We start from the raw sequence: 56637 nt of genomic DNA on the forward strand, positions 1-56637 counted from the left end.
AGTTAAGCTCTCTAGCGCCGATGGTAGTTGGGACCTTGTCCCTGTGAGAGTAGGACGTCGCCAAGCAACTAAGCACGAGTCAAATGACTCGTGTTTTTTCGTGTTTTCTTTTATAATCCATAGTAATAAAAAATGTATTTAAATCATTATTATTTTGATTAAATACAGGGGAATGTGGCTAGGATAGTAAATAAGCAAAAGAGTTGCAAATTTTATTAATACGTATATAATTAAAGTCAAAGATAGTCAAAGTCAATAAAGGTGGCGGATAAATGAGAAATATATCTGATATCATTGAGCAATATCTAAAGCAAGTTATTGACTTAAGTAATAATAATGTGATTGAAATCAAGAGAAATGAGATTGCGGATCGATTCGAGTGCGTACCATCTCAAATCAATTATGTGATCAATACCCGTTTTACGTTAGAAAGAGGATTTGTAGTAGAAAGTAAACGTGGTGGAGGAGGTTACATTCGCATTATAAAAGTCAAACTGCATGACGATATAGACATTATTGATCAAATGCTTCATATGATTGATCATAGCGTTGCGCAAGGAAATGCAGAGAGTATGATTATACGTTTAATAGAAGAGGGAATCATAACGAATCGTGAAGCTAAACTTATGTTAAGCGTACTAGATCGTTCTGTATTATCAATGGATGTTCCTTCTCGAGATGAACTTAGGGCTCGAATATTATGCGCAATGTTAAGAACACTGAAATATAAATAAATACAGCTTTTGTAAAAGAATAATAACTAAAAGATAAGGCAGTTAAATATTGTAGAAGTTTTGAAAAAAGAACACGCACTTTTATGTAAACGAATAAAGGAAAGTGAACAGTCTAGTAATGTATGAAAAGTACTATGAGATAGATCGTTCCTGTTGTAAAGGTGGGGATAGTGATGACTTGTCAAAACTGTAATATAAGACCAGCAACTTTACATTATACAAAAGTAATTAACGAAAAGAAGGCGGAAGTTCATCTTTGTGAGCAATGTGCAGAACAAAGTGGCTATACGTCTTTCTTTCAATCATCGCAGTCTAACTTTTCATTCCATGATTTATTTGCTGGGTTATTACACGGTGAATCAACAATGTTTGAAGAAGAAAAAAGCGGATTTTCGAACACAAATATATTAAGATGTCCAAATTGTAAAATGACATATGAGCAACTTACAAAGGTAGGACGCTTTGGATGTGCTTCTTGTTACGATACATTTAAGGAACATTTAAAGCCGTTATTAAAACGTCTTCACGGCGGGCATACAGATCATTGTGGAAAAATTCCGAAGCGTATAGAAGGAAATATTCACTTAAAGAAAGAATTAGATGAACTAAAACTCATTCTGAAACAATACGTACAGAAAGAGGAATTTGAGAAAGCTGCTGGAGTAAGGGATAAAATTAGAAATCTTGAAACTCAGCTTAGTGAGCATAGAGAGGGGGAATAGTTCTATGTCACTGGACAAAATTATGAATGAAGCGATTAGTCCATGGATGAAGGGAGATGGCCCTGATTCTGATATTGTTTTAAGTAGTCGAATTCGTTTGGCTCGTAATTTTAAAAAATATCAATTCTCTACTATGCAAAACGAAGAAGAAGCTAAACAGATTCAAGAATTATTTAAAAAGGAATTTATAAATAAAACAGTAGAACCTTTTGGAGAGTTTGAACTATTAAAAATGAATGAATTAACGCCTCTTCAAAGGAGAGTATTAGTTGAAAAGCATTTAATTAGTCCCAACCTTGCAGGAACAGAATATGGAGCGTGTCTATTGTCAGAAAACGAACATATTAGTGTTATGCTGAATGAAGAAGACCATATTCGGATTCAGTGCTTATTTTCAGGATTGCAGTTATCAGAGGCACTTCAAAGTGCTAATCAAATAGATAATTGGATTGAGAAAGAGGTTGAATATGCTTTTGATGAATCACTTGGATATATTACGAGCTGCCCTACTAACGTTGGTACAGGACTTAGGGCTTCCGTAATGATCCATTTACCAGGGCTCGTTTTAACGAAAAGAATTAGCCGTATTATACAAGTAATTCAAAAATTAGGGTTAGTAGTAAGAGGAATATACGGTGAAGGTAGCGAAGCGTTAGGTAATATATTTCAAGTGTCAAACCAAATGACGCTAGGAAAATCTGAAGAAGATATTATTGCAGATTTAAAGAGTGTCATTCAACAAATCATACAGCAAGAAAAGATGGCTAGAGAATTAATTGTACAAAATTCAAGTATTGAGCTTGAAGATAAAGTTTATCGCTCTTATGGCATACTAGCCAACAGTCGTTTAATTCAATCTGCGGAAGCAGCCAATTGCTTATCAGATTTACGACTTGGTATTGATTTAGGATATATAAAAGGTATATCGAGAAATATTTTGACTGAGCTAATGGTTCTTACACAACCAGGCATTTTACAACAATATGCGGGAGGACCTTTAGGGCCAGAAGAAAGAGATTATCGAAGAGCAACCTTAATCCGTGAGCGATTACGTATTGAAAAAAACTAAGCGCAAGTAGGAGGCGATTTCTATGATGTTTGGAAGATTTACAGAAAGAGCACAGAAAGTATTAGCTTTATCTCAAGAGGAAGCGATTCGTATTGGGCATAACAATATTGGAACAGAACATATTTTACTTGGGCTTGTACGCGAAGGTGAAGGAATTGCAGCAAAAGCGTTGATTGCTCTTGGATTAAGCCCGGAGAAAGTTCAAAAAGAAGTAGAAGCGTTAATTGGACGCGGAACAGAAGCTTCTCAAACCGTACATTATACACCGCGTGCTAAAAAGGTTATTGAGCTGTCTATGGATGAAGCTCGTAAATTAGGTCATTCTTACGTTGGAACAGAACATATTTTACTTGGTTTAATCCGCGAGGGTGAAGGGGTAGCAGCACGTGTTTTAAATAACTTAGGTGTTAGCTTAAATAAGGCAAGACAACAAGTATTGCAACTTCTTGGAAGTAATGAAGCAAGTTCAGGTCATCAAGGTGGTTCTTCAACAAATGCAAATACACCAACACTTGATAGCTTAGCACGTGATTTAACAGTTGTTGCACGTGAAAATCGTTTAGACCCTGTTATTGGACGTGGTAAAGAAATTCAACGTGTAATTGAAGTTTTAAGCCGTAGAACGAAAAACAATCCTGTATTAATTGGGGAGCCTGGTGTAGGTAAAACGGCAATTGCAGAAGGATTAGCACAACAAATCGTAAATAATGAAGTTCCTGAAACTTTAAGAGATAAGCGTGTTATGACACTAGATATGGGTACAGTGGTAGCCGGAACGAAATACCGTGGTGAATTTGAAGACCGTTTGAAGAAAGTAATGGATGAAATCCGCCAAGCAGGAAATATCATTCTATTTATTGATGAACTTCATACATTAATTGGTGCAGGTGGAGCAGAAGGTGCTATTGACGCATCGAACATTTTAAAACCATCTTTAGCTCGTGGGGAATTACAATGTATTGGAGCGACAACGTTAGATGAATATCGCAAATATATTGAAAAAGATGCAGCTTTAGAGAGACGTTTCCAACCAATTCACGTTGATGAGCCAAGTTTAGATGAATCAACTCAAATTTTGAAAGGTTTACGTGATCGTTATGAGGCACATCACCGCGTATCTATTACAGATGATGCAATTGATGCAGCTGTAAAGCTTTCAGATCGTTATATTACAGATCGTTTCTTACCAGATAAAGCAATTGATTTAATTGATGAAGCTGCTTCAAAGGTTCGCTTACGCTCTTATACAACACCACCAAATCTAAAAGAGCTTGAAGTGAAGCTTGAGGAAATTAGAAAAGAAAAAGATGCAGCTGTACAAAGTCAAGAGTTTGAAAAAGCTGCTTCCTTACGTGATATGGAACAACGTTTACGTGAGAAGTTAGAAGATACGAAGCGTCAATGGAAAGAGCAACAAGGAAAAGAAAACTCAGAAGTGACAGTAGAAGATATTGCAAATGTTGTTTCTACGTGGACTCGTATCCCGGTTTCTAAGCTTGCACAAACAGAGACTGATAAATTATTAAACTTAGAATCGATTCTTCACGATCGTGTTATTGGTCAAGATGAAGCGGTAGTAGCTGTGGCGAAAGCTGTTCGTCGTGCTAGAGCAGGTTTGAAAGATCCGAAACGTCCGATTGGTTCATTTATTTTCTTAGGACCAACAGGTGTAGGTAAAACGGAGCTAGCAAGAGCGTTGGCAGAATCTATGTTCGGTGATGAGGATGCAATGATTCGCATCGATATGTCTGAGTACATGGAGAAGCATTCTACTTCTCGTTTAGTTGGATCTCCTCCAGGATATGTTGGATATGAAGAAGGTGGACAATTAACAGAAAAGGTTCGCCGTAAGCCATATTCAGTTGTCTTATTAGATGAAGTAGAGAAAGCTCATCCTGATGTGTTTAACATTTTACTACAAGTATTAGAAGATGGTCGCTTAACAGATTCTAAAGGGCGTACAGTTGATTTCCGTAATACAATTGTTATTATGACATCTAACGTTGGTGCAGAAGCGTTAAAACGTAATAAACATCTTGGATTTAACGTACAAGATGAGAGCCGCGATTATTCAGATATGAAAGGTAAAGTAATGGATGAACTGAAAAAGGCATTCCGTCCAGAATTCTTAAACCGTATTGATGAAATTATCGTGTTCCATATGCTTGAGAAAAAACATATTCAAGAGATTGTAACACTTATGGTAAATCAGTTAGTAAATCGCTTAAAAGAGCAAGAAATTGAATTGCATTTAACAGAAGGAGCGATTTCGGCTATTGCTGATAAAGGGTTTGACCGAGAGTACGGTGCTCGTCCGCTTCGTAGAGCAATTCAGAAACATGTAGAAGATAGACTATCGGAAGAACTTTTAAAAGGTGCTATTGAGAAAGGACAAAAAGTTATCTTTGATGTTGAAGGAGAATCATTTGTCATTCATAGTGCTGAAAAGGTAAAATAAGTATAGACAAACTAAGAGGGCTACGAGATAGCCCTCTTTCTTGTACGATAAGGATAAATTGTTTATAGATGAAAGTGAAGTGAGATATAAAACGATATGGCTAAAAAGAAAACAAAATTCACATGTCAAGAGTGTGGGTATCAGTCACCAAAATATATGGGGAAATGCCCTGGATGTGGTCAATGGAATACGCTTGTTGAAGAGATGGAACCGGTTGTATCATCAAGGCGCCTTAATTATGCGAATGCAATTCAAACAGAAGTAACAAAACCAAGACGTCTAACAGAAGTGGAAACAAAGTCTGAGGCGCGTATTGAAACAAAATTTCAAGAATTTAACCGTGTACTTGGTGGCGGGATTGTAGATGGATCCTTAGTACTGATTGGTGGAGACCCCGGGATTGGAAAATCAACGTTACTATTACAAATATCATCACAATTAGCGGATTCTTCATATGATGTCCTATATATATCGGGTGAAGAATCAGCAAAACAGATTAAACTGCGTGCGGATCGTTTACATGTAAATGGTAGTAATCTATTTGTTGTATCAGAGACGGACTTACAGCGAATTGCAACACATATTGAAGAGGTGAACCCAGCCTTTGTTGTTATTGATTCTATTCAAACAATACATCTACCTGAAGTAACATCAGCACCGGGAAGTGTGGCACAAGTTCGTGAATGTACAGCGGAATTAATGAAACTTGCAAAAACGAAAGGAATCCCTATTTTTATCGTTGGACATGTGACAAAAGAGGGAGCGATTGCAGGACCTCGTATGTTAGAACATATGGTCGATGCAGTTCTTTACTTTGAAGGAGACCGTCATCATACATACCGCATTTTGCGAGCAGTAAAGAATCGTTTTGGTTCTACGAATGAAATGGGTATTTTTGAAATGAAAGAGCTTGGCCTTGCAGAAGTATTAAACCCTTCTGAAATTTTTCTTGAGGAAAGACCAGTTGGGGTTGCAGGATCAACAGTGGTTGCCTCAATGGAAGGAACAAGACCAGTTTTAGTAGAAATACAAGCATTAATTTCCCCTACTAGTTTTGGAAACCCTCGAAGAATGGCAACGGGAATTGATCATAACCGTGTATCGCTTATTATGGCAGTGCTAGAAAAAAGAACAGGCTTATTATTGCAAAATCAGGATGCATATTTAAAAGTAGCAGGTGGTTTGAAGTTAGATGAACCAGCAATTGATTTAGCTGTCGCTTTAAGTATAGCTTCAAGTTTTAGAGATAAATCTACGGCACCAACCGATGCAGTAATAGGAGAAGTAGGATTAACTGGAGAAATAAGAAGAGTATCAAGAATTGAACAACGTGTACAAGAAGCAGCTAAATTAGGATTTCAACGCGCTATTATTCCTAGAAAAAATTTGGGAGGATGGACAATTCCAGATGGGATTGAGGTAGTTGGTGTATCTAATTTAGGAGAAGCACTTCGTTTGACATTAGGAGGCTAGGCTATGGAAGAAAACAAGCAACGTGTCAAAAGTATGATTAATATTTTACAACTTGTGGCCCCGGGAACACCACTGCGCGAAGGGATAGATAATGTACTTCGCGCACAAACAGGGGGATTAATTGTTCTTGGATATAATGAGCAGATTAAAAGTATTGTTGATGGAGGTTTTCATATTAATTGTGCATTCTCTCCAGCTAGTTTATATGAATTAGCAAAAATGGATGGGGCACTTATTTTAAATGAAACGGGAAGTAAAATTTTGATTTCGAACGCACAGTTAGTTCCAGAGTCATCTATTGACTCTATTGAGACAGGTATGCGCCACCGAACGGCGGAGCGTGTAGCAAAGCAGACAGGCAGCCTTGTTGTGGCTATTTCACAAAGACGTAACGTAATTACGCTATATCAAGGGAATTTACGTTATACACTAAAAGATATAGGCGTTATTTTAACAAAGGCGAATCAAGCTATCCAAACGTTAGAAAAATATAAGGCTGTATGGAATGATGGGATTACGAATTTGGGCATTCTAGAATTTGAAGAGGTTGTTACAATGTCCGAGGTAGTCCATGTTTTACATAGTGTTGAAATGGTACTACGTATTAAAAATGAAATATTGAGCTATATTCATGAATTGGGAACAGAAGGTAGGTTAATTCGTTTACAACTTACGGAACTATTAGCCGACTTAGAAGCAGAGGCAGCGCTATTAATTAAAGATTACTATCAAGAAAAAACACAAGACCATCATCAAATTTTGAAAAAGTTACAAGAACTTGCGAATACACAACTTCTAGAGGACAGTGATTTAGTTAAATTGCTTGGATACCCAGGACAAACGAGTTTAGAAGAAAGTGTGACGCCGAGAGGATACCGAATCACAAGCAAAATTTCGCGTGTTCCACCACTTATCATTGAAAATTTAATTAATCGATTTAAAACTTTGCAAGGTGTTTGTCGTGCAACTATTAATGAATTAGATGATGTGGAAGGAATTGGAGAAGTCAGGGCGAAGAAAATACGAGAAGGCCTAAAAAGAATTCAAGAGCATCTCTATATGAGTAGACACAATTAAGAATATTACATTGATTCCATAATATAACGACACTAGAACATTTTTGGTATATGATATGATATATTGGTAAATAAAACTATTTATAAAAAAACACGTCCGCTTTTGCATTCGGCGTTTTGATTAGCGAAACAATGGTTAATAATGAGTAGGAGGTGGTTGGATGTTAAAACGGATTGTACAGCTCTTCTTTTTAGTAATCGGGGGAGCGTTAGGGATTTACTTAATCCCAAAAGTTATTAATGTATTAGACATCGGTGCCGTTCCTTTATTGGAAGGATCGTATGTTCGTGCAATTATTGGTGCAATTATTTTATTTTTAACAACATTTTGGCTTGTAGATTATATTGTTCAACTTATTAAGCATATTGAAGAGGCTCTTGTAAAAGCGCCTGTAGCAGATGTTTTGTTTGGTACATTAGGTTTAATCTCTGGGCTTATTGTTGCGTATTTAATTTTAATACCAATTCGTGAATTTACAATTCCAGTTATTAGTACAGTGTTGCAAGTGTTCTTTACTCTTTTACTAGGATATTTAGGATTCCAAGTAGGGTTTAAAAAGAGGAATGAATTGCTAGGATTATTTACATTACCACAACGTGGGAAGAAGAAAAATAATAATAGTGAGAATGAAGAACCAGAAAATGAGGTAGAAGAATCTTTAGCGCATTGGAAAATTCTCGATACAAGTGTAATTATCGATGGACGTATTGCTGATATTTGCCAAACAAAGTTTTTAGAAGGAACAATTGTCATTCCGCAATTCGTGTTAGAAGAACTTCAGCACATTGCCGATTCTTCTGATGCTTTAAAACGTAATCGTGGTCGCAGAGGATTAGATATTTTAAATCGTATTCAAAAAGAGATGCCGATCCCGGTAGAAATTTATGAAGGCGATTTCGATGATATTCAGGAAGTGGATAGCAAACTTGTAAAGTTGGCGAAAATCACTGGTGGAACGGTAGTAACGAATGACTTCAACTTAAACAAAGTCTCTGAATTACAAGGGGTAACGGTGTTAAACATTAATGATTTAGCTAATGCAATTAAACCTGTTGTACTCCCAGGTGAAGAATTAAGTGTGTATGTTGTAAAAGATGGAAAAGAACAAAATCAAGGTGTAGCATATTTAGATGACGGCACGATGATTGTAGTAGAAGATGGTAGAGAATATGTAGGCTCACAACTCGATGTACTCGTTACGAGTGTGTTACAAACGTCGGCTGGGCGCATGATTTTTGCCAAACGTAAATTATTAGAAAAAGCATTATAAGTAGAGGATTATTAATATGTATACATTAATTATTCCAGCAGCTGGTCAAGGAAAGCGGATGGGTGCTGGCAAAAATAAGTTGTTCTTACTTATTAATGAAGTACCGATTATTGTGCATACGTTACGTGCTTTCGAACAGGATAAAGCATGTAAAAATATTATTATGGCAATTAACGAAGAAGAGCGTCCGTATTTTGAAGAGTTAATGCAAAAGTATCCGGTTGCAAAGCCAGTACAATTTATTCAAGGTGGAGCTGAAAGACAAGATAGTGTATATAATGCGATTCAGCATACGAGTGATGTTGAGTATGTTCTTGTACATGACGGTGCGCGCCCGTTCGTAACGAACAAAGTGATCCAAGATGTATTAACTGCAGCAGAAAAATATGGAGCTTCCATTTGTGCGGTGCCAGTGAAAGATACTGTTAAGAAAGTAGAGCAGGGTGTTGTTGTCGAAACGGTAGAAAGATCTCAACTTAAAGCTGTTCAAACACCGCAAGGGTTCTCTGTTTCTCTTTTGTTAGAAGCTCATAGAAGTGCGAAGCAGAGTTGTTTCCTTGGTACAGATGATGCAAGTCTCGTAGAACGTATCGGGAAGCAAGTAGGTGTAGTAGAGGGGAGTTACTATAATATTAAAGTGACGACCCCAGAGGATTTACTAATTGCTGAAAGTTTTCTTCACGTTCAAAAGAAATGATAGCAATGATTATAGCGAAGAGAAGCTCGGCAAAGGCCGGGCTTTTCTTTATAAGGATAGCGATATAATATAGAATCATAAAGCTCAGTAGTTTAGCTCGAGGAGGATGTAAAAAATGTTTCGAATTGGACAAGGTTTTGATGTGCATGAATTCGCGGAAGGTAGACCGTTAATTATTGGCGGAATTACAATTCCACATGAGAAAGGATTAATCGGTCACTCTGATGCAGATGTATTGTTACATACAATCGCGGATGCGTGTTTAGGTGCAATTGCAGCAGGAGATATTGGGAAACATTTTCCTGATACAGACCCTGCCTTTAAAGATGCTGATTCAGCTGTATTATTGCAAAAGGTTTGGGAGTTTGTGCGTGAACAAGGTTATGAATTAGGGAATTTAGATTGTACAATTATTGCTCAAAAGCCAAAAATGGCACCACATATTGAAAGTATGCGCAAACGCATTAGTGAGCTATTAGAAACGTCTATCGATAATATCAATGTAAAGGCAACAACAACAGAAAAATTAGGATTTACAGGTAGAGAAGAAGGAATTGCTTCTCAAGCAGTTGTTTTATTACAGAAAAAATAATGGTTTTTAATTCGTAAGATGGATAATCACATTTTTTTGGTGTACAATTATAGAATGTGTTGACATTAAGAATGGAAGGTGTACCAATTATGGAAAAGCAAGTGAGAGTGCGCTATGCGCCAAGTCCAACAGGACACTTACATATCGGAAATGCGCGTACGGCATTATTTAATTATTTATTTGCTCGTCATCAAGATGGTAAGTTTATTATTCGTATTGAAGATACTGATGTAAAACGTAATGTTGCTGGTGGAGAAGAAAGCCAATTAAAATACTTGAAATGGCTCGGTATGGACTGGGATGAAGGTGTTGATGTTGGTGGTGAATTTGGACCATATCGTCAAACAGAGCGTTTAGATATTTATAAAAAGTTATATGAAGATTTATTAGAGCGTGGTTTAGCTTACAAATGTTATATGACAGAAGAAGAGCTAGAAGCAGAACGCGAAGGGCAAATTGCTCGTGGTGAAACACCTCGTTACGCAGGTAACCACCGTGATTTAACTGAAGCGCAAGTGAAAGAATTTGAAGCTGAGGGACGTATTCCAAGTATTCGTTTCCGCGTACCAGCTGACCGTGATTACACATTTAAAGATATTGTAAAAGATGAAGTTGCATTCCATTCAAATGATTTCGGTGATTTCGTTATCGTGAAAAAAGATGGAATTCCAACTTATAACTTTGCAGTAGCAGTAGATGATCACTTAATGGAAATTACACACGTACTTCGTGGTGATGACCATATTTCAAACACGCCAAAACAAATGATGATTTATGAAGCTTTCGGTTGGGATATTCCGCAATTCGGTCATATGACTTTAATTGTAAATGAAAGCCGTAAAAAATTAAGTAAGCGTGATGAATCTATTATTCAATTTATTGAGCAATATAAAGAGCTTGGATATCTTCCAGAAGCAATCTTTAACTTTATTGCACTACTAGGTTGGTCGCCAGTAGGAGAAGAAGAAATCTTCTCTCAAGAAGAGTTTATCAAAATGTTTGATGCAGCTCGTTTATCAAAATCACCTGCATTATTTGATTCTCAAAAACTAAAATGGATGAACAACCAATATATGAAAAAGCAAGATTTAGATACGGTGGTAGAATTAAGCTTACCGCATTTAGTGAAGGCTGGACGTATAGGTGAAACTTTAAGTGAACAAGAACAAGCTTGGATTCGTGATGTAATTGCGTTATATCATGAACAAATGAGCTTTGGAGCTGAAATTGTAGAGCTTTCTGAAATGTTCTTCAAAGATCATGTTGATTATGAAGAAGAAGGACAAGAAGTATTAAAAGGTGAACAAGTACCAGAAGTACTTCGTGCATTTGCTGGTCAAGTAGAAGCACTAGAAGCTATGGAACCGGCAGCAATTAAGGCGGCTATTAAAGCAGTTCAAAAGGAAACAGGTCATAAAGGTAAAAACTTATTTATGCCAATCCGTGTTGCAACTACTGGTCAAACACACGGTCCAGAGCTTCCTAATGCTATTGCACTTCTTGGAAAAGAAAAAGTTTTAAATCGTCTTCAAAAAGTAATTGGTTAACATTTTCTAGGTTTAGAAATATAATAAATATACTTAAAACCTAATAAGGAAAAGCGACGAGAAGGAGAAGTAGAAAATCAGGCTTTTTACAGAGAGAACCACCTTAGGCTGGAAGTGGTTTATAAGCGGATTTTTGAAATGCCCCTTCGAGTCTTCTGCTGAACAGCAAATTGTTTTGCGAAACGTCTTAGGACGTAAAGTAAGCAGAAGCGGTGTACACCGTTATCAGAGATGAGTTTGAGGCTTTTTTTAGCCTAAACAGAGTGGAACCGCGCTTATAAGGCGTCTCTGTCAATATGACAGAGACGCCTTTTTTTATACCGTAAAATTGGGTATGAGTATAAGTTTTATCCACGTGTATAAAGATTTAGGGGGATAAGTAGGGAGTTAGTTCACTCGAAAAAGCAGCCCATAAAGGGGAGGGAACGTCGATGTTTAAGAGGCTTCGGGAAGATATTGAAGTCGTTTTTGAACAGGATCCAGCGGCAAGAAGTTATTTCGAAGTCATTTTGACTTACTCTGGATTACATGCAGTTTGGGCCCATCGAATTGCACATGCTTTTTATAAAAAGAATTTCTTCTTTATTGCACGTTGGATCTCACAAGTTAGTCGTTTCTTTACTGGCATTGAGATTCATCCAGGAGCAACAATTGGTCGTCGTTTTTTCATTGACCATGGAATGGGAGTTGTAATTGGAGAAACGTGCGAAATTGGTGATAATGTAACGATCTATCAAGGAGTTACATTAGGTGGTACGGGTAAAGAAAAGGGAAAGAGGCACCCTACAATTCAGGATAATGTATTAATTGCCACAGGTGCTAAAGTACTGGGTTCTATTACAGTTGGAGAGAATTCTAAAATTGGAGCAGGTTCTGTCGTATTAAAAGAAGTCCCTGCACATTCTACAGTTGTAGGTATACCAGGCCGAGTCGTTATTCAAAATGGCGTAAAGATTGGTCAAGAATTGAATCATTCCGATCTTCCAGATCCAATTTTTGATAAATTAAAGGTCATGGAAGTAGAACTTGATAAATTGAAAAAACAACTTGAAGTAAAGGTAGAAAGGAAGGATAAAAATGACTATTCACATTTATAATACGTTAACACGTCAAAAGGAAGAGTTTATTCCATTAGAAGAAAATAAGGTAAAGATGTATGTATGCGGACCTACAGTTTATAACTATATTCACATCGGGAACGCAAGACCACCTATGGTATTTGATACAGTGCGCCGTTATTTAGAATATAAAGGATACGATGTGCAGTATGTATCTAACTTTACTGACGTAGATGATAAATTAATTAAAGCGGCAAATGAGTTAGGCGAAGATGTGCCGACAATTGCGGACCGTTTCGTGGAAGCGTACTTTGAAGATGTAACGGCACTAGGTTGCAAACATGCAACAGTTCATCCGCGTGTAACAGAAAATATGGATATCATTATTGAATTTATTCAAGAACTTGTGAATAAAGGATATGCATATGAATCAGAAGGGGATGTGTACTTTAGAACGAAGGAATTCGAAGGGTACGGTAAGTTATCACATCAACCGATTGCGGACTTACGTCACGGTGCGCGTATTGAAGTAGGAGAAAAGAAACAAGACCCTCTTGATTTTGCACTATGGAAAGCTGCGAAAGAAGGAGAAATCTTCTGGGAAAGCCCTTGGGGTCAAGGTCGCCCAGGCTGGCATATCGAGTGCTCGGCAATGGCGCGTAAATACTTAGGGGATACAATTGATATTCACGCTGGTGGTCAAGACTTGGCATTTCCTCATCACGAGAATGAAATCGCGCAGTCTGAGGCGTTAACAGGAAAAACATTTGCACGTTATTGGATGCACAATGGATATATTAATATTAATAATGAGAAAATGTCTAAGTCACTTGGGAACTTCATTTTAGTTCACGATATCATTAAGCAATATGATCCGCAGTTAATTAGATTCTTTATGCTATCAGTACACTACCGTCACCCAATTAATTTCAGTGAAGAGTTATTACGAAGCACAAATAACGGACTGGAAAGAATTAAAACAGCTTACGGTAATTTAAAACACCGTATGGAAAGTAGTACGGATTTAACAGATCATGATGAGAAGTGGTTAGCTGACCTGAAAAAATTCCAAACTGCATTTGAAGAAGCGATGAATGATGACTTCAATACTGCCAATGCAATCACTGAGTTATATAATGTAGCAAATCATGCAAATCAATATTTACTGGAAGAACATACGTCTACAGTGGTAATTGAAGCATACGTAAAACAACTTGAAACATTATTTGATATTCTAGGGTTAGAATTAGCGCAAGAAGAGTTACTAGATGAAGAAATTGAAGCGCTTATTCAAAAACGTATTGAAGCTCGTAAAAATCGTGATTTTGCATTATCAGATCAAATTCGCGATGATTTAAAAGATCGTAATATTATTTTAGAAGATACCGCTCAAGGTACAAGATGGAAAAGAGGATAAGAATGATTGATGCAAAGCAATTAAACAGCTTAGCGTTAGCATATATGGGTGATGCGGTATATGAACAATATATCCGCTATCACCTACTTCAAAAAGGGAAGGTTCGTCCTAATCAGTTGCATCGATTAGGGACAAGCTTTGTTTCGGCAAAAGCACAGGCGAAAGTTGTTTATCATTTATTAGAGACAGCGTTTTTAACTGAGGAAGAAGAGGCAGTACTAAGAAGAGGACGTAATGCAAATTCAGGTACTGTTCCGAAAAATACAGATGTACAAACATATCGACATAGTACAGCCTTTGAAGCGTTAATTGGCTATCATCACTTATTAAATAATCGTGAAAGATTAGACGAAATTGTATATAAGGCAATTGCTGTTCTAGAAGAAAAGGAAGGGGGCACATCATCATGAGTAGTGAATATATTATCGGACGTAACCCTGTAATTGAAGCGTTACGATCAGGGAGAGATATTAATAAAATTTGGATTGCAGAAGGTGCTGCCAAAGGACAAGTACAAATTGTACTAGCACTAGCGAAAGAAAATAAAATTATTTTGCAACATGCACCAAAAAAGAAGTTAGATCAATTAGTTGAGGGGAACCATCAAGGTGTAATTGCTCAAGTGGCCGCATATCAATATGCTGAGCTAGAAGATCTATTCAAAGTAGCAGAGAAGCGTAATGAAGATCCATTCTTCTTAATTTTAGATGAAATTGAAGACCCGCATAACCTCGGTTCTATTATGCGTACTGCGGACGCGACAGGAGCTCATGGAATTATAATTCCGAAAAGAAGAGCTGTGGGACTTACTGCATCAGTTGCGAAAGCATCTACTGGGGCAATTGAATATATTCCTGTTGCACGTGTAACGAATTTATCTCGTACAATCGATGAATTAAAAGAACGTGGACTTTGGATTGCTGGTACAGATGCAAAAGGAAAAACGGATTACCGTAATTTAGATGGTAAAATGCCAATTGGATTAGTAATTGGAAGTGAAGGAAAAGGTATGAGTCGTATTATTGGTGAAAAATGTGATTTCTTAATTACTTTACCGATGGTTGGTAAAGTTACATCCTTAAATGCTTCAGTGGCCGCAAGTTTGTTAATGTATGAGGTATATCGTAAACGTAACGAAATTGGTAAATAAAAAATGAACGATATTTTAATCGTTGACGGTTACAACATTATTGGAGCTTGGGGAGACTTGAAAAAACTACGGGATGTAGATTTGCAATCATCAAGAGATGCACTGATTGATAAGATGGCGGATTACCAAGGTTACACAGGTACAAAGGTAATGATCGTTTTTGATGCTTATACAGTCCACGGTATTGAAAAAAAGATGAAACAATCACGTGTGGAAGTTATATTCACGAGGAAGAATCAAACTGCAGATGAAAAGATAGAGCAACTTGCAATTGAGCTTAGAAATATAAATACGCAAATATATGTTGCGACTTCTGATTATACGGAACAATGGGTTATATTTGCTCAAGGTGCGCTCCGGAAATCTGCGCGGGAATTAGAGTTGGAAGTACAAGCGATGGAGCAACAAGTAAGAAGGCGTACACAAGACACAAAAGAAAAGCAACCTGCTATGCGAAAGATATTTAGTAAAGATATTACAGAAAAGTTAGAAAAATTAAGAAGAGGAGAGCGTTGAAGCATTGACGCTCTTTGTCTTTTTACTGTATAATATTTCTAAATAAATAGCGGTCGGAGGGATCAAGGTGGAAGCAGGCTTCGTAAGTGTAGGCGACGTTACATTTCGTGATTTAGAAGATGAGGCAATCGTTGAGTTAGTTCGAAAAGGTAATACTGACGCTCTAGAATATTTGATTCACAAATATAAGAACTTTGTTCGCGCGAAATCGAGATCTTATTTCTTAGTGGGTGCCGATCGAGAAGATATTGTTCAAGAAGGTATGATTGGATTGTTTAAAGCGATTCGTGATTATAAAGAGGACAAGCTGTCTTCATTCAAAGCATTTGCTGAACTGTGTATCACTCGACAAATTATTACCGCTATTAAAACAGCAACCAGGCAAAAACATATTCCGTTAAATTCATATGTGTCTTTAGATAAACCGATTTATGACGAGGAATCTGATCGGACATTATTAGATGTTATTTCGGAAGCGAAGGTAACTGATCCTGAAGAAATGATTATAAGTCAGGAAGAATATACCGACATAGAATCTAAAATATCTGAATTATTAAGCGATTTAGAAAGAAAAGTGCTTTCTTTGTATCTAGACGGTCGTTCTTATCAAGAGATTTCGGAACAGTTAAATAGACATGTGAAATCTATTGATAACGCTTTACAGAGAGTGAAGCGGAAATTGGAACGATATATGGAAATGAGAGAGAGTATCACTTCAAATTAATAACAAGAGCTACAGGTGTAAAAAATCACCTGTTTTCTTTTTGTAGCGAGTACAAAAGGCATGTCATTGACATTGTCTTTTATTGTATGATACATTTTTAGGGACATAATGTTACAAGGTTGGTGTAACTAATGAGGAAAAAAGTTGTACTCTCATGTGAAGAGTGTAAAAATCGAAACTACTCTACGATGAAAGATACGAGCTCAGTAGAGCGACTTGAAATAAAGAAATTTTGTAAAACATGCAATCAGCATACAGTTCACAAGGAAACAAAATAAATAATTGAAATAATACACTGGAGGTCCCGTAGATGCGTTTAACGAACTTTTTCGGCGATGTAGGTCGCGAAATGAAAAAAGTAAGTTGGCCTAAAAAAGATGAATTACTCCGTTCAACAGCGACTGTTATCGCTACAGTTGTCTTCTTTGCGATTTTCTTCGCAGTAGTTGATATGGGCATTTCTTCTTTAATTCGGTTAATTCTTGGTTAATTCTTGAATAAGAAGCACTTATCCATGATATAATGTTATTTATAAGAACTGTGTAAAAGCCCGGTGAACGGGTTTTTTCATTTGCGCAAAAAAATGTACGTCAGGGAGGGAAGGACGCTCGTCCTAAATGAATGGAAAAAAGTTGGTATGTTGTCCATACTTATTCTGGATATGAAAATAAAGTAAAAGCAAACCTAGAGAAACGTGTAGAATCAATGGGTATGCAAGATAAAATTTTCCGTGTTGTTGTCCCGGAAGAAGTAGAAGTAGAAATGAAAAACGGTAAAGAAAAATTAATGAAAAGAAAAGTGTTCCCAGGTTATGTATTAGTAGAATTAATCATGACTGATGACTCTTGGTATGTTGTACGTAACACGCCAGGTGTAACTGGGTTCGTTGGTTCTTCTGGTTCTGGATCTAAACCATCACCTCTATTAGAAGAGGAAGTTGTTACCATTATGAAACATATGGGAATGGACAACGAAGTGGTTGATTTCGACTTTGAACTTCATGAGACAGTACGTGTAAATGAGGGACCATTCGCAGATTATACAGGTGCTATCGAAGAAATTGATGTGGAGAAGAAGAAGGTTAGCGTGCTTGTGGACATGTTTGGTCGCGAGACTCCAGTTGAACTTGACTTCCATCAAATTGAAAAATTATAAAATGAAACTTGAAATGAATTGTAAAAAGTGATAATATCTTTTAAGTCAGTACGTCTTCGTTATCGGAGACGTTTTTTGAAAGATTTTATCCTTAGAGATAAAATATGACGTGGGAGGGCAAATCACTGTCCAATTGACCACATCACGGACTTAAGGAGGTGTGTCTCGTGGCTAAAAAGGTAATTAAAATGGTAAAGCTTCAAATTCCTGCAGGTAAAGCTAACCCAGCTCCACCAGTTGGTCCAGCATTAGGACAAGCAGGTGTTAACATCATGGGCTTCTGTAAAGAGTTTAACGCTCGTACAGCAGATCAAGCTGGTCTTATCATCCCTGTTGAAATTACGGTATTTGAGGACCGTTCATTCACTTTCATTACTAAAACTCCTCCTGCTGCTGTTCTTCTTAAGAAAGTAGCTGGTATTGAGTCTGGTTCTGGTGAACCAAACCGTAATAAAGTGGCAACTGTTAAGCGTGATAAAGTACGCGAAATCGCTGAAACTAAAATGCCTGACCTAAACGCTGCTAGCGTAGAAGCTGCAATGCGTATGGTTGAAGGTACTGCACGCAGTATGGGCATCGTTATCGAAGACTAATTCGATTTGTTTTTTAAAAAAGGTTGCGGGTCTGGAATTCCAATTCGCAACCTTTATTATCGTAAATGATTATCGTTTTTAAATAAATGGGTGGCGCGCATCCTCAGGTTATACCTGAAAATAAGCGTAAACGTGGGAGGTTATTCCGCTAAAACCACATTCGAGGAGGAAATAAAAATGGCTAAAAGAGGTAAAAAGTACGTAGAAGCTGCAAAGCTTGTTGATCGTGCAGCTGCTTACTCTGCAACAGAAGCAGTAGAATTAGTAAAGAAAACAAACACAGCTAAATTTGATGCAACTGTAGAAGCTGCATTCCGTTTAGGTGTTGACCCTAAGAAAGCTGACCAACAAATCCGTGGTGCAGTTGTTCTTCCACACGGTACTGGTAAAGTACAACGTGTATTAGTGTTCGCTAAAGGTGAAAAAGCTAAAGAAGCTGAAGCTGCTGGAGCTGACTTCGTAGGCGATGCTGATTACATCGGTAAAATCCAACAAGGTTGGTTCGATTTCGATGTAGTAGTAGCAACTCCTGACATGATGGGTGAAGTTGGTAAACTTGGTCGCGTATTAGGACCTAAAGGTTTAATGCCAAACCCTAAAACTGGAACAGTTACTTTCGATGTAACTAAAGCTGTTAACGAAATCAAAGCTGGTAAAGTTGAATACCGCGTTGATAAAGCTGGTAACATCCACGTTCCAATCGGTAAAGTATCTTTCGAAGATGCTAAATTAGTAGAAAACTTCAGAACAATCGCTGACACTTTACAAAAAGTTAAGCCAGCTGCTGCAAAAGGTACTTACATGAAGAACGTAACAGTTGCTTCTACAATGGGACCTGGCGTACGTGTAGACGTTTCTACATTAGCGTAAATTTTGGAAGTTGACTTCATAAAGAAGTTTTAATATAATCATTTATGTTGTGAATTTAATTAGTGTACCGTAGACAGTAGGTGTCAATAGACTTAATTTCCTACCTAGGTGTTAATATACGAAGCGGAATTTTTTTCTGTGACTATATGCCTCCATGTCTACAAGTTGGGCATGGAGGTTTTTAGTGCACTTTCGGTACATCTTCTATATAATCTACAGGAGGTGTAATAACATGAGCAAAGTAATCGAAACTAAACAACAAGTTGTAACTGAAATCGCGGACAAACTTCGCGCTAGTAAATCTACAATCGTTGTTGACTACCGTGGTTTAACAGTTTCTGAAGCAACAGAATTACGTAAGCAATTACGTGAAGCTGGCGTTGAGTTCAAAGTTTACAAAAACTCTCTAACTCGTCGTGCTGCAGAATCTGCTGAAATGGCTGAGTTAAATGAATTCTTAACAGGACCAAACGCAATCGCGTTCAGTAACGAGGATGTAGTTGCTCCTGCGAAAGTATTAAACGACTTCGCTAAAGATCATGAAGCTTTAGAAATTAAAGCAGGCGTAATCGAAGGTAAACTTGTAACACTTGATGAGGTTAAAGCTATCGCTACTCTTCCATCACGTGAAGGCTTACTTTCTATGCTTCTTAGCGTTCTTCAAGCTCCAATCCGTAACCTTGCACTTGCTACTAAAGCAGTTGCAGACCAAAAGGAAGAGCAAGGCGCTTAATTTTTTAAAAGATAATTACGTATTATCGATAAAACAATACAAACCTATTTAAGGGAGGATATTTACAATGACTAAAGAACAAATCATTGAAGCAGTTAAATCTATGACTGTATTAGAACTTAACGACTTAGTAAAAGCTATCGAGGAAGAATTCGGCGTAACTGCTGCTGCTCCTGTAGCTGTTGCTGGTGGCGCTGGAGAAGCTGCTGCTGAGAAAACTGAATTTGATGTGGAACTAACTAGCGCTGGTGCACAAAAAATCAAAGTTATCAAAGTTGTTCGTGAAATCACTGGTCTTGGCTTAAAAGAAGCTAAAGAATTAGTTGACAACACTCCAAAAGTAATCAAAGAAGCTGCTGCTAAAGAAGAAGCTGAAGAAATCAAAGCTAAACTTGAAGAAGTTGGCGCTGCTGTAGAAGTTAAGTAATTAACTTTTGATGCTTTAAAAAAAGCTCGCTCTCATGCGAGCTTTTTTTTTAACTGTAAAGAAAAGAGGTGGCCATATGGCAGACCATTATTTTTCTAATGACCCTTCTAGTAAAAGTGATCGTAAGCGATGGGAATTTATGCTTCGTGGATCTCAATTTACTTTCTTATCTGACCGTGGGGTGTTCTCGAAAAACGAAGTGGACTTTGGTTCTCGTCTTTTAATTGAAGCGTTTCAAGTGCCAGATATTAAAGGTGACATATTAGACGTAGGTTGTGGATATGGACCAATTGGTTTATCGTTGGCGAAAGAGTTTCAAGACCGTAAAGTTCACATGGTGGATGTGAATGAAAGGGCACTTGAGCTTGCGAAAGAAAATGCCGCTAACAATAGAATTGGAAATGTGCACATTTTTCAAAGTAGCGTCTATGAAAATGTAGATGGTATGTATGCTGCTATTCTATCTAATCCTCCAATTCGTGCAGGTAAAGATATCGTGCATGAGATTTTAGAAAAAGCTATAGAACATTTAGTTCCAGGTGGGGAGTTGTGGATTGTTATTCAAAAGAAACAAGGTGCACCATCTGCGCTGAAGAAACTAGAAGAAGTATTTTCTGAAGTCGAAGTTGTAGAAAAGAAAAAAGGATATTATATCATAAAATCAAAAAAACGTTGACGGTTATTTTTGGCTATGTTAACATTATACAATGCCAATATATGATTTTCTGCGTTGAGAAAGATGTATATTTTTGTTTCTCTTGGAAAAGATAGTAAAATCAGCAGATTATGAAACAGAATGATGGTTTTCTTATAGAAGCCATTTTTCTTTTTTGAACAGGTAGAAAGACTCAACGTATTTATCTTTAAGAGAAAAAGACTACGCTAAATAGCAGTAGTTGTATTTATTTGTGATTTTGCACAAATTTTTTTGTGCATTTATAATACTCATGATTTGAGGGGTGAAGCAGTTGACAGGTCAACTAGTTCAATACGGACGCCACCGCCAACGAAGAAGTTATGCCCGTATTAGTGAAGTATTAGAGTTACCAAATCTTATCGAAATTCAAACCTCTTCTTATCAGTGGTTTCTTGATGAGGGTTTGCGAGAAATGTTCCAAGACATTTCTCCGATTGAAGACTTTACGGGAAATCTATCGCTTGAATTTATCGACTACAGCTTAGGTGAACCTAAATACTCTGTAGACGAATGCAAAGAGCGTGATGTGACGTATGCAGCACCACTTCGTGTAAAAGTGCGTCTAATCAACAAGGAAACTGGTGAAGTAAAAGAACAAGATGTGTTCATGGGAGATTTCCCACTCATGACAGAGACTGGAACATTCGTAATTAACGGTGCAGAACGTGTTATCGTTTCCCAGTTAGTTCGCTCTCCAAGCGTATACTATAGTGGCAAAGTGGATAAAAACGGAAAACGTGGTTTTACTGCTACTGTAATTCCAAACCGCGGAGCTTGGTTAGAGTATGAGACAGATGCTAAGGATGTTGTATATGTGCGTATTGACCGTACGCGTAAACTTCCTGTAACTGTTTTGTTACGCGCATTAGGGTTTGGCTCTGATCAAGAAATCACCGAGCTTTTAGGTGATAACGAATACTTAAGCAACACATTAGAAAAAGACAACACAGATAGCACAGAAAAAGCATTGCTTGAAATTTATGAGCGTCTACGTCCTGGTGAGCCACCAACAGTAGAAAATGCTAAGAGCTTACTTGTGTCTCGTTTCTTTGATCCAAAGCGCTACGATTTAGCAAATGTAGGTCGCTACAAGATCAACAAAAAGTTACACATTAAAAACAGATTGTTTAATCAACGTTTAGCTGAAACATTAGTGGATCCAGAAACTGGTGAAATTTTAGCGGCAGAAGGAACAATCTTAGATCGTCGTACACTTGATCGCATTTTACCTTACTTAGAGAAAAACATTGGATTCAAAACAGCGAAACCAATGGGTGGAGTGGTAGAAGGCGATGTTGAGCTGCAATCTATTAAGATTTATGCTCCTGAGTCAGAAGGCGAGCGCGTAATTAACGTAATTGGTAATGCAAATATTACTCGCGATGTAAAACACATCACACCAGGTGATATCCTTGCTTCTATCAGTTACTTCTTCAACCTACTATACAAAGTAGGGGATACAGATGATATCGACCACTTAGGAAACCGTCGTCTGCGTTCTGTTGGAGAACTATTACAAAATCAATTCCGTATCGGTCTTTCTCGTATGGAACGTGTTGTTCGTGAGAGAATGTCGATCCAAGATACAAATGCAATTACACCACAGGCATTAATTAATATTCGTCCTGTTATTGCATCTATTAAAGAGTTCTTCGGAAGTTCTCAGTTATCTCAGTTCATGGACCAAACAAACCCATTAGCAGAGTTAACTCACAAACGAAGACTATCTGCATTAGGACCTGGTGGTTTAACGCGTGAGCGCGCAGGCTTTGAAGTACGTGACGTTCACTACTCTCACTATGGTCGTATGTGTCCGATTGAAACACCAGAGGGACCAAACATCGGTTTGATTAACTCATTATCTTCATTCGCGAAAGTAAATGAGTTTGGTTTCATTGAAACACCATACCGTCGTGTTGACCCAGAAACTGGTCTTGTAACAGGGCATGTTGATTATTTAACAGCAGATGAAGAAGATAATTATGTTGTAGCCCAAGCGAATATGAAATTATCTGAAGAAGGAGAATTCCTTGATGAAGATATCGTAGCTCGTTTCCGTGGTGAAAACATTGTCACAAATAAAGAACGCATCGACTACATGGATGTATCACCAAAACAAGTAGTGTCGGCAGCGACAGCTTGTATTCCGTTCTTAGAAAACGATGACTCTAACCGCGCACTTATGGGAGCGAACATGCAACGTCAGGCGGTTCCGTTAATGAATCCGGAATCACCGATTGTAGGTACAGGTATGGAGTACGTATCAGCAAAAGACTCAGGTGCTGCAGTAATCTGTAAACACCCTGGTATTGTTGAGCGCGTAGAAGCACGTGAAGTTTGGGTACGTCGCTATGTAGAAGTTGACGGTCAAACAGTAAAAGGCGACTTAGATCGCTACAAAATGCAAAAATTCATTCGTTCTAACCAAGGAACTTGCTACAACCAACGTCCAATCGTAAGTGTTGGAAATGAAGTTGTAAAAGGTGAAATCCTTGCGGATGGTCCTTCTATGGAATTAGGTGAACTAGCACTTGGACGTAACGTGCTTGTTGGCTTCATGACTTGGGACGGTTATAACTACGAGGATGCGATCATTATGAGTGAGCGCCTTGTAAAAGATGATGTGTATACTTCTATTCATATTGAAGAATATGAGTCAGAAGCTCGTGATACGAAGCTTGGACCAGAAGAAATCACACGTGATATTCCAAACGTTGGGGAAGATGCATTACGTAACCTTGACGAGCGCGGTATCATTCGCGTTGGTGCGGAAGTAAAAGATGGAGATTTACTTGTTGGTAAAGTAACACCTAAAGGTGTAACAGAATTAACAGCTGAAGAACGTCTATTACATGCTATCTTTGGAGAAAAAGCGCGTGAAGTACGTGATACATCACTACGTGTACCACACGGTGGTGGCGGTATTATCTTAGACGTAAAAGTATTCAACCGTGAAGATGGCGACGAATTGCCACCAGGCGTGAATCAACTTGTGCGTGCATATATCGTTCAAAAACGTAAAATCTCTGAAGGTGACAAGATGGCCGGACGTCACGGTAACAAAGGTGTTATCTCTCGTATTTTACCAGAAGAAGATATGCCTTACTTACCAGACGGTACGCCAATCGATATCATGTTAAACCCATTAGGGGTACCATCTCGTATGAATATCGGTCAGGTATTAGAGCTTCATCTTGGTATGGCAGCAAGATACCTTGGCATTCACATTGCAACACCAGTATTCGATGGTGCTCGTGAGGAAGATGTTTGGGGCACAATTGAAGAAGCTGGTATGGCAAATGACGCGAAAACAATCCTGTATGACGGACGTACTGGTGAACCATTCGATAACCGTGTATCTGTTGGTGTCATGTATATGATCAAACTTGCGCACATGGTTGACGATAAACTTCATGCTCGTTCTACTGGACCATACTCACTTGTAACGCAGCAGCCTCTTGGAGGTAAAGCTCAGTTCGGTGGACAGCGTTTCGGTGAGATGGAGGTTTGGGCACTTGAAGCTTACGGTGCTGCTTATACTCTTCAAGAAATCTTAACAGTGAAGTCTGATGATGTTGTTGGACGTGTTAAGACGTATGAAGCAATTGTTAAAGGCGAAAATGTTCCAGAACCAGGCGTTCCTGAATCATTCAAAGTATTGATTAAAGAGCTGCAAAGTTTAGGTATGGACGTTAAAATGATGTCTAGCGACGATACAGAAATTGAAATGCGTGATACGGAAGATGACGATGATCATCAATCAGCAGACAAATTGAATGTCGAAGTTGAGACAACTAAGGAATAATTGGGATAACCTGTAGACTAAAAGGGAGGTAGGCCCCTTGATAGATGTAAATAACTTTGAATATATGAAGATTGGACTTGCTTCACCTGACAAGATTCGTTCTTGGTCATACGGTGAAGTTAAGAAACCAGAAACAATTAACTATCGTACGTTAAAGCCTGAAAAAGATGGCTTGTTCTGTGAGCGTATTTTCGGACCACAAAAGGACTGGGAATGTCATTGCGGAAAATACAAACGTGTACGTTATAAAGGTGTAGTTTGTGATCGATGTGGCGTTGAAGTAACGCGTGCGAAAGTACGTCGTGAACGTATGGGTCATATCGAATTAGCTGCTCCTGTATCTCATATTTGGTATTTCAAAGGTATCCCGAGCCGCATGGGACTTGTCTTAGACATGTCCCCTCGCGCGCTTGAAGAAGTAATTTATTTCGCTTCTTATGTTGTAACAGAAAGTGGAGATACACCACTTGATAAGAAGCAATTACTTTCTGAAAAAGAATACCGTGCATATCGTGATCGATATGGTAGCACATTCCAAGCTGCTATGGGTGCAGAAGCGATTAAAAAGCTATTACAAGACATCGATTTAGATAAAGAAGTAGACTTCTTAAAAGAAGAATTAAAAACAGCACAAGGACAACGCCGTACTCGTGCTATTAAACGTCTAGAAGTATTAGAAGCATTCCGTAACTCTGGAAATGAGCCATCTTGGATGATCTTAGATGTTCTACCAGTAATCCCACCAGAACTACGCCCAATGGTACAGTTAGATGGTGGACGTTTTGCTACTTCTGACTTAAACGACTTATACCGTCGTGTAATTAACCGTAATAACCGTTTAAAACGTCTATTGGACTTAGGTGCACCAAGCATTATCGTTCAAAACGAAAAACGTATGTTACAAGAAGCTGTAGACGCATTAATCGATAATGGTCGTCGTGGCCGTCCAGTTACTGGACCAGGTAACCGTCCATTAAAATCTCTATCTCACATGCTTAAAGGTAAACAAGGACGTTTCCGTCAAAACTTATTAGGTAAACGTGTTGACTACTCTGGTCGTTCTGTAATCGTTGTAGGACCGAACTTAAAGATGTATCAATGTGGATTACCGAAAGAGATGGCGCTTGAACTGTTCAAACCTTTCGTAATGAAAGAGTTAGTTGAAAAAGGATTAGCACACAACATTAAGAGTGCGAAACGTAAAATCGAGCGTGTACAACCTGAAGTTTGGGACGTTTTAGAATCTGTGATTAAAGAACATCCAGTACTTCTAAACCGCGCACCAACACTTCACCGTCTTGGTATTCAGGCGTTTGAACCTACATTAGTAGAAGGTCGCGCAATCCGTCTTCACCCACTTGTATGTACTGCATACAACGCGGACTTTGACGGTGACCAAATGGCCGTTCACGTACCTTTATCATCAGAAGCACAAGCAGAAGCTCGTCTTCTTATGTTAGCGGCACAAAACATCTTGAACCCGAAAGACGGTAAACCAGTTGTTACTCCATCTCAGGATATGGTATTAGGTAACTACTACTTAACACTTGAGCGTGAAGGTGCAATCGGTGAAGGTATGGTCTTCAAAGATGCGAACGAAGCATTACTTGCATATCAAAATGGATATGTACATCTTCATACGCGTGTTGCAGTAGCTGCAAGTGCAGTAAACAACGCAACATTTACTGAAGAGCAAAAGAGTATGCTTCTATTAACAACAGTTGGTAAATTAATATTTAACGAAATCTTACCAGAGTCGTTCCCTTATATTAATGAACCAACAAATTCAAACCTTGAAAAAGAAACACCAGCGAAATATTTCGTTGAAAAAGGTGCGAACATTAAAGAGATTATTGCTAGTCGCGAAGAAGTGGCGCCATTCAGCAAGAAAATCCTTGGTAACATCATTGCGGAAGTGTTTAAACGTTTCAAAATTACAGAAACGTCTCGCATGCTTGACCGTATGAAAAACTTAGGATTCAAGTACTCTACAAAAGCTGGTATTACAGTTGGGGTATCTGACATTCTTGTATTAGGTGAAAAAGATGAAATTCTCCACGAAGCACAAGCAAAAGTAGATAATGTAATTAAACAATTCCGTCGCGGTTTAATCACGGAAGAAGAACGTTACGATCGCGTTATCTCTATTTGGAGTAATGCAAAAGATGTTATCCAAGGAAAACTGATGAAGTCCTTGAATAAACGCAACCCAATCTTCATGATGAGTGATTCCGGTGCCCGTGGTAACGCATCGAACTTTACTCAGCTTGCTGGTATGCGTGGTCTGATGGCCAATCCATCTGGTCGTATCATCGAACTTCCAATCAAATCAAGTTTCCGTGAAGGTTTAACAGTACTTGAGTACTTCATCTCTACGCATGGTGCGCGTAAAGGTCTTGCCGATACAGCACTGAAAACTGCCGATTCTGGTTACTTAACACGTCGTCTTGTTGACGTTGCACAAGATGTAATCGTTCGTGAAGATGATTGTGGAACAGATCGCGGTTTATTAATTGGTGCGATTAAAGAGGGTAATGAAGTTATTGAGTCATTATATGATCGTCTTGTTGGACGTTTTGCAAGAAAAACTGTAAAACATCCTGAAACAGGTGAAGTATTAGTTGCTGAAAATCAATTAATTACTGAAGATATCGCTCATATCGTTGAAAATTCGGGTGTTGAAACTGTAAACATTCGTTCAGCGTTTACGTGTAACACTCGCCATGGTGTATGTAAGAAGTGTTACGGTCGTAACTTAGCAACTGGAACAGACGTAGAAGTAGGGGAAGCGGTAGGTATTATCGCAGCTCAATCTATCGGTGAGCCAGGTACACAGTTAACGATGCGTACGTTCCATACAGGTGGGGTTGCCGGAGATGATATCACTCAAGGTTTACCTCGTATCCAAGAGATCTTCGAAGCTCGTAATCCGAAAGGTCAGGCTGTTATCAGTGAAATCGACGGTGTTATCGCAGCGATCAACGATGTTAAAGATCGCCAAGAAGTAGTTGTACAGGGTGAAGTTGAAGCTCGTACGTATGCTATTCCTTACGGTGCTCGTCTGAAAGTAATTCCAGGACAGAAAATTAGCCACGGTAAAGAGTTAACAGAAGGTTCTATCGATCCGAAAGAATTACTAAAAGTAACGGACATTACGGCAGTTCAAGAATACTTATTACGTGAAGTTCAAAAAGTATACCGTATGCAAGGGGTAGAAATTGGTGACAAACACGTAGAAGTAATGGTACGCCAAATGTTACGTAAAGTACGTGTGAGTGATGCAGGTGAAACAGATGTATTACCAGGAACATTACTAGATATCCATCAGTTTACTGATGCGAATGCGAAGGTGTTACTGCAAGGTAAACAACCAGCAACAGCTAGACCAGTTCTACTTGGTATTACAAAAGCTTCACTTGAAACAGATTCATTCTTATCTGCAGCATCGTTCCAAGAAACAACTCGTGTCTTAACTGATGCAGCGATTAAGGGTAAACGCGATGAGCTTCTAGGATTGAAAGAAAATGTTATTATCGGTAAACTTGTTCCTGCTGGAACAGGTATGAATCGTTATCGCAAAGTGGATCTTGTTAAAACAACACAAGATGACATGAATGTAGAAAACGATGAAGTTTATGTGGAACAGTAAAATTTTCCGTCGTAAATTTTGTATAAAAACAGTTAATCCTAGTTGACATTGTATGAGTCAAAATGTTACTATAAGCAAGGTTGCTCCTGAACGATGCTTTGGAGGATATTTATATGTCTTATCAAAAAGTGTCAAATGCTGAAAATGTAGTCGTTGGTCATAAACGTACATTGGAAGCAATCAAAAATGGTATAGTTAAAGAAGTTGTCATTGCAGAAGATGCTGATATGCGGTTAACCCATGTTATCATTCGCACTGCATTGCAACATAACATACCCATAACCAAAGTTGAATCAGTTCGTAAACTTGGAAAAGTTGCGGGGATTCAAGTGGGAGCTTCAGCAATAGGAATAATAAGTTAAAACTGTTTTTGTGAGGAGAGAGCATTTGCTCTCCCTTGCAAAAACTTTGTTTTCAACTAATAATGAACCACCTGGATATGTGGTCATACAAACATGCGAAGGGAGGATAATCAAATGCCTACTATTAACCAATTAGTGAGAAATGGTCGTACTGATAAAGTATGGAAATCTAAATCACCTGCGTTAAACAAAGGTTTTAACTCTTTAAAGAAAAAATCAACTGATATCTCTGCACCTCAAAAACGTGGTGTATGTACTCGTGTTGGTACAATGACTCCAAAGAAACCTAACTCAGCGTTACGTAAATATGCTCGTGTTCGTTTAACAAATGGTATTGAGGTAACAGCATACATCCCAGGTATCGGTCACAACTTACAAGAGCACAGCGTAGTATTAATTCGCGGTGGTCGTGTAAAAGACTTACCAGGGGTACGTTACCACATCGTTCGTGGTGCGCTTGATACAGCTGGTGTTGACAAGCGTATGCAAGGCCGTTCTAAATACGGTACTAAAAAGCCTAAAGCGGCTAAGAAATAATAACTTTTTAATGAAAGGAGGAACTCAATATGCCTCGTAAAGGACCTGTTGCAAAACGTGACGTGTTACCAGATCCAATGTACAATTCGAAGCTAGTAACACGCCTTATCAACAAAATGATGGTTGACGGTAAAAAAGGTAAATCTCAAACAATTCTTTATAATGCGTTCGATATCGTAAGCGAACGTACTGGTAAAGAGCCAATGGAAGTATTCGAGCAAGCTCTTAAGAACATTATGCCTGTTCTTGAAGTACGCGCTCGTCGTGTTGGTGGTGCTAACTACCAAGTTCCAGTTGAGGTTCGTCCAGAACGCCGTACAACTTTAGGTCTTCGTTGGTTAGTAAACTACGCTCGTCTTCGTGGTGAAAAAACTATGGAAGAGCGTCTTGCTAACGAAATCTTAGATGCAGCTAACAACGCTGGTGCATCTGTTAAGAAACGTGAAGACACTCATAAAATGGCAGAAGCTAACAAAGCATTTGCTCATTACCGTTGGTAGGATTCAACGTAAAATAAATGTAAGCATAAACCGCTTTATTTGTCGCTTATGGAAGTGTGGAGAGGGAGAATGCCTCTCCCTTTCGTTGGGCGCTCGTTTTACATAATGAGGGTACTGGACATACTGACATGTGTAACAATATAAAGTGGCTTTTTTGCTACTTAAAATAAAAAATCCAATCCATATATGGAAGGAGCAAGACACCAAATGGCAAGAGAGTTCTCTTTAGAAAACACTCGTAATATTGGTATCATGGCTCACATCGATGCTGGTAAAACAACAGCTACTGAGCGTATTCTGTACTACACAGGACGTATTCACAAAATCGGTGAAACTCACGAAGGTGCATCTCAGATGGACTGGATGGAGCAAGAGCAAGAGCGTGGTATCACAATTACTTCTGCTGCAACTACAGCACAATGGAAAGGTCACCGTGTAAACATCATTGACACTCCAGGTCACGTAGATTTCACAGTAGAAGTAGAACGTTCTTTACGCGTACTTGATGGCGCAGTAGCAGTACTTGATGCACAATCTGGTGTAGAACCACAAACAGAAACTGTTTGGCGTCAGGCTACTACTTACGGCGTACCTCGTATCGTATTCGTTAACAAAATGGATAAAATCGGTGCAGATTTCTTATACTCTGTAGGAACAATCCACGATCGTTTACAAGCAAACGCACACCCAATTCAGTTACCAATCGGTGCTGAAGATGAGTTCAATGGTATCATTGACCTTGTTGAAGAATGTGCTTACATGTACGGTAACGATTTAGGAACAGACATTCAACGTGTTGAAATTCCTGAAGAGCATAAAGAACTAGCTGAAGAATACCGTGGAAAACTTATTGAAGCGGTAGCTGAGCTTGATGAAGAAATGATGATGAAGTACCTAGAAGGTGAAGAAATCACTGTAGAAGAGCTTAAAGCTGGTATCCGTAAGGCTACAACTTCTGTAGAATTCTTCCCAGTAATCTGTGGTTCTGCATTCAAAAACAAAGGTGTTCAAATTCTGTTAGACGCAGTTATCGACTACCTACCATCTCCATTAGATGTACCTGCAATCAAAGGTACTCTTCCGGATACAGATGAAGAAGTAGAACGTAAGTCTAGCGATGAAGAGCCTTTCTCAGCTCTAGCATTCAAAATCATGACTGACCCTTATGTTGGTAAGTTAACATTCTTCCGTGTGTACTCTGGTGTGTTAAACTCTGGATCATACGTGAAAAACTCAACTAAAGGTAAGCGTGAGCGTGTAGGTCGTATCCTACAAATGCACGCTAACAGCCGTGAAGAGATCTCAACAGTTTACGCTGGTGATATCGCTGCTGCTGTAGGTTTAAAAGATACTACTACTGGTGATACTCTTTGTGACGAGAAGAGCCTTGTTATCCTTGAGTCTATGGAATTCCCAGAGCCAGTTATCTCTGTAGCTATCGAACCAAAATCAAAAGCTGACCAAGATAAAATGGGTACAGCATTATCTAAGCTTTCTGAAGAAGATCCAACATTCCGTGCTCACACTGACCAAGAAACTGGCCAAACAATCATCGCTGGTATGGGTGAACTTCACCTTGATATCATCGTTGACCGTATGCGCCGTGAGTTCAAAGTTGAAGCAAACGTTGGTGCTCCTCAGGTAGCATACCGTGAGACTTTCCGCTCTGCTGCGAAAGTTGAAGGTAAGTTCGCTCGTCAATCTGGTGGACGTGGACAATTCGGTCACGTTTGGATTGAGTTTGAACCTAATGAAGAAGGTAAAGGATTCGAATTCGAAAACAAGATCGTCGGTGGTGTTGTTCCACGTGAATACATCCCAGCTGTAGGCGCAGGTCTTGAAGATGCACTTAAAAATGGTGTACTTGCTGGATATCCAGTAGTAGACATTAAAGCTGCATTAGTTGACGGATCTTACCATGATGTCGATTCATCTGAGATGGCGTTCAAAATCGCTGCATCTATGGCACTTAAAGCTGCGGTTTCTAAATGTAACCCAGTAATTCTTGAGCCAATGATGAAAGTTGAAGTTGTAATTCCTGAAGAGTACATGGGTGACATTATGGGTGACGTAACATCTCGTCGTGGACGTGTAGAAGGTATGGAAGCTCGCGGTAACGCTCAAGTTGTTCGCGCTATGGTTCCACTTTCTGAAATGTTCGGTTATGCAACGTCATTACGTTCTAACACTCAAGGACGCGGAACATTCTCTATGGTGTTTGATCACTATGAAGAAGTACCAAAGTCTGTTTCTGAAGAAATTATCAAAAAAAATAAAGGTGAATAATTGATTTTTATCGATTCTTCACGTATAACTACTTATGTAAGCTTAGAAAGTGGGACGCAAGTTTCGCTTTCTAGCCTAAATATAAAATAACCTATATAAACTAAGGAGGAATTTAGAATGGCTAAAGCTAAATTCGAACGTTCTAAACCCCATGTTAACATCGGTACAATCGGCCACGTTGACCATGGTAAAACTACATTAACTGCTGCGATCACTACAGTACTTGCAAAAGCTGGTGGTGCTGAAGCACGCGGATACGATCAAATCGATGCTGCTCCAGAAGAAAGAGAGCGCGGTATCACAATCTCAACTGCACACGTTGAGTACGAAACTGAAACTCGTCACTATGCACACGTTGACTGCCCAGGTCACGCTGACTATGTTAAAAACATGATCACTGGTGCTGCTCAAATGGACGGCGGTATCTTAGTAGTATCTGCTGCTGATGGCCCAATGCCTCAAACTCGTGAGCACATCCTTCTTTCTCGTCAAGTAGGTGTACCTTACATCGTTGTATTCTTAAACAAATGCGACATGGTAGACGACGAAGAATTATTAGAATTAGTAGAAATGGAAGTTCGCGACCTATTATCTGAATACGGATTCCCAGGCGATGACATTCCTGTAATCAAAGGTTCTGCTCTTAAAGCTCTTCAAGGAGAAGCTGATTGGGAAGCAAAAATCATTGAATTAATGGCTGAAGTTGATGCTTACATCCCAACTCCAGAACGTGAAACTGACAAACCATTCTTAATGCCTGTAGAGGATGTATTCTCTATCACAGGTCGTGGTACAGTTGCTACTGGTCGTGTTGAGCGCGGTATCGTTAAAGTTGGTGACGTTGTAGAAATCATCGGTCTTGCTGAAGAAAATGCTTCTACAACTGTAACTGGTGTAGAAATGTTCCGTAAACTTCTTGACCAAGCTCAAGCTGGTGACAACATCGGTGCTTTACTTCGTGGGGTTGCTCGTGAAGACATCCAACGTGGACAAGTACTTGCAAAAAGCGGTTCTGTAAAAGCTCACGCTAAATTCAAAGCTGAAGTTTTCGTATTATCTAAAGAAGAAGGTGGACGTCACACTCCATTCTTCGCTAACTACCGTCCACAGTTCTACTTCCGTACAACTGACGTAACTGGTATCATCCAATTACCAGAAGGTACTGAAATGGTAATGCCTGGTGACAACGTAGAAATGACTATCGAACTTATCGCTCCAATCGCTATCGAAGAGGGAACTAAATTCTCTATTCGTGAAGGTGGACGTACAGTAGGTTACGGCGTAGTTGCTACTATCGTTGAGTAATCTTAACTGATATAAAAAACCCCGAGGGATTTTCCCTTGGGGTTTTTGTTTGCATTTATATAATGAACAAAATGATTGTTTCATGTTTTGACGAGTTTCTTCTATAATAATGTGAAATCATTAAAACTGAAATCCAGAAACTGTAAAATGAATTCTGCTAGATGAAAACTTGAAATTCTTTAAAGTGCCATGTATAATAGCAAAAGTAGAGAAAAGCAGATGCAAACAAAAAGATGCTTGCATCTAGACGAATAACATTGTATAATAGACAATGTTGGTCTTTGACTGCGATGAAGTGGAAGGTTGCTGACACACCCGGCCGCTTTGCCATGGCATGGTGTGAGGAAATTTCCATGGAGAAGGTCTATTTTAGAAATAGGCGAACGAAGGAGGGAAAATAATGGCAAAAGAAAAAATTCGTATCCGTTTAAAAGCTTACGATCACCGTATTCTTGATCAGTCAGCTGAGAAAATTGTAGAAACAGCTAAGCGTTCTGGGGCAACAGTTTCTGGTCCGATCCCATTACCAACTGAAAAAACTGTTTACACAATTCTTCGTGCTGTTCATAAGTACAAAGATTCTCGTGAGCAATTCGAAATGCGCACGCACAAACGTCTAATCGACATCGTGAGTCCTACTCCACAAACAGTAGATTCATTAATGCGTTTAGACTTACCATCTGGTGTAGATATCGAAATCAAACTATAATTTATATAACTTAAAAATGTAGGAGGTGTAACTCATGACCAAAGGAATCTTAGGAAGAAAGATCGGTATGACTCAAGTATTTGCTGAGAACGGTGAGTTAATCCCAGTAACAGTTATCGCTGCTAATCCAAACGTTGTTCTTCAAAAGAAAACAACTGAAACTGATGGCTACAACGCAATTCAGTTAGGATTTGAAGATAAGCGTGAAAAGTTAACTAACAAACCTGAACAAGGCCACACTGCTAAAGCATCTACAACTCCTAAGCGCTTCATTCGCGAAATCCGCGATGCAGACGTGGACGGATTAGAGGTTGGTCAAGAGGTAAAAGTTGACGTATTCGCTACAGGTGAAATCGTTGATGTAACAGGAATTTCTAAAGGTAAAGGTTTCCAAGGTGTTATCAAACGCCACGGACAATCTCGCGGACCTATGTCTCATGGTTCTCGCTATCACCGTCGTCCAGGTTCAATGGGCCCAGTTGCTCCGAACCGTGTATTCAAAGGCAAAAAACTTGCTGGACGTATGGGTGGAGACCAAGTTACTATCCAAAACTTAGAAATCGTTCAAGTTGACACTGAGCGCAACTTATTACTAGTAAAAGGTAACGTTCCAGGTGCTAAGAAATCTCTTGTAGTTGTTCAAGGCGCTGTGAAGGTTAGCAAATAATTCACAATAGGAAGGAGGAATTCCAATGCCAAAAGTTACTGTATATAACCAAACTGGTTCACAGGTTGGTGAAATCGAATTAGCTGAAGCTATTTTCGGTATCGAACCAAATGAAGCTGTACTTTTCGAAGCTGTAATGATGCAACGTGCATCTTTACGTCAAGGTACACATAAAGTAAAAACTCGCTCTGAAGTTCGCGGTGGTGGTCGTAAACCATGGCGTCAAAAAGGAACTGGACGTGCTCGTCAAGGGTCTATCCGCTCTCCTCAATGGCGTGGTGGTGGTACGGTATTCGGACCTACACCAAGAAGCTATGCGTACAAACTTCCTAAGAAAGTTCGTCGTTTAGCAATCAAATCTGCATTAGCTACTAAAGTAGTTGAGAACAACATTGTAGTTCTTGAAGACCTAGTGTTAAATGCACCAAAAACAAAAGATATGCTAGCAGTACTTAAAGGATTAACTGTTGAGAAGAAAGCTCTTATCGTAACTGCTGATGCAAACGAATCTGTAGAGTTATCTGCTCGCAATATCCCTGGAGTAACAGTAATCACTGCTGATGGCGTAAACGTTTTAGACGTGCTTCATCATGATAAGCTAATCATGACAAAAGCGGCAGTGGAAAAAGTAGAGGAGGTGCTTGCATAATGAGAGATCCTCGTGATATCATTAAGCGCCCAGTTATCACTGAACGTTCTATGGAAATGATGGCTGAAAAAAAATACACGTTCGATGTGGACGTTAAATCTAATAAAACAGAAGTTAAAGATGCTCTAGAAGCGATCTTTGGTGTTAAAGTAGAAAAAGTGAACATCATGAACTACAAGCCGAAAGCAAAACGCGTTGGTCGTCACGCTGGTTTTACTAGCCGTCGTCGTAAAGCAATCGTTAAGCTAACTGCTGACAGCAAAGAAATCGAAATCTTCCAAGGCGTTTAATTCTTACTAAAGAAGGAGGGAAATTGAGATGGGAATTAAAAAGTATAATCCAACTACTAACGGTCGTCGTAACATGACTACGAATGATTTCGCTGAAATCACGACTGACAGACCCGAAAAGTCTTTACTTGCTCCTTTAAGCAAAAAGGCTGGTCGTAATAACCAAGGTAAAATCACTGTACGTCATCAAGGTGGCGGACATAAGCGTCAATACCGTATCATCGACTTCAAACGTAACAAAGATGGAATTCCAGGACGCGTTGCTACGATCGAATACGATCCAAACCGCTCTGCGAATATCGCATTAATTAACTACGTTGACGGTGAAAAACGTTACATTCTTGCTCCTAAGAACTTAGAAGTAGGTATGGAAATTATGTCTGGCGCTGAAGCTGACATTAAAATCGGTAACGCATTACCATTAATCAACATTCCAGTAGGTACTGTTGTTCATAACATCGAGCTTAAACCAGGTCGTGGTGGACAATTAGTTCGTTCTGCTGGTACATCTGCACAAGTACTTGGTAAAGAAGGTAAATACGTTCTTGTACGTTTAACTTCTGGTGAAGTGCGTCTTGTATTATCTGCTTGCCGTGCAACTGTAGGTCAAGTTGGTAACGAGTCACACGAACTTATCAAGATCGGTAAAGCTGGTCGCTCTCGCTGGTTAGGTAAGCGCCCAACTGTTCGTGGTTCTGTAATGAACCCAGTTGATCACCCACACGGTGGTGGTGAAGGACGTTCACCAATCGGACGTAAGTCTCCAATGTCTCCATGGGGTAAACCAACTCTTGGATTCAAAACTCGTAAGAAAAACAAAGCGTCTGACAAATTCATCGTTCGTCGTCGTAAAAAATAATGGGATTGTAGTACGGTTCACTTTGAGAACCGTACGGCAATCACGAAGGGAGGCACCAAAATGGCTCGTAGCTTGAAAAAAGGACCATTTGTCGATGATCATTTAATGAGTAAAATTGCAAAGCTAAATGAAACTGAGCAAAAGCAAGTTGTTAAAACTTGGTCTCGTCGTTCAACGATCTTCCCTCAGTTCATCGGTCACACAATCGCTGTATATGACGGTCGTAAACATGTACCTGTATATGTTACTGAAGACATGGTAGGCCACAAGTTAGGTGAATTCGCACCAACTCGTACGTATAAAGGTCATGATGCTGACGATAAGAAAACTAGAAGATAATGAGAGGAGGCACTTCAATGCAAGCTAAAGCAGTAGCGAGAACAGTTCGTATTGCTCCTCGTAAAGTTCGTTTAGTTGTAGACTTAATCCGAGGTAAGCAAGTGGGTGAAGCGATTGCTATCCTTAACCACACACCAAAAACTGCTTCTCCAGTTGTAGAAAAAGTTTTAAAATCTGCAATCGCAAATGCAGAGCACAATTATGAAATGGACATTAACAACCTAGTTGTTGAGAAAGTTTTCGTTGACGAAGGTCCAACGTTAAAACGTTTCCGTCCACGTGCAATGGGTCGTGCAAGCCAAATTAACAAACGCACAAGCCACATCACAGTTGTGGTATCAGAAAAGAAGGAGGGATAATCGATGGGTCAAAAGGTTAATCCAATTGGTCTTCGTGTCGGCGTTATCCGTGACTGGGAATCTCGTTGGTTCGCTGAGAAAGATTACGCTACATTATTACATGAAGACATCAAAATCCGTGAGTACATTAATGTACGCTTAAAAGATTCTGCTGTTGCTAAAGTAGAAATCGAACGTGCAGCAAATCGTGTAAATGTTACAATTCACACTGCAAAACCTGGTATGGTAATTGGTAAAGGTGGTACTGAAGTTGAAGCACTTCGTAAAGCTCTTAACCAATTAACAGGCAAGCGTGTACACATCAACATTTTAGAAGTTAAGAGAGCTGATCTTAACGCTAAATTAGTAGGCGAAAACATCGCTCGTCAATTAGAAAACCGTGTATCATTCCGTCGTGCACAAAAGCAAGTTATTCAACGTGCTATGCGTGCAGGTGCTAAAGGTATTAAAACACAGGTTTCTGGTCGTCTTGGCGGAGCTGATATCGCTCGTGCAGAATCTTACAGTGAAGGAACTGTTCCACTTCATACACTTCGCGCTGATATTGACTATGCAGCAGTTGAAGCTGATACAACATACGGTAAATTAGGCGTAAAAGTATGGATCTACCGTGGAGAAGTCCTTCCTACAAAAAAGAAAGCTTCTGAGGAAGGAGGAAAATAATATGTTAATGCCAAAACGCGTAAAATATCGTAGAGAGCATCGTGGTAAAATGCGTGGTCGTGCTAAAGGTGGAACTGAAGTAGCTTTCGGTGAATTCGGTTTACAAGCACAAGCTGCTTCATGGATTACAAACCGTCAAATCGAAGCTGCTCGTCGTGCAATGACTCGTTACATGAAACGTGGCGGTAAAGTATGGATTAAAATTTTCCCTTCTAAACCTTACACTGCAAAACCTCTAGAAGTACGTATGGGTTCCGGTAAAGGGGCACCAGAAGGCTGGGTAGCAGTAGTAAAACCTGGGAAAATTATGTTCGAAATCGCGGGTGTATCTGAAGAGGTAGCACGCGAAGCATTACGTCTTGCAGCTCACAAGTTACCTGTGAAATGTAAATTCGTAAAACGTGAAGAAAATGGTGGTGAATCTAATGAAAACTAATGATATTCGTGAATTAACCACTGCCGAAATCGAAACAAAAGTTAAAGCTTTAAAGGAAGAGTTGTTTAATCTTCGCTTCCAACTTGCTACAGGACAATTAGAGAATCCAACTCGCATTCGTGAAGTGCGTAAGGCAATTGCTCGTATGAAAACTGTAGTTCGTGAAAGAGAGATCGGAATTAATCGATAAATTGAGGGGAGGTTTGCATAGTGAGCGAACGTAACCAACGCAAAGTTTATACTGGTCGTGTAGTGTCTGACAAAATGGACAAAACGATTACAGTTTTAGTTGAAACTTACAAAACTCATTCCTTGTACGGAAAACGTGTTAAGTATTCTAAGAAGTACAAAGCCCATGATGAGCAAAACCAAGCGAAACTTGGCGATATCGTAAAAATCATGGAAACTCGCCCGCTTTCTGCTACTAAGCGTTTCCGTTTAGTTGAAATCGTTGAAGAAGCGGTTATTATCTAAATAGACGAATCGGAATTTTTAGTCCGAAGGGAGGTTTCATAACATGATCCAACAAGAATCTCGTTTGAAAGTTGCTGACAACTCTGGTGCACGTGAACTTTTAACAATTAAAGTATTAGGCGGCTCTGGTCGTAAATATGCTAACATTGGTGACATTATCGTTGCTACGGTAAAACAAGCAACACCAGGTGGCGTTGTTAAAAAAGGTGACGTTGTTAAAGCAGTAGTAGTACGTACGAAGAGCGGTGCTCGTCGTCCGGATGGTTCTTACATCAAATTTGATGAAAACGCAGCGGTTATCATTAAAGACGATAAGAGCCCACGTGGTACTCGTATCTTCGGACCAGTAGCTCGTGAATTACGTGATAGCAACTTCATGAAGATCGTTTCTTTAGCTCCAGAAGTTCTATAATTTAAGGTATTGCCTTGCTAAGGAGGTGCAGAATTAAGATGCATGTAAAAAAAGGTGATAAAGTACAGGTAATCACTGGTAAAGACAAAGGAAAACAAGGCGTTATCCTTGTGGCTTTCCCAAAGCAAAACCGTGTTATCGTTGAGGGTGTTAACATCGTTAAGAAGCACTCTAAGCCATCTCAATTAAATCCACAAGGTGGAATTATTACTAAAGAGGCACCTATTCACGTTTCTAACGTTATGATTTTAGATCCGAAAACAGGTGAACCTACTCGCGTAGGCTTCAAGGTAGAAGATGGTAAAAAAGTTCGTATTGCAAAAAAATCTGGTGAATTATTAGATAAATAATTTTCTTAAGAAAGGAGGTCACTTCATTGAATCGCCTTAAAGAGAAGTTCCAAAAGGAAATTACTCCTGCTCTAATGAGCAAGTTTAACTATAAATCTGTAATGCAGGTACCAAAAATCGAAAAGATCGTAATCAACACTGGTGTTGGTGACGCGGTATCTAACTCAAAAGCTTTAGACAACGCAGTAGAAGAATTAACACAAATCGCAGGTCAAAAACCTGTTGTAACTCGTGCTAAAAAATCAATCGCTGGTTTCCGTCTTCGTGAAGGTATGCCAATCGGTGCGAAAGTAACTTTACGCGGCGAGCAAATGTATGAGTTCTTCGATAAATTAGTATCAGTTTCTTTACCACGTGTACGTGATTTCCGTGGTGTTTCTAAGAAATCATTCGATGGTCGTGGAAACTATACATTAGGTGTTAAAGAGCAACTTATTTTCCCTGAGATTGATTATGATAAAGTAAGCAAAGTCCGCGGTATGGACATCGTAATCGTTACTACAGCGAACACTGATGAAGAAGCTCGTGAACTTTTAACACAATTCGGTATGCCATTCCAAAAATAATGGAAGCCAACGCTAAGTAGAGGAGGCGAAAACGTGGCTAAAAAATCTATGATTGCGAAACAAAAGCGTACTCCTAAGTTTAAAGTACAAGAGTATACACGTTGCGAACGCTGCGGTCGTCCGCATTCTGTATACCGCAAATTTAAACTTTGCCGTATTTGTTTCCGTGAACTTGCATATAAAGGTCAAATTCCTGGTGTTAAAAAAGCTAGTTGGTAAAACCCACAAATGGGAAGGAGGTAAAACACATGGTGATGACAGATCCAATTGCAGACATGCTTACTCGCATCCGTAATGCGAACATGGTACGTCATGAGAAATTAGAGGTTCCTGCTTCTAAAATCAAAAAAGAGATCGCTGAACTTTTAAAACGTGAAGGTTTCATTCGTGATGTAGAATACATCGAGGATAACAAACAAGGTATCCTTCGTATTTTCCTGAAATATGGTGCAAACAACGAACGTGTAATCACTGGATTAAAACGTATCAGTAAACCTGGCTTACGCGTTTACGCTAAAGCTGACGAAGTACCACGTGTACTTAACGGATTAGGTATCGCTCTTGTTTCTACATCTAAGGGAGTAATGACAGACAAAGACGCTCGTCAATTACAAACTGGTGGAGAAGTAGTAGCATACGTTTGGTAATATATATTTAAAACGAACGGAGGTGTGACCACATGTCTCGTATTGGTAAAAAGATTCTTGAAATCCCTGCAGGTGTTACTATTACAGTTGCAGAAGACAATACTGTAACAGTAAAAGGCCCTAAAGGTGAATTAACTCGTACTTTCAATGCTGATATGCTTATCAAAATTGAAGAGAATACATTAACAGTTGAGCGTCCATCTGAACAGAAGGAACACCGTGCATTACACGGTACAACTCGTGCTTTAATCGGAAACATGGTTGAAGGTGTAACTGAAGGTTTCGCACGCGGACTTGAATTAGTCGGTGTTGGTTACCGTGCTCAAAAACAAGGTGATAAACTTGTATTAAGCGTAGGTTATTCTCATCCAGTAGAAATGACTCCGGAAGCAGGTCTTGAAGTTGAAGTACCTGCACCAACTAAGATCGTAATCAAAGGTATCGACAAGCAACGTGTTGGCGAATTCGCTGCTAACATCCGCGCTGTACGTGCTCCTGAGCCTTACAAAGGTAAAGGTATTCGTTACGAAGGCGAAGTTGTTCGTCGTAAAGAAGGTAAAACTGCTAAGTAAACCCGTTAGGTGAGAGAAAGGAGTGACAAGAATGATCACTAAAGCTGATAAAAATGCGACTCGTAAGAAAAGACATGCGCGTGTACGTGCTAAACTTACTGGTACTGCAGAACGTCCACGTTTAAACGTGTTCCGTTCTAACCAACATATTTACGCTCAAGTTATTGATGATGTAAATGGTGTAACGTTAGTAAGTGCATCTACTCTTGATAAAGACCTTGCTCTTAACGGTACTAGCAATATTGAAGCTGCTACGAAAGTTGGAGAATCAGTTGCTAAGCGTGCTGTAGAGAAAGGCGTTAAAGAAGTAGTATTTGATCGCGGTGGTTACTTATACCATGGCCGTGTTAAAGCTCTAGCTGAAGCTGCTCGTGAGGCTGGATTACAATTTTAATGGTCAAAGGAGGGAAAATTGATGCATCGCATTGACCCAAGTAAATTAGAACTTGAAGAACGTGTAGTTACGATAAATCGTGTCGCGAAAGTTGTTAAGGGTGGTCGTCGTTTCCGCTTTGCTGCACTAGTTGTAGTTGGCGATAAAAACGGTCATGTTGGATTCGGTACTGGTAAAGCACAAGAGGTACCAGACGCAATCCGCAAAGCTATCGAAGACGCTAAGAAAAACTTAATCGCTGTACCATTAGTTGGTACAACAATTCCACACACAATCAACGGTCATTTTGGAGCTGGTGAAGTATTCTTAAAGCCTGCTGCTGAGGGTACTGGTGTTATTGCTGGTGGACCTGTTCGTGCGGTCCTTGAATTAGCAGGTGTACAAGATATTCTTTCGAAATCTCTTGGTTCTAACACACCAATCAACATGATTCGCGCTACTGTGAACGGATTAAGCGAACTTAAGCGCGCTGAAGATGTTGCAAAATTACGCGGTAAATCTGTAGAAGAGCTACTAGGTTAAGGAGGGAAAACAAATGGCGAAAAAGTTAGAAATTACCCTCACTCGTAGTGTAATTGGTCGTCCACAAGATCAACGTGCGACGGTAGAAGCTTTAGGTCTTAAAAAGTTGAATTCAACTGTAGTTAAGGAAGAAACTCCTGCTATTCTTGGTATGATCAACAAAGTTTCTCACCTTGTAACTGTAAAAGAAGCTTAAGGATAACTCATTAATATAAGGAGGTGCCTGGGAATGAAACTTCATGAATTAAAACCTGCAGAAGGTTCTCGTAAAGTACGTAACCGTGTCGGTCGTGGTATCGGTTCTGGTAACGGTAAAACTGCTGGTAAAGGTCATAAAGGACAAAACGCACGTTCTGGCGGCGGTGTTCGTCTTGGCTTCGAAGGTGGTCAAACTCCATTATTCCGTCGTTTACCAAAACGCGGCTTCACAAACATTAACCGTAAAGAGTTTGCTATTGTAAACTTATCAACGTTAAATCGTTTTGAAGATGGTACAGAAGTAACACCTGAATTATTGCTGGAAACTGGCGTTATCAGCAAATTAAACGACGGTGTTAAAATTCTTGCAAGCGGCGCAGTAGAGAAAAAACTAACTGTTAAAGCGCACAAGTTCTCTTCAAGTGCTAAAGAAGCAATTGAAGCAGCTGGCGGATCAGTTGAGGTGATCTAATGTTTCGTACAATCTCCAACTTTATGCGCGTTGCTGAGATAAGACGTAAAATATTATTCACTTTAGCGATGTTAATCGTATTCAGGATTGGCACGTTTATCCCCGTGCCATTTACAAATGGAGACGTACTGAAGGCACAAGATCAATTAAATGCTTTAGGTATTCTAAATACATTTGGCGGTGGAGCCTTGAAAAACTTCTCCATCTTTGCGATGGGAATCATGCCGTATATTACAGCATCCATCATCGTGCAATTATTGCAGATGGATGTTGTTCCTAAATTTTCGGAATGGGCGAAGCAAGGTGAAATGGGCCGTCGTAAATTAACGCAATTCACGCGTTATTTTACAATTGTTCTTGCGTTTATTCAGGGGTTTGGTATGTCAATCGGTTTTAACGGTATGGTAGGTGGACAATTAATTTTGAATCCTGGTTGGAGCACTTATTTATACATTGCTACGGTACTGACTGCTGGTACTGCATTTTTAATGTGGTTAGGTGAACAGATTACAGCTAAAGGTGTAGGTAATGGTATTTCCATCCTAATCTTTGGTGGTATTGCCGCAGCGATCCCAAGTGTTATATCTCAAGTGTATCAGCAACAGTTTCAAAATATCGGAGATCAATTGTTCATGAGTATCGTTAAAGTTGCATTGATTTTACTAGCTGTGTTAGCAGTTATTGTGGGTGTTATTTTCATTCAACAGGCTGTTAGAAAGATCCCAATTCAATATGCGAAGCGTGTAACAGGAGGAAATGGTGGTTATGCTGGAGCACAAAACACACATTTACCGCTTAAGGTAAATAGTGCTGGTGTTATTCCAGTAATTTTTGCTGTTTCATTCTTAATTACTCCTCCGACTATTGCGCAGTTCTTCCCGAAACATGATGTATCGCAGTGGATTATTGCAAACTTTAACTATTCTCACCCAGTGGGAATGATCATATATGTTGCGCTCATTGTAGCCTTCACATATTTCTATGCGTTTGTTCAGGTTAATCCAGAGCAAATGTCAGAGAATCTAAACAAACAAGGTGGATATGTTCCAGGTATTCGTCCGGGTAAGAATACAGAACAATATCTAACAAAAATCTTGTATCGTTTGACCTTTGTAGGATCAATTTTCCTAGCAGCGATTGCAATCTTACCAGTTATCTTTACGAAGCTGGGAAATCTTCCTCCATCTGCACAGATCGGTGGAACGAGTATGTTAATCGTTGTCGGCGTTGCTTTAGAAACAATGAAGCAACTAGAAAGCCAACTGGTAAAACGCCATTACAAAGGGTTTATCAAGCAGTGAGTAAGTGGGAAGTATTGTCTTCCCTACATGCTCATGTACTCTGAGGGGGAACAAGGATGAACTTAATTTTAATGGGGCTTCCTGGTGCTGGTAAAGGTACACAAGCCGAACAGATTGTTGCCAAGTATAACATCCCTCACATCTCAACAGGAGATATGTTCCGTGCAGCTATGAAGGCTGAAACTGAAATGGGTTTACAAGCAAAATCCTTTATTGATAAAGGTGCACTTGTTCCAGATGAAGTTACAATCGGAATCGTTCGTGAACGTTTAAGTCAAGAAGACTGCGTAAGAGGCTTCTTATTAGACGGTTTCCCACGAACTGTTGCACAAGCATCAGCTCTTGAAGAGATTATGAAAGATCTTGGCAAAAAAATCGACTATGTTTTAAACATTAATGTGGATTCAGGATTGTTATTAAAACGCCTTACAGGCCGTCGCATTTGTAAAGAGTGCGGTGCGACTTACCACTTAGAATTCAATCCGCCAGCAAAAGCTGACGTGTGCGATAAATGTGGTGGCGAGTTATATCAACGCTCTGATGACAATGAAGAAACTGTAGCAAATCGCTTAGATGTAAATATTAAGCAAACTAAACCTTTGCTTGATTTCTACGAGGAGCTTGGTTACTTACAAAGCATTAATGGTGAGCAAGATATCAATAAAGTATTTGCTGATATCGATGTTCTCATCGGAGGCTTAGCGTAATGATAATCTGCAAAACTCCTCGCGAGATAGAAATCATGCGAGAAGCGGGCAGGATCGTTGCTTTGACTCATCAAGAGTTAAAACAGCACATTACTCCAGGAATTACAACGAAAGAGCTCGATCAAATAGCGGAAAAGACGATTCAAAAATATGGTGCTACGCCATCTTTTAAAGGATACAACGGATTTCCGGGGAGCATATGTGCTTCTGTAAATGAAGAGCTTGTACACGGAATTCCAGGGAAGCGCAAGCTCAAAGAGGGCGATATCATCAGTATCGATATTGGTGCGAAATACAATGGGTACCATGGAGATTCTGCATGGACGTATCCAGTTGGAAACATTTCTGAATCTGTTCAAAAGCTACTTGATGTCACAGAAAAATCGTTGTATCTTGGTCTAGAACAAGTAAAACCAGGCGAGAGATTATCAAATATCTCACATGCGGTTCAAACCCATGCTGAAGAGAATGGATTCTCGATCGTTAGGGAGTATGTTGGTCACGGAATCGGGCAAGACTTACATGAGGACCCTCAAATCCCGCACTATGGTCCACCAAATAGAGGCCCTAGATTAAAGCCGGGAATGGTCATCTGTGTTGAGCCGATGGTGAATCAAGGAAGACGATATGTAAAAACACTATCTGATGACTGGACAGTGGTAACGGTAGATGGTAAATGGTGTGCCCATTTTGAGCACACGATTGCTCTTACAGAAGCAGGATACGAAATCCTTACCACTTTATAAGTAGCTGGCTCTCCGGGATTTCAGAGCAGTGTAAAATGTTACTGATTTGAAGAAGGGAGAACTATTGAATGGCTAAAGATGATGTAATTGAAGTCGAAGGTACCGTTCTTGAAACGTTGCCAAATGCTATGTTCAAAGTAGAATTAGAGAATGGGCATGTCGTATTGGCTCACGTTTCTGGTAAAATCCGTATGAACTTCATTCGTATTTTACCAGGAGACAAAGTTACGGTAGAATTATCTCCGTACGATTTAAATCGTGGTCGTATTACGTACCGTTTTAAATAATATAGCACTCCGTAATCTTTAAGGAGGTTCGAGACATGAAAGTAAGACCGTCAGTTAAACCAATCTGCGAAAAATGTAAAGTTATTCGTAGACGTGGAAAAGTAATGGTTATTTGTGAAAACCCTAAACATAAACAAAAACAAGGTTAATCAGAAGGAGGTGCATTCGGAATGGCACGTATCGCAGGTGTAGATATTCCTCGTGACAAACGCGTTGTTATTTCTTTAACTTACGTATTCGGCATTGGTCGCACAACTGCTGAAAAAATTCTTGCTGAAGCTGGTGTTTCTGAAGAAACACGAGTTCGTGATTTAACGGAAGACGAATTAGGACGTATCCGTGATATCATCGATCGTATTAAAGTTGAGGGAGACCTTCGTCGTGAAGTATCTCTTAACATCAAACGTCTAATGGAGATCGGTTCTTACCGTGGTCTTCGTCACCGTCGTGGTTTACCAGTTCGTGGTCAAAACTCTAAAAACAATGCTCGTACACGTAAAGGTCCACGTCGTACAGTAGCAAATAAAAAGAAATAATAAGTAAAGGAGGTTGAACTAACAATGGCACGTAAAACAAACACTCGTAAAAAACGTGTGAAAAAGAATATTGAAGCTGGTGTAGCTCATATTCGTTCTACTTTCAACAACACAATCGTAACACTTACAGATACTCACGGTAACGCGCTTTCTTGGTCTAGTGCTGGTGCACTTGGTTTCCGTGGATCTCGTAAATCTACTCCATTCGCTGCGCAAATGGCTGCTGAAACTGCTGCTAAAGCTGCAATGGAGCACGGTTTAAAAACTTTAGAGGTTACTGTTAAAGGTCCTGGTGCTGGTCGTGAAGCTGCAATTCGTGCTCTTCAAGCTGCAGGTCTAGAAGTAACAGCAATTAGAGATGTTACTCCAGTTCCTCATAATGGATGTCGTCCACCAAAACGTCGTCGTGTGTAATTTTTCTGTATAGAATTTTCCCTTTTGTCTATAATGGATATGATGCATTATCGAGAAATTTCGTACAGAAACATCGCTTGTTGTGCACAATCGGGAACTGCCTAAGGGGGACTTTCGGTTAGACAGGGGTTATACCTTTGTTTAACCGGGGTTTCGACGTTTTGAAGGAGGGTTTAGTTAATGATTGAAATCGAAAAGCCGAAAATCGAAACGGTTGAACTTAACGAAGATGCTAAATATGGTAAATTCGTAATTGAACCGCTTGAGCGTGGATATGGTACTACGTTGGGTAACTCCTTACGTCGTATTCTTTTATCTTCACTCCCTGGTGCCGCTGTTACTGCTATCCAAATCGATGGCGTATTACATGAATTTTCAACAGTTGAGGGCGTAGTAGAAGACGTTACAACGATCATCTTAAACTTGAAAAAGTTAGCTCTTAAAATCTACTCTGAAGAAGAGAAGACGTTGGAAATTGATGTGCAGGGCGAAGGTATTGTCACAGCTGCTGATATTACTCACGATAGTGATGTAGAAATCTTAAATCCAGATTTACACATTGCAACGTTAGCAAAAGATGCGCATTTCCGCGTGCGTTTAACTGCAAAGCGTGGCCGTGGGTATACGCCAGCTGATGCAAATAAAAGCGAAGATCAACCAATAGGAGTAATTCCTATTGATTCTATTTATACTCCAGTATCACGTGTGACTTACCAAGTGGAAAAGACACGTGTCGGACAAGTGGCTAATTATGATAAGCTTACGCTTGATGTATGGACGGATGGAAGCATCGGGCCAAAAGAAGCTATCTCTTTAGGTGCCAAAATCTTAACTGAGCATTTAAATATCTTTGTTGGTTTAACTGATGAAGCACAAAATGCTGAGATTATGGTCGAGAAGGAAGAAGATCAAAAAGAGAAAGTTCTTGAGATGACTATCGAAGAACTAGACCTTTCTGTTCGTTCTTATAATTGCCTAAAACGTGCAGGAATTAATACTGTACAAGAGCTTGCGAACAAAACAGAAGAAGATATGATGAAAGTTCGTAACTTAGGACGTAAATCCTTAGAAGAAGTTAAACATAAACTTGAGGAATTAGGTTTAGGTTTACGTAAAGACGACTGAGGATTTAAACCCATCAACAAAGGAGGGAACTACGAATGGCATACAGAAAATTAGGCCGTACAAGTGCGCAACGTAAAGCTATGTTACGTGACTTAGCTACTGATTTAATTATCAACGAGCGCATCCAAACGACAGAAACTCGTGCAAAAGAACTTCGTTCTGTAGTGGAAAAAATGATCACTTTAGGTAAACGCGGAGATCTTCATGCTCGTCGTCAAGCAGCAGCTTTCATTCGCAATGAAGTAGCTAACGCTGAGACTGGTCAAGATGCACTTCAAAAACTATTCGCTGATGTAGCTCCACGCTATGCTGAGCGCCAAGGCGGATACACTCGTATTGCAAAAATTGGTCCACGTCGCGGAGACGCAGCACCAATGGTAATTATCGAGTTAGTATAATGATAATTAAAAGGGCAGGACAGTTCTTTTCAAGAAACTGGTCATGGCCCTTTTTTTTAAATATAAAAATAGGCTTACTTGGCGAAGGAAAGGGTGCCTTGTATTGAAAAAAGAGAAACTTCGGACAGAAAATATATCATTTCAATATCCTGGTGCAGCCACTTATGCATTAAAAGATGTTTCATTCTCCTTATATGAAGGAGAATGGGTATCTGTTATTGGACAAAACGGTTCTGGGAAGTCTACACTTGCAAAATTATTGAATGGTTTGTTTTTGCCGGAAGCAGGGACAATTACAGTAAATGATACAATGGTTTTGTCAGAGGAAACGGTATGGGATGTTCGAAAACAAATTGGGATGGTATTTCAAAATCCAGATAATCAATTTGTTGGAACGACAGTGCAAGATGACGTTGTCTTTGGTTTAGAGAATATCGGAATGCCAAGAGAGCAAATGGTAGAAAGATTAGATCAGGCCTTACGACTAGTCCGTATGGAAGATTTTCTTAATGATGAGCCACATTCGTTATCTGGTGGGCAAAAGCAGCGAGTAGCAATAGCAGGCGTTTTAGCACTTCAGCCGTCTATTTTGATATTAGATGAAGCAACGTCAATGCTAGACCCTCAAGGGAGACGTGAAGTGGTAGAAACGGTTAGACAACTTGTTAATGAAAAAGGTATTACTGTGTTATCAATTACGCACGATTTAGAAGAAGCGGCACAGTCAGACCGTGTCATTATTTTAAATAAGGGAGAGATATTAGAGGAAGGGACTCCAGAACAAATTTTCAAGTCCTCTCATATGCTCCAAGAAATTGGATTAGATGTACCATTTTCAGTGAAAATAGCAGAATTATTAAAAAGAAATGAAATTCTCTTGCAAAATACGCATCTTACAATGGAAAGCTTGGTGAACGAACTTTGGAGATTACATTCCAAAAAGTAGAACATCGTTATCAATATAAAACTCCATTTGAAAGACGCGCACTTTATGATGTAGACGTGTCGTTTCCAAGTGGGGGCTATTATGCCATTATCGGTCATACTGGTTCAGGTAAGTCGACGATGATTCAACATTTAAATGGTTTATTGCAGCCGACAAATGGCACAGTTCAAATTGGTGAACATTTCATTTCGGCAGGAAAGAAAGAAAAAAAGCTAAAGCCACTACGTAAAAAGGTAGGTGTTGTCTTTCAATTCCCAGAACATCAGTTGTTTGAAGAGACTGTGGAGAAAGATATTTGCTTCGGACCTACTAATTTTGGTGTATCTGTAGAAGAAGCGAAGCAAAAGGCAAGAGAGGCAATTCAACTTGTAGGGTTAGAACCAGAACTGTTAGTACGTTCACCATTTGAGTTAAGTGGTGGGCAAATGAGGCGTGTTGCGATAGCAGGCGTATTAGCGATGGAACCCGAAGTGCTTGTATTAGATGAACCTACAGCAGGACTAGATCCAAAAGGGCAAAATGAACTTATGGAGATGTTTTATAAGCTACATAAGGAGAAAGGCCTTACAGTTATCCTTGTAACGCATAATATGGAGGATGCTGCTAAATATGCCGAGCAGATTGTAGTCATGCATAAAGGAACGGTCTTTTTGCAAGGAAGTGCAGAGGAAGTATTTTCACATGCTGATGAACTAGAGAAAATTGGTGTGGATCTTCCTATGTCTTTAAAGTATAAACGTGCAATTGAAGAGAAGTTTGGCATTTCAATCCCAAAGGCTACCTTATCTTTAGAGGATCTTACTCATGAAGTTGTGCAGGTGTTACGAAAAGGTGGTCATGAATCATGCAGCAGTTGATTATTGGAAGATATATTCCAGGGAATTCTCTTATTCATCAACTTGATCCACGTACGAAGCTGCTGATTGTCTTTTTATATGTATTTGTTGTTTTCTTAGCAAATAATGCGATTTCATATGGATTTTTATTTTTATATGCACTCATTGCTTTATTTTTTGCAAAAGTGCCGATTCGTTATGTACTTTCGGGCTTAAAACCAATTCTATGGATTTTTCTTTTTACATTTTTCCTGCATATTTTAACAAATAAAGAAGGGGAAGTACTATTCCAGCTTGGTTGGTTTTCGATACATGAAAAAGGATTAGAGCAAGGAATATACATTTCTATACGATTCTTCGTTATTATTTTAATGACAACATTATTAACGTTAACGACGACACCCATTGAGATTACAGATGGTTTGGAGACGTTATTAAAGCCGTTGAAGCGTATAAAAGTTCCTGTTCATGAAATCGCATTAATGATGTCAATTTCTCTTCGTTTTATCCCGACATTAATGGATGAAACGAGTAAAATAATGAAGGCACAATCGTCACGTGGTATTGATTTTGCAGGGGGACCGATAAAAGATAGGATGAAAGCTATCATTTCACTACTCGTTCCTCTATTTATCAGTGCTTTTAAGCGTGCAGAAGACTTAGCAATTGCTATGGAAGCCCGTGGATATCAAAGTGGCGAAGGACGTACTAAATTTAGGCAACTACGCTGGAAAACAAGCGATACAGTAACGATTATAAGCTTACTTTGTTTAGCTTGTATTTTGGCATGGGTGCGATCGTAATGGAGAATAAAGAAATGGATAGAATAAAATGTACGGTTGCATATGATGGCATGCATTTTTGTGGTTATCAAATTCAACCGCAGCATCGTACTGTTCAACAAGAGATAGAGAAAGCTTTGCAGAAATTGCATAAAGGGGAACTTGTTCGTGTTCAGGCATCGGGCAGAACAGATTCTACTGTTCATGCTAAAGGACAAGTGATACACTTTGATACACCGTTGTCTCTTGAAGAGTGGCAATGGAGCAATGCATTAAACACTATGTTACCAGATGATATTGTTATCACACAGGTAGAGAAAAAAACAGAAGAATTTCACGCACGTTACGGTGTCGAGAGAAAAGAATATCGTTATCGTGTATTATTATCAAAGACTGCGGATGTATTCCGTAGAAATTACGTATATCAATATCCATATCCGCTCGAAATAAATGCTATAAGAAAAGCGATCCCTTATTTTATTGGGACGCATGATTTCACTTCTTTTTGTTCGGCAAAAACTGACAAAAAAGATAAAGTGAGAACAATTTATGAAATCGAGCTAATTGAGCAGGACGACGAATTAATTTTTCGTTTTGTAGGTAATGGATTTTTATATAATATGGTCAGGATTATTGTTGGTACGTTACTGAGCATAGGGCAAGGAAAGCTTGATCCGGATAGCATTCCAGAGATTTTAGCGAAACAAAATCGTCAGTTTGCTGGAAAGATGGCTCCTGGTCATGGGCTTTATTTGTGGCAGGTAAACTATAACAACTAATCCTGGTGTAACATTTGCTTGACATTAGAAACTCAAAAGTATATCATAACATATGGTATTGTTTCTAAAACCACGATTAGCCCCGGAAGGAAATCGTGTTTAAGATAAACAATAGATTTTTTCTATGGAAAAGATAACGAGGAGGGAAACACATGCGTACGACTTTTATGGCAAAAGCTAACGAAGTTGAGCGTAAATGGTATGTGGTTGATGCTGAAGGTCAAACTTTAGGTCGCCTTGCTAGTGAAGTAGCATCCATTTTACGTGGTAAAAACAAACCTACATTTACACCACACGTTGACACGGGTGATCATGTAATTATTATTAACGCTGAGAAAATTCATTTAACAGGTAATAAATTAAACGATAAAATTTACTACCGTCACACTAACCACCCAGGTGGACTTAAACAAAGAACAGCTCTTGAAATGCGTACAAACTACCCTGTACAAATGTTAGAGCTTGCAATTAAAGGCATGCTTCCAAAAGGACGCTTAGGCCGTCAAGTTTCTAAGAAACTAAACGTGTATGCTGGAGCAGAGCATCCACACCAAGCACAAAAACCAGAAGTTTACGAACTTCGCGGATAATCAATTAAAGGAGGGCTTACTTTGGCACAGGTTCAATACTATGGCACTGGACGTCGTAAGAGTTCAGTAGCGCGCGTACGCCTAGTTCCAGGCGAAGGACGCGTTATCATTAACGGTCGTGATTTTGAAAACTATATCCCATTTGCTGCATTACGTGAAGTAGTGAAACAACCTCTAGTTGCAACAGAAACTTTAGGTAACTACGATGTACTTGTAAACGTAAATGGTGGTGGATACACTGGTCAAGCTGGTGCTATTCGTCACGGTATTTCTCGCGCTTTATTAAAAGCTGATCCAGAATACCGTCTAACACTAAAACGTGCAGGTCTATTAACTCGTGACGCACGTATGAAAGAGCGTAAAAAATACGGTCTTAAAGGCGCACGTCGTGCACCTCAGTTCTCAAAACGTTAATTTTTGCGAACTACAAACCCCAACCATTTTGGTTGGGGTTTTTTATGTTTCATTCCTCTTTTGAAATTTTTGTAGTTTGGAATATTTTAGTGCTATCCTCTCGCGTATGCTTCTTCTTTAGAAGTTTAGACTAATACGTATTAGGGAGGTTTATAAGTACTATGAATGTCATTGTCAGCTTACAAGAAAAACAAAAAGAAAAGCAGTTGAAATATGAGCGGAAGATGCTGCGGGAATTATCATTAAAAACATTACGTTCAAATATTAGAGATGCCTTTCAGATGCAGGAACTTCATCGTCAGTATGAAGATTACTGCATTGAATTAGGGATAGAATCGTATTTATTAGGAGCGAGATATAGCAAATTTGGTTATTATGGCGAATCGTTCTTTGATGTGAAATATAGGGCCTTAGAAGAAGAGCAACAATTAACGGAAACACTATTTCAATTTTTAACGAGCATGACTATGCGGGAGATTAAGTTACAAGATGAGGAATTACTTTTTGAATCTTGCCAGCAGTTTATCGGCTTATGGTGGCAGGAAGGATATGAAAAAGGTGAAAGAAGATATCGATTAAAGCTTCATTAAGACAAGCATAAACTTTCCTCTTGTCCCATATAAGTAATTAGAGGGACTAGCTGGAGGAGGAAAGGTATGAAGAGAATTCGAATTATCTCTTTTGCACTCGCTGCGGTTATTTTGTTTTTTTTAGTCAAACAAGAATTTCAAATTACAAAATCGTGGCGAGCTTGGAATTTACCCTTATCAGGGAAAGTAATCGTATTAGATGCTGGGCATGGTGGACCAGACGGAGGGGCTGTTGGTGGTAAGGATATTGTAGAAAAAGATATTACGCTTGAGATTACAAAGAAGGTGCAAGATTATTTACAAGAGCAAGGTGCACTAGTTATTTTAACGCGTGAGGGAGATTATGATTTAGCCCAGAAAGATACAAAGTCATATAGTAGACGTAAAGCAGAAGATTTAAAAAAACGTGTAGAGATTATTAATAAACCCGATGTAGATTTTTTTGCAAGTATCCATTTAAATGCTTTAACTAGTAGTGGATCAAAAGGCGCACAAACGTTCTATTACCGTTCTTCAATTGAAAATGAACGTGCTGCGAAATTTATACAAGCTGAGTTGAGAACGAGTTTAGAGAATACAAATCGTTCTGCTAAAACAATTTCTCATGTGTATTTATTAAAGTATGCGAAAAACCCAGGTGCTTTAATTGAAGCTGGCTTTTTATCGAATGTAAATGAAAGGTATATGTTAAATTCGGAGAAATATCAGCAAAAGGTAGCAGCTGCTGTATATCGTGGTATATTACGTTATTTCACGGAAAAAGGAAATCCTCCAGAATAAGGAGGATTTTTTTGCGTTTCTCTCGTTAACGAAGTTTTCCGAAAATATGTTATACTGGAAATGTAAACGCATTTATTTCAAAAGTAAAGAGAGATATATTTAATTAACATTATGTTATTTTTCATACAGGGGGCTGGGCTAATTATGGTAACGAAAGAGCAAGTAGTGGAAGCGTTAGAAGGGATTGTAGATCCGTTTTTACATAAAACGTTAAAAGAAACAGGGGCAATTAAAGAGGTAACAGTCAAGCCTGAGAAGGAACATGTAAGTGTTAAAATTGCAATCGTAAAAACTGGTACCGCGGAACAAATGCAATTGCAATCTGGAATTGTAAAGTTAGTAAAAGAACTAGGAGCAGCAACAGTAGGGCTTCGCTTTGCAGAATTTACAGAAGAGGAATTAGCTCAGTTTGCACCAGAACAAGAAGAAGAGCAAACTGAATCTTTATTGTCACCAAATTCGAAAACGACATTTTTAGCAGTGGCGAGTGGAAAAGGTGGAGTAGGGAAATCAACAGTTTCTGTTAACCTTGCTATTGCTTTAGCTCGTCTAGGGAAAAAAGTTGGTATCATTGATGCTGATATTTATGGTTTTAGCGTACCTGATATGATGGGGATAGAAAAACGCCCTGTAGTAAGAGGAGATAAAATCATTCCAGTGGAGCGTCTAGGTGTAAAGGTAATCTCAATGGGATTCTTTGTAGAAGATAATGCACCGGTTATTTGGAGAGGGCCTATGCTCGGGAAAATGTTAAATCACTTCTTTACGGAAGTAGAGTGGGGCGATTTAGATTATTTAGTTTTAGATTTACCACCAGGTACAGGTGATGTTGCGCTAGACTTACATTCGATGTTGCCGGCTTGTAAAGAGATTATTGTCACAACACCGCATCCAACAGCGGCATTTGTAGCAGCACGTGCTGGAGCAATGGCTTTACGTACAGAACATAGCATTCTTGGTGTTGTTGAAAATATGGCTTATTTTGAAAGTAAAACAACTGGCGAAAAAGAATATGTGTTTGGAAGAGGTGGTGGAGATAAATTAGCTACAGAACTTCAAACAGAAGTACTTGGCCGAATCCCGCTTCAACAACCTGATTGGAATAAAGAAGATTTTGCGCCGTCAGTATATGAAGATACGCATACGACAGGTCTTATTTATCGCACAATAGCTGAAGCGGTAATTGATAAAACAACTGTTGCGCAAAAATAAAATAATAATGAGTGGATGATACATGTATTGTCCACTCATTATTATCGTTATTATTTTTACTGCTGTTCCTTTTTACCTTCTTGGGAACCACCTTCACCGCCGGCTTCCTTTTTATCAGAACCACTTTTTTCGGCTTTTTGGACACCTTTACTAATAATATCAATCATCTTAGCTTGGAAGAGTGGGCTTTCAGCAGTTTCTGTTAATACTTGTTGTAAATATTGACGGTATTCTTTGCTCTTCATTGTTTGTAACATCATTTTTTCTACTTCAGGGTTTTTCATAATTTCTATAACGCCTGCTTGGTATTCAGGGTCTTTTAGTAATGTTTTCATTAAGGCTGTTTGTTCTTTTCCCATACTTTTAGCGAATTTCGATGAGAACTCAGGGTCTTTAAAGAGCTTTTCCCAGAATTGTTGCCCTTTATCGGATACCATTGCATCTTCAATCGTTTTCTTTACTACTGTTTCATCTAGTATGAGTGCTTGTTTCATTTTTTCATCAGTTAACACATCTTGAATGGCTTTCTTACCTTGATCGGTTTTTAAAATATCAACAATCATTTTCTTCGTTTGATCATAATCAAGTTCGGACTTTGCTTCTTTTTCTTGTGCACATGCTACAAGTACAAGAAATAGAAAAGAAGAAGTCAAAACGAGCAGCATCCGTTTCATAAGTTGGAACTCCTTTCAGCACAGTTCTCTCTTTTTAATATAAATATCTTTAAGGAATTTATACATGAACATGGCTAGCTTTTTGAAATTGTCATTGATACAATTTAATTAGAAATATAAGGATAATGGGGGATGTGTTGTGAATAGCCGCAAGTGGGTTCGACTATTTTTTACGACGTTGTTTCTTGGTGGGGTTAGTACAGTCATTATTGGATTTGTTTTAGAGTGGGACAAGTATGTTAAATTTTTTCAAAATTTCGACGGAAAGGAAATTTTGGCAGTTTCCTTCTGGTTGATGGGTGTAGGATTTATTTTTAGTGTGATAAGTCAAATGGGGTTCTTTGCCTATTTAACAATCCATCGTTTTGGATTAGGGATGTTCAGGTCACCTTCTTTATGGAATATAGTCCAGCTCTTCTTCATTGCATTCGTTTTATTTGATTTTGTGTATTTAAGATCGGTATTGATTGCAAATGGGGAAATTTCATTAGGGAATAACATACTGGTTGCTGGTGTGTT

Annotated in this window: 72 protein-coding genes and 2 other annotated features (1 of these 74 only partly in view); of the genes, 71 read left to right on the plus strand and 1 reads right to left on the minus strand. The window is 39.0% G+C overall.

The window, feature by feature from the left end; translation table 11 throughout:
- Positions 1–272: 272 nt before the first annotated feature.
- The 70 genes from ctsR to BAQ46_RS26265 all read left to right on the plus strand — a co-directional run bounded on the left by ctsR (position 273) and on the right by BAQ46_RS26265 (position 55444).
- On the plus strand, positions 273–734 hold the full coding sequence (gene ctsR / locus BAQ46_RS25915) for a transcriptional regulator CtsR (protein ID WP_001244563.1): 462 nt from the start codon (positions 273–275) through the stop codon (positions 732–734).
- A gap of 173 nt (positions 735–907) precedes the next feature.
- Positions 908–1456 carry a protein-arginine kinase activator protein McsA gene (gene mcsA, locus BAQ46_RS25920; protein ID WP_000128382.1) on the plus strand — a complete coding sequence of 183 codons (549 nt, stop codon included), beginning with the start codon at positions 908–910 and terminating at the stop codon, positions 1454–1456.
- Positions 1457–1460: 4 nt separating this feature from the next.
- Complete coding sequence (gene mcsB, locus BAQ46_RS25925; RefSeq protein WP_000050825.1) at positions 1461–2525, plus strand: protein-arginine kinase McsB; 1065 nt, start codon at positions 1461–1463, stop codon at positions 2523–2525.
- Positions 2526–2547: 22 nt separating this feature from the next.
- Positions 2548–4983, plus strand: a complete 2436-nt coding sequence (gene clpC, locus BAQ46_RS25930) for an ATP-dependent protease ATP-binding subunit ClpC (RefSeq protein ID WP_000971179.1) — start codon at positions 2548–2550, stop codon at positions 4981–4983.
- Between the two features lie 96 nt (positions 4984–5079).
- Complete coding sequence (radA, locus tag BAQ46_RS25935; protein ID WP_001085212.1) at positions 5080–6456, plus strand: DNA repair protein RadA; 1377 nt, start codon at positions 5080–5082, stop codon at positions 6454–6456.
- A 3-nt stretch (positions 6457–6459) separates the two neighbouring features.
- Complete coding sequence (gene disA / locus BAQ46_RS25940) at positions 6460–7533, plus strand: DNA integrity scanning diadenylate cyclase DisA (protein WP_000392171.1); 1074 nt, start codon at positions 6460–6462, stop codon at positions 7531–7533.
- Positions 7534–7693: 160 nt separating this feature from the next.
- The gene (locus BAQ46_RS25945) at positions 7694–8803 is read left to right on the plus strand and encodes a PIN/TRAM domain-containing protein (protein WP_000919684.1); all 1110 of its coding nucleotides are present in this window, start codon (positions 7694–7696) and stop codon (positions 8801–8803) included.
- 16 nt (positions 8804–8819) lie between these two features.
- Positions 8820–9500 carry a 2-C-methyl-D-erythritol 4-phosphate cytidylyltransferase gene (ispD, locus tag BAQ46_RS25950; protein WP_000288304.1) on the plus strand — a complete coding sequence of 227 codons (681 nt, stop codon included), beginning with the start codon at positions 8820–8822 and terminating at the stop codon, positions 9498–9500.
- A 115-nt stretch (positions 9501–9615) separates the two neighbouring features.
- Positions 9616–10092, plus strand: coding sequence for a 2-C-methyl-D-erythritol 2,4-cyclodiphosphate synthase (ispF, locus tag BAQ46_RS25955; RefSeq protein WP_000488386.1), 477 nt, complete (start codon positions 9616–9618; stop codon positions 10090–10092).
- Positions 10093–10181: 89 nt separating this feature from the next.
- Positions 10182–11639 carry a glutamate--tRNA ligase gene (gltX, locus tag BAQ46_RS25960; protein WP_000415154.1) on the plus strand — a complete coding sequence of 486 codons (1458 nt, stop codon included), beginning with the start codon at positions 10182–10184 and terminating at the stop codon, positions 11637–11639.
- Between the two features lie 47 nt (positions 11640–11686).
- Positions 11687–11932 (plus strand) — a binding site (T-box leader).
- A 138-nt stretch (positions 11933–12070) separates the two neighbouring features.
- Complete coding sequence (cysE, locus tag BAQ46_RS25965) at positions 12071–12736, plus strand: serine O-acetyltransferase (protein WP_000476500.1); 666 nt, start codon at positions 12071–12073, stop codon at positions 12734–12736.
- Positions 12717–14114 (plus strand): cysteine--tRNA ligase, encoded by a 1398-nt coding sequence (gene cysS, locus BAQ46_RS25970; protein WP_000152257.1) that lies wholly within the window; start codon positions 12717–12719, stop codon positions 14112–14114. Before cysE ends, cysS begins: the two co-directional genes overlap by 20 nt.
- Positions 14115–14116: 2 nt before the next feature.
- Positions 14117–14524 carry a Mini-ribonuclease 3 gene (locus tag BAQ46_RS25975; RefSeq protein WP_000564261.1) on the plus strand — a complete coding sequence of 136 codons (408 nt, stop codon included), beginning with the start codon at positions 14117–14119 and terminating at the stop codon, positions 14522–14524.
- Positions 14521–15264, plus strand: coding sequence for a 23S rRNA (guanosine(2251)-2'-O)-methyltransferase RlmB (rlmB, locus tag BAQ46_RS25980; protein ID WP_000093759.1), 744 nt, complete (start codon positions 14521–14523; stop codon positions 15262–15264). Before BAQ46_RS25975 ends, rlmB begins: the two co-directional genes overlap by 4 nt.
- 3 nt (positions 15265–15267) lie before the next feature.
- On the plus strand, positions 15268–15780 hold the full coding sequence (locus BAQ46_RS25985) for an NYN domain-containing protein (RefSeq protein WP_000997883.1): 513 nt from the start codon (positions 15268–15270) through the stop codon (positions 15778–15780).
- A 67-nt stretch (positions 15781–15847) separates the two neighbouring features.
- Entirely contained in the window at positions 15848–16504 is a 657-nt protein-coding gene (locus tag BAQ46_RS25990) for an RNA polymerase factor sigma-70 (protein ID WP_071743066.1), read from the plus strand.
- A 131-nt stretch (positions 16505–16635) separates the two neighbouring features.
- Positions 16636–16782 carry a 50S ribosomal protein L33 gene (rpmG, locus tag BAQ46_RS25995; RefSeq protein ID WP_002070160.1) on the plus strand — a complete coding sequence of 49 codons (147 nt, stop codon included), beginning with the start codon at positions 16636–16638 and terminating at the stop codon, positions 16780–16782.
- 32 nt (positions 16783–16814) lie between these two features.
- Complete coding sequence (secE, locus tag BAQ46_RS26000) at positions 16815–16994, plus strand: preprotein translocase subunit SecE (RefSeq protein ID WP_001241321.1); 180 nt, start codon at positions 16815–16817, stop codon at positions 16992–16994.
- Positions 16995–17125: 131 nt separating this feature from the next.
- The gene (gene nusG / locus BAQ46_RS26005) at positions 17126–17659 is read left to right on the plus strand and encodes a transcription termination/antitermination protein NusG (RefSeq protein ID WP_000415794.1); all 534 of its coding nucleotides are present in this window, start codon (positions 17126–17128) and stop codon (positions 17657–17659) included.
- Positions 17660–17826: 167 nt separating this feature from the next.
- Entirely contained in the window at positions 17827–18252 is a 426-nt protein-coding gene (gene rplK / locus BAQ46_RS26010; protein ID WP_001085872.1) for a 50S ribosomal protein L11, read from the plus strand.
- Positions 18253–18429: 177 nt separating this feature from the next.
- Positions 18430–19122: a 50S ribosomal protein L1 gene (gene rplA / locus BAQ46_RS26015; protein WP_002020168.1), complete on the plus strand. Its 693-nt coding sequence runs from the start codon at positions 18430–18432 to the stop codon at positions 19120–19122.
- Between the two features lie 49 nt (positions 19123–19171).
- Positions 19172–19315 (plus strand) — a sequence feature (ribosomal protein L10 leader region).
- A gap of 39 nt (positions 19316–19354) precedes the next feature.
- Positions 19355–19855, plus strand: a complete 501-nt coding sequence (gene rplJ, locus BAQ46_RS26020) for a 50S ribosomal protein L10 (RefSeq protein ID WP_000048716.1) — start codon at positions 19355–19357, stop codon at positions 19853–19855.
- A 67-nt stretch (positions 19856–19922) separates the two neighbouring features.
- A complete protein-coding gene (rplL, locus tag BAQ46_RS26025; protein ID WP_000159736.1) occupies positions 19923–20282 on the plus strand; it encodes a 50S ribosomal protein L7/L12 in 360 nt (119 codons plus the stop codon).
- A gap of 76 nt (positions 20283–20358) precedes the next feature.
- Positions 20359–20958 carry a class I SAM-dependent methyltransferase gene (locus BAQ46_RS26030; protein ID WP_071743068.1) on the plus strand — a complete coding sequence of 200 codons (600 nt, stop codon included), beginning with the start codon at positions 20359–20361 and terminating at the stop codon, positions 20956–20958.
- A 292-nt stretch (positions 20959–21250) separates the two neighbouring features.
- Entirely contained in the window at positions 21251–24784 is a 3534-nt protein-coding gene (gene rpoB / locus BAQ46_RS26035) for a DNA-directed RNA polymerase subunit beta (RefSeq protein WP_000147554.1), read from the plus strand.
- Between the two features lie 37 nt (positions 24785–24821).
- A complete protein-coding gene (gene rpoC / locus BAQ46_RS26040; RefSeq protein WP_000567937.1) occupies positions 24822–28433 on the plus strand; it encodes a DNA-directed RNA polymerase subunit beta' in 3612 nt (1203 codons plus the stop codon).
- A 113-nt stretch (positions 28434–28546) separates the two neighbouring features.
- Entirely contained in the window at positions 28547–28795 is a 249-nt protein-coding gene (locus BAQ46_RS26045) for a 50S ribosomal protein L7ae-like protein (protein ID WP_000121830.1), read from the plus strand.
- Between the two features lie 114 nt (positions 28796–28909).
- A complete protein-coding gene (rpsL, locus tag BAQ46_RS26050; RefSeq protein ID WP_001142340.1) occupies positions 28910–29332 on the plus strand; it encodes a 30S ribosomal protein S12 in 423 nt (140 codons plus the stop codon).
- Between the two features lie 29 nt (positions 29333–29361).
- Positions 29362–29832, plus strand: coding sequence for a 30S ribosomal protein S7 (gene rpsG, locus BAQ46_RS26055; RefSeq protein ID WP_001137493.1), 471 nt, complete (start codon positions 29362–29364; stop codon positions 29830–29832).
- Positions 29833–30039: 207 nt separating this feature from the next.
- Positions 30040–32118 (plus strand): elongation factor G, encoded by a 2079-nt coding sequence (gene fusA, locus BAQ46_RS26060; protein ID WP_000090373.1) that lies wholly within the window; start codon positions 30040–30042, stop codon positions 32116–32118.
- Between the two features lie 117 nt (positions 32119–32235).
- Complete coding sequence (gene tuf, locus BAQ46_RS26065; protein ID WP_001029615.1) at positions 32236–33423, plus strand: elongation factor Tu; 1188 nt, start codon at positions 32236–32238, stop codon at positions 33421–33423.
- Positions 33424–33823: 400 nt separating this feature from the next.
- Positions 33824–34132 carry a 30S ribosomal protein S10 gene (gene rpsJ / locus BAQ46_RS26075; protein WP_001040596.1) on the plus strand — a complete coding sequence of 103 codons (309 nt, stop codon included), beginning with the start codon at positions 33824–33826 and terminating at the stop codon, positions 34130–34132.
- A gap of 34 nt (positions 34133–34166) precedes the next feature.
- The gene (rplC, locus tag BAQ46_RS26080) at positions 34167–34799 is read left to right on the plus strand and encodes a 50S ribosomal protein L3 (RefSeq protein ID WP_000160207.1); all 633 of its coding nucleotides are present in this window, start codon (positions 34167–34169) and stop codon (positions 34797–34799) included.
- A 25-nt stretch (positions 34800–34824) separates the two neighbouring features.
- Complete coding sequence (gene rplD / locus BAQ46_RS26085) at positions 34825–35448, plus strand: 50S ribosomal protein L4 (RefSeq protein WP_001127258.1); 624 nt, start codon at positions 34825–34827, stop codon at positions 35446–35448.
- A complete protein-coding gene (gene rplW / locus BAQ46_RS26090; RefSeq protein WP_001205558.1) occupies positions 35448–35738 on the plus strand; it encodes a 50S ribosomal protein L23 in 291 nt (96 codons plus the stop codon). The genes rplD and rplW overlap by 1 nt, the downstream gene beginning before the upstream one ends.
- A gap of 28 nt (positions 35739–35766) precedes the next feature.
- Entirely contained in the window at positions 35767–36597 is an 831-nt protein-coding gene (gene rplB / locus BAQ46_RS26095; RefSeq protein ID WP_000511580.1) for a 50S ribosomal protein L2, read from the plus strand.
- 60 nt (positions 36598–36657) lie between these two features.
- A complete protein-coding gene (rpsS, locus tag BAQ46_RS26100) occupies positions 36658–36936 on the plus strand; it encodes a 30S ribosomal protein S19 (RefSeq protein ID WP_000124453.1) in 279 nt (92 codons plus the stop codon).
- 17 nt (positions 36937–36953) lie between these two features.
- Positions 36954–37295 carry a 50S ribosomal protein L22 gene (gene rplV / locus BAQ46_RS26105; RefSeq protein WP_001148024.1) on the plus strand — a complete coding sequence of 114 codons (342 nt, stop codon included), beginning with the start codon at positions 36954–36956 and terminating at the stop codon, positions 37293–37295.
- Positions 37296–37298: 3 nt separating this feature from the next.
- On the plus strand, positions 37299–37958 hold the full coding sequence (rpsC, locus tag BAQ46_RS26110) for a 30S ribosomal protein S3 (protein ID WP_000529956.1): 660 nt from the start codon (positions 37299–37301) through the stop codon (positions 37956–37958).
- Between the two features lies 1 nt (position 37959).
- A complete protein-coding gene (gene rplP / locus BAQ46_RS26115; RefSeq protein WP_000928971.1) occupies positions 37960–38394 on the plus strand; it encodes a 50S ribosomal protein L16 in 435 nt (144 codons plus the stop codon).
- Entirely contained in the window at positions 38384–38584 is a 201-nt protein-coding gene (rpmC, locus tag BAQ46_RS26120) for a 50S ribosomal protein L29 (protein WP_000855718.1), read from the plus strand. The genes rplP and rpmC overlap by 11 nt, the downstream gene beginning before the upstream one ends.
- 20 nt (positions 38585–38604) lie before the next feature.
- On the plus strand, positions 38605–38868 hold the full coding sequence (rpsQ, locus tag BAQ46_RS26125; RefSeq protein WP_000004106.1) for a 30S ribosomal protein S17: 264 nt from the start codon (positions 38605–38607) through the stop codon (positions 38866–38868).
- A 43-nt stretch (positions 38869–38911) separates the two neighbouring features.
- Entirely contained in the window at positions 38912–39280 is a 369-nt protein-coding gene (gene rplN, locus BAQ46_RS26130; protein WP_000615912.1) for a 50S ribosomal protein L14, read from the plus strand.
- A 38-nt stretch (positions 39281–39318) separates the two neighbouring features.
- On the plus strand, positions 39319–39630 hold the full coding sequence (gene rplX, locus BAQ46_RS26135) for a 50S ribosomal protein L24 (protein WP_000558200.1): 312 nt from the start codon (positions 39319–39321) through the stop codon (positions 39628–39630).
- Between the two features lie 26 nt (positions 39631–39656).
- Positions 39657–40196: a 50S ribosomal protein L5 gene (rplE, locus tag BAQ46_RS26140; RefSeq protein ID WP_001080827.1), complete on the plus strand. Its 540-nt coding sequence runs from the start codon at positions 39657–39659 to the stop codon at positions 40194–40196.
- Positions 40197–40229: 33 nt separating this feature from the next.
- Complete coding sequence (gene rpsN, locus BAQ46_RS26145; RefSeq protein ID WP_001085700.1) at positions 40230–40415, plus strand: 30S ribosomal protein S14; 186 nt, start codon at positions 40230–40232, stop codon at positions 40413–40415.
- A gap of 29 nt (positions 40416–40444) precedes the next feature.
- Positions 40445–40843, plus strand: a complete 399-nt coding sequence (rpsH, locus tag BAQ46_RS26150) for a 30S ribosomal protein S8 (protein ID WP_000245511.1) — start codon at positions 40445–40447, stop codon at positions 40841–40843.
- A 32-nt stretch (positions 40844–40875) separates the two neighbouring features.
- Positions 40876–41415 carry a 50S ribosomal protein L6 gene (gene rplF, locus BAQ46_RS26155; protein WP_000086558.1) on the plus strand — a complete coding sequence of 180 codons (540 nt, stop codon included), beginning with the start codon at positions 40876–40878 and terminating at the stop codon, positions 41413–41415.
- 31 nt (positions 41416–41446) lie between these two features.
- Entirely contained in the window at positions 41447–41809 is a 363-nt protein-coding gene (rplR, locus tag BAQ46_RS26160; protein ID WP_000628816.1) for a 50S ribosomal protein L18, read from the plus strand.
- 21 nt (positions 41810–41830) lie between these two features.
- Entirely contained in the window at positions 41831–42331 is a 501-nt protein-coding gene (gene rpsE / locus BAQ46_RS26165; protein WP_000554646.1) for a 30S ribosomal protein S5, read from the plus strand.
- 13 nt (positions 42332–42344) lie between these two features.
- Entirely contained in the window at positions 42345–42527 is a 183-nt protein-coding gene (gene rpmD, locus BAQ46_RS26170) for a 50S ribosomal protein L30 (protein ID WP_001085234.1), read from the plus strand.
- A 33-nt stretch (positions 42528–42560) separates the two neighbouring features.
- A complete protein-coding gene (rplO, locus tag BAQ46_RS26175; RefSeq protein WP_000766080.1) occupies positions 42561–43001 on the plus strand; it encodes a 50S ribosomal protein L15 in 441 nt (146 codons plus the stop codon).
- Positions 43001–44302 (plus strand): preprotein translocase subunit SecY, encoded by a 1302-nt coding sequence (secY, locus tag BAQ46_RS26180; protein WP_000490114.1) that lies wholly within the window; start codon positions 43001–43003, stop codon positions 44300–44302. Before rplO ends, secY begins: the two co-directional genes overlap by 1 nt.
- A 56-nt stretch (positions 44303–44358) precedes the next feature.
- The gene (locus BAQ46_RS26185) at positions 44359–45009 is read left to right on the plus strand and encodes an adenylate kinase (RefSeq protein ID WP_001048996.1); all 651 of its coding nucleotides are present in this window, start codon (positions 44359–44361) and stop codon (positions 45007–45009) included.
- Positions 45009–45755: a type I methionyl aminopeptidase gene (gene map, locus BAQ46_RS26190; protein WP_000582539.1), complete on the plus strand. Its 747-nt coding sequence runs from the start codon at positions 45009–45011 to the stop codon at positions 45753–45755. The genes BAQ46_RS26185 and map overlap by 1 nt, the downstream gene beginning before the upstream one ends.
- Before the next feature lie 68 nt (positions 45756–45823).
- Positions 45824–46042 (plus strand): translation initiation factor IF-1, encoded by a 219-nt coding sequence (gene infA, locus BAQ46_RS26195; RefSeq protein ID WP_001029884.1) that lies wholly within the window; start codon positions 45824–45826, stop codon positions 46040–46042.
- 35 nt (positions 46043–46077) lie between these two features.
- On the plus strand, positions 46078–46191 hold the full coding sequence (gene rpmJ, locus BAQ46_RS26200) for a 50S ribosomal protein L36 (RefSeq protein ID WP_000868344.1): 114 nt from the start codon (positions 46078–46080) through the stop codon (positions 46189–46191).
- Between the two features lie 21 nt (positions 46192–46212).
- Positions 46213–46578 carry a 30S ribosomal protein S13 gene (gene rpsM / locus BAQ46_RS26205; RefSeq protein ID WP_000090789.1) on the plus strand — a complete coding sequence of 122 codons (366 nt, stop codon included), beginning with the start codon at positions 46213–46215 and terminating at the stop codon, positions 46576–46578.
- 24 nt (positions 46579–46602) lie between these two features.
- Complete coding sequence (rpsK, locus tag BAQ46_RS26210) at positions 46603–46992, plus strand: 30S ribosomal protein S11 (RefSeq protein WP_000101799.1); 390 nt, start codon at positions 46603–46605, stop codon at positions 46990–46992.
- 180 nt (positions 46993–47172) lie between these two features.
- The gene (locus BAQ46_RS26215) at positions 47173–48117 is read left to right on the plus strand and encodes a DNA-directed RNA polymerase subunit alpha (protein ID WP_000569643.1); all 945 of its coding nucleotides are present in this window, start codon (positions 47173–47175) and stop codon (positions 48115–48117) included.
- Positions 48118–48152: 35 nt separating this feature from the next.
- A complete protein-coding gene (rplQ, locus tag BAQ46_RS26220) occupies positions 48153–48515 on the plus strand; it encodes a 50S ribosomal protein L17 (RefSeq protein WP_000331490.1) in 363 nt (120 codons plus the stop codon).
- 103 nt (positions 48516–48618) lie between these two features.
- A complete protein-coding gene (locus BAQ46_RS26225) occupies positions 48619–49461 on the plus strand; it encodes an energy-coupling factor ABC transporter ATP-binding protein (RefSeq protein ID WP_000711783.1) in 843 nt (280 codons plus the stop codon).
- Positions 49437–50318, plus strand: coding sequence for an energy-coupling factor ABC transporter ATP-binding protein (locus BAQ46_RS26230; protein ID WP_000406520.1), 882 nt, complete (start codon positions 49437–49439; stop codon positions 50316–50318). Before BAQ46_RS26225 ends, BAQ46_RS26230 begins: the two co-directional genes overlap by 25 nt.
- A complete protein-coding gene (locus BAQ46_RS26235) occupies positions 50306–51100 on the plus strand; it encodes an energy-coupling factor transporter transmembrane component T family protein (protein WP_001186536.1) in 795 nt (264 codons plus the stop codon). The genes BAQ46_RS26230 and BAQ46_RS26235 overlap by 13 nt, the downstream gene beginning before the upstream one ends.
- 14 nt (positions 51101–51114) lie before the next feature.
- The gene (gene truA, locus BAQ46_RS26240) at positions 51115–51858 is read left to right on the plus strand and encodes a tRNA pseudouridine(38-40) synthase TruA (protein ID WP_048553564.1); all 744 of its coding nucleotides are present in this window, start codon (positions 51115–51117) and stop codon (positions 51856–51858) included.
- A 152-nt stretch (positions 51859–52010) separates the two neighbouring features.
- Complete coding sequence (rplM, locus tag BAQ46_RS26245; protein WP_001260793.1) at positions 52011–52448, plus strand: 50S ribosomal protein L13; 438 nt, start codon at positions 52011–52013, stop codon at positions 52446–52448.
- Positions 52449–52469: 21 nt separating this feature from the next.
- Positions 52470–52862: a 30S ribosomal protein S9 gene (gene rpsI, locus BAQ46_RS26250; protein ID WP_000079986.1), complete on the plus strand. Its 393-nt coding sequence runs from the start codon at positions 52470–52472 to the stop codon at positions 52860–52862.
- A 161-nt stretch (positions 52863–53023) separates the two neighbouring features.
- Complete coding sequence (locus tag BAQ46_RS26255) at positions 53024–53452, plus strand: YbaK family protein (RefSeq protein ID WP_001101006.1); 429 nt, start codon at positions 53024–53026, stop codon at positions 53450–53452.
- A gap of 66 nt (positions 53453–53518) precedes the next feature.
- Positions 53519–54232, plus strand: coding sequence for an N-acetylmuramoyl-L-alanine amidase CwlD (gene cwlD / locus BAQ46_RS26260; protein WP_000822435.1), 714 nt, complete (start codon positions 53519–53521; stop codon positions 54230–54232).
- A gap of 144 nt (positions 54233–54376) precedes the next feature.
- Complete coding sequence (locus BAQ46_RS26265; RefSeq protein WP_000256607.1) at positions 54377–55444, plus strand: Mrp/NBP35 family ATP-binding protein; 1068 nt, start codon at positions 54377–54379, stop codon at positions 55442–55444.
- 56 nt (positions 55445–55500) lie between these two features.
- On the opposite strand, the gene gerD is transcribed toward BAQ46_RS26265, so the two are convergent.
- Positions 55501–56118 carry a spore germination protein GerD gene (gene gerD / locus BAQ46_RS26270; protein ID WP_000827519.1) on the minus strand — a complete coding sequence of 206 codons (618 nt, stop codon included), beginning with the start codon at positions 56116–56118 and terminating at the stop codon, positions 55501–55503.
- 139 nt (positions 56119–56257) lie between these two features.
- Here gerD and kbaA point away from each other — a divergent pair, with 139 nt between their 5' ends.
- Positions 56258–56637: the 5' portion of a KinB signaling pathway activation protein KbaA gene (gene kbaA, locus BAQ46_RS26275; protein WP_001088520.1), read on the plus strand. The gene runs 232 nt beyond the window's last position; only the first 380 of its 612 coding nucleotides appear in the window; the start codon lies at positions 56258–56260; the stop codon falls past the right edge of the window.

The organism is Bacillus paranthracis, assembly GCF_001883995.1.
GTDB lineage: Bacteria > Bacillota > Bacilli > Bacillales > Bacillaceae_G > Bacillus_A > Bacillus_A paranthracis.

Coding starts and splice junctions, on each gene's coding strand:
- rplF (WP_000086558.1), top strand. CDS start 40,876: ATGTCTCGTATTGGTAAAAAGATTCTTGAAATCCCTGCAGGTGTTACT.
- BAQ46_RS25985 (WP_000997883.1), top strand. CDS start 15,268: ATGAACGATATTTTAATCGTTGACGGTTACAACATTATTGGAGCTTGG.
- rplV (WP_001148024.1), top strand. CDS start 36,954: ATGCAAGCTAAAGCAGTAGCGAGAACAGTTCGTATTGCTCCTCGTAAA.
- cysS (WP_000152257.1), top strand. CDS start 12,717: ATGACTATTCACATTTATAATACGTTAACACGTCAAAAGGAAGAGTTT.
- gltX (WP_000415154.1), top strand. CDS start 10,182: ATGGAAAAGCAAGTGAGAGTGCGCTATGCGCCAAGTCCAACAGGACAC.
- rplN (WP_000615912.1), top strand. CDS start 38,912: ATGATCCAACAAGAATCTCGTTTGAAAGTTGCTGACAACTCTGGTGCA.
- BAQ46_RS26255 (WP_001101006.1), top strand. CDS start 53,024: ATGAATGTCATTGTCAGCTTACAAGAAAAACAAAAAGAAAAGCAGTTG.
- rpsE (WP_000554646.1), top strand. CDS start 41,831: ATGCATCGCATTGACCCAAGTAAATTAGAACTTGAAGAACGTGTAGTT.
- BAQ46_RS26235 (WP_001186536.1), top strand. CDS start 50,306: ATGCAGCAGTTGATTATTGGAAGATATATTCCAGGGAATTCTCTTATT.
- rpmC (WP_000855718.1), top strand. CDS start 38,384: ATGAAAACTAATGATATTCGTGAATTAACCACTGCCGAAATCGAAACA.
- clpC (WP_000971179.1), top strand. CDS start 2,548: ATGATGTTTGGAAGATTTACAGAAAGAGCACAGAAAGTATTAGCTTTA.
- rpsC (WP_000529956.1), top strand. CDS start 37,299: ATGGGTCAAAAGGTTAATCCAATTGGTCTTCGTGTCGGCGTTATCCGT.
- rlmB (WP_000093759.1), top strand. CDS start 14,521: ATGAGTAGTGAATATATTATCGGACGTAACCCTGTAATTGAAGCGTTA.
- map (WP_000582539.1), top strand. CDS start 45,009: ATGATAATCTGCAAAACTCCTCGCGAGATAGAAATCATGCGAGAAGCG.
- rplM (WP_001260793.1), top strand. CDS start 52,011: ATGCGTACGACTTTTATGGCAAAAGCTAACGAAGTTGAGCGTAAATGG.
- ctsR (WP_001244563.1), top strand. CDS start 273: ATGAGAAATATATCTGATATCATTGAGCAATATCTAAAGCAAGTTATT.
- BAQ46_RS26045 (WP_000121830.1), top strand. CDS start 28,547: ATGTCTTATCAAAAAGTGTCAAATGCTGAAAATGTAGTCGTTGGTCAT.
- truA (WP_048553564.1), top strand. CDS start 51,115: ATGGATAGAATAAAATGTACGGTTGCATATGATGGCATGCATTTTTGT.
- rpsJ (WP_001040596.1), top strand. CDS start 33,824: ATGGCAAAAGAAAAAATTCGTATCCGTTTAAAAGCTTACGATCACCGT.
- radA (WP_001085212.1), top strand. CDS start 5,080: ATGGCTAAAAAGAAAACAAAATTCACATGTCAAGAGTGTGGGTATCAG.
- rplR (WP_000628816.1), top strand. CDS start 41,447: ATGATCACTAAAGCTGATAAAAATGCGACTCGTAAGAAAAGACATGCG.
- rpmJ (WP_000868344.1), top strand. CDS start 46,078: ATGAAAGTAAGACCGTCAGTTAAACCAATCTGCGAAAAATGTAAAGTT.
- rplX (WP_000558200.1), top strand. CDS start 39,319: ATGCATGTAAAAAAAGGTGATAAAGTACAGGTAATCACTGGTAAAGAC.
- rplA (WP_002020168.1), top strand. CDS start 18,430: ATGGCTAAAAGAGGTAAAAAGTACGTAGAAGCTGCAAAGCTTGTTGAT.
- rplO (WP_000766080.1), top strand. CDS start 42,561: ATGAAACTTCATGAATTAAAACCTGCAGAAGGTTCTCGTAAAGTACGT.
- mcsB (WP_000050825.1), top strand. CDS start 1,461: ATGTCACTGGACAAAATTATGAATGAAGCGATTAGTCCATGGATGAAG.
- rpsH (WP_000245511.1), top strand. CDS start 40,445: ATGGTGATGACAGATCCAATTGCAGACATGCTTACTCGCATCCGTAAT.
- rpsS (WP_000124453.1), top strand. CDS start 36,658: ATGGCTCGTAGCTTGAAAAAAGGACCATTTGTCGATGATCATTTAATG.
- ispD (WP_000288304.1), top strand. CDS start 8,820: ATGTATACATTAATTATTCCAGCAGCTGGTCAAGGAAAGCGGATGGGT.
- rplD (WP_001127258.1), top strand. CDS start 34,825: ATGCCAAAAGTTACTGTATATAACCAAACTGGTTCACAGGTTGGTGAA.
- tuf (WP_001029615.1), top strand. CDS start 32,236: ATGGCTAAAGCTAAATTCGAACGTTCTAAACCCCATGTTAACATCGGT.
- rplW (WP_001205558.1), top strand. CDS start 35,448: ATGAGAGATCCTCGTGATATCATTAAGCGCCCAGTTATCACTGAACGT.
- disA (WP_000392171.1), top strand. CDS start 6,460: ATGGAAGAAAACAAGCAACGTGTCAAAAGTATGATTAATATTTTACAA.
- secE (WP_001241321.1), top strand. CDS start 16,815: ATGCGTTTAACGAACTTTTTCGGCGATGTAGGTCGCGAAATGAAAAAA.
- rplC (WP_000160207.1), top strand. CDS start 34,167: ATGACCAAAGGAATCTTAGGAAGAAAGATCGGTATGACTCAAGTATTT.
- rpsG (WP_001137493.1), top strand. CDS start 29,362: ATGCCTCGTAAAGGACCTGTTGCAAAACGTGACGTGTTACCAGATCCA.
- BAQ46_RS26215 (WP_000569643.1), top strand. CDS start 47,173: ATGATTGAAATCGAAAAGCCGAAAATCGAAACGGTTGAACTTAACGAA.
- secY (WP_000490114.1), top strand. CDS start 43,001: ATGTTTCGTACAATCTCCAACTTTATGCGCGTTGCTGAGATAAGACGT.
- rplB (WP_000511580.1), top strand. CDS start 35,767: ATGGGAATTAAAAAGTATAATCCAACTACTAACGGTCGTCGTAACATG.
- rpmG (WP_002070160.1), top strand. CDS start 16,636: ATGAGGAAAAAAGTTGTACTCTCATGTGAAGAGTGTAAAAATCGAAAC.
- rpsK (WP_000101799.1), top strand. CDS start 46,603: ATGGCACGTAAAACAAACACTCGTAAAAAACGTGTGAAAAAGAATATT.
- infA (WP_001029884.1), top strand. CDS start 45,824: ATGGCTAAAGATGATGTAATTGAAGTCGAAGGTACCGTTCTTGAAACG.
- rplP (WP_000928971.1), top strand. CDS start 37,960: ATGTTAATGCCAAAACGCGTAAAATATCGTAGAGAGCATCGTGGTAAA.
- ispF (WP_000488386.1), top strand. CDS start 9,616: ATGTTTCGAATTGGACAAGGTTTTGATGTGCATGAATTCGCGGAAGGT.
- BAQ46_RS25975 (WP_000564261.1), top strand. CDS start 14,117: ATGATTGATGCAAAGCAATTAAACAGCTTAGCGTTAGCATATATGGGT.
- rplQ (WP_000331490.1), top strand. CDS start 48,153: ATGGCATACAGAAAATTAGGCCGTACAAGTGCGCAACGTAAAGCTATG.
- rpsL (WP_001142340.1), top strand. CDS start 28,910: ATGCCTACTATTAACCAATTAGTGAGAAATGGTCGTACTGATAAAGTA.
- cysE (WP_000476500.1), top strand. CDS start 12,071: ATGTTTAAGAGGCTTCGGGAAGATATTGAAGTCGTTTTTGAACAGGAT.
- rpsM (WP_000090789.1), top strand. CDS start 46,213: ATGGCACGTATCGCAGGTGTAGATATTCCTCGTGACAAACGCGTTGTT.
- rpmD (WP_001085234.1), top strand. CDS start 42,345: ATGGCGAAAAAGTTAGAAATTACCCTCACTCGTAGTGTAATTGGTCGT.
- rplJ (WP_000048716.1), top strand. CDS start 19,355: ATGAGCAAAGTAATCGAAACTAAACAACAAGTTGTAACTGAAATCGCG.
- nusG (WP_000415794.1), top strand. CDS start 17,126: ATGGAAAAAAGTTGGTATGTTGTCCATACTTATTCTGGATATGAAAAT.
- cwlD (WP_000822435.1), top strand. CDS start 53,519: ATGAAGAGAATTCGAATTATCTCTTTTGCACTCGCTGCGGTTATTTTG.
- BAQ46_RS26185 (WP_001048996.1), top strand. CDS start 44,359: ATGAACTTAATTTTAATGGGGCTTCCTGGTGCTGGTAAAGGTACACAA.
- gerD (WP_000827519.1), bottom strand. CDS start 56,118: ATGAAACGGATGCTGCTCGTTTTGACTTCTTCTTTTCTATTTCTTGTA.
- fusA (WP_000090373.1), top strand. CDS start 30,040: ATGGCAAGAGAGTTCTCTTTAGAAAACACTCGTAATATTGGTATCATG.
- BAQ46_RS26265 (WP_000256607.1), top strand. CDS start 54,377: ATGGTAACGAAAGAGCAAGTAGTGGAAGCGTTAGAAGGGATTGTAGAT.
- BAQ46_RS26030 (WP_071743068.1), top strand. CDS start 20,359: ATGGCAGACCATTATTTTTCTAATGACCCTTCTAGTAAAAGTGATCGT.
- BAQ46_RS25945 (WP_000919684.1), top strand. CDS start 7,694: ATGTTAAAACGGATTGTACAGCTCTTCTTTTTAGTAATCGGGGGAGCG.
- rplL (WP_000159736.1), top strand. CDS start 19,923: ATGACTAAAGAACAAATCATTGAAGCAGTTAAATCTATGACTGTATTA.
- mcsA (WP_000128382.1), top strand. CDS start 908: ATGACTTGTCAAAACTGTAATATAAGACCAGCAACTTTACATTATACA.